This is a genomic window from Flavobacterium anhuiense (genome assembly GCF_050990855.1).
Taxonomy (GTDB): domain Bacteria; phylum Bacteroidota; class Bacteroidia; order Flavobacteriales; family Flavobacteriaceae; genus Flavobacterium; species Flavobacterium anhuiense_C.
On record NZ_CP158861.1, the window covers coordinates 3999292 to 4056962 of the forward strand.

General features: G+C 34.6%; 38 protein-coding genes (1 of these 38 running past the window's edge). 6 read left to right on the forward strand and 32 right to left on the reverse strand.

Annotated features, from left to right (window positions below; genetic code table 11):
- The 3 genes in view from ABTV69_RS17705 to ABTV69_RS17715 are tightly spaced (at most 54 nt apart) and all read right to left on the reverse strand, a layout consistent with a single transcriptional unit that may run on beyond the window.
- On the reverse strand, positions 1-3044 hold the 5' end (the start) of the coding sequence (locus tag ABTV69_RS17705; protein WP_433831113.1) for a DUF7507 domain-containing protein. The gene continues 5617 nt to the left of window position 1, outside the view; only the first 3044 of its 8661 coding nucleotides appear in the window; it begins with the start codon at positions 3042-3044; its stop codon lies beyond the left edge, outside the window.
- A 54-nt stretch (positions 3045-3098) separates the two neighbouring features.
- Positions 3099-5042 (reverse strand): OmpA family protein, encoded by a 1944-nt coding sequence (locus tag ABTV69_RS17710; RefSeq protein WP_433831115.1) that lies wholly within the window; start codon positions 5040-5042, stop codon positions 3099-3101.
- A gap of 11 nt (positions 5043-5053) precedes the next feature.
- Positions 5054-5965 carry a PorP/SprF family type IX secretion system membrane protein gene (locus ABTV69_RS17715; RefSeq protein ID WP_433831117.1) on the reverse strand — a complete coding sequence of 304 codons (912 nt, stop codon included), beginning with the start codon at positions 5963-5965 and terminating at the stop codon, positions 5054-5056.
- Between the two features lie 894 nt (positions 5966-6859).
- On the opposite strand from ABTV69_RS17715, the gene bioB reads away from it, so the two are divergent.
- Positions 6860-7849 (forward strand): biotin synthase BioB, encoded by a 990-nt coding sequence (gene bioB / locus ABTV69_RS17720; protein ID WP_433831119.1) that lies wholly within the window; start codon positions 6860-6862, stop codon positions 7847-7849.
- A 109-nt stretch (positions 7850-7958) separates the two neighbouring features.
- Here the strand turns inward: bioB and ABTV69_RS17725 are convergent, their stop codons facing one another.
- From ABTV69_RS17725 to ABTV69_RS17735, 3 genes are read right to left on the reverse strand one after another with little or no spacing between them, the layout of a single operon-like run.
- A complete protein-coding gene (locus ABTV69_RS17725; protein ID WP_433831121.1) occupies positions 7959-8663 on the reverse strand; it encodes a hypothetical protein in 705 nt (234 codons plus the stop codon).
- 9 nt (positions 8664-8672) lie between these two features.
- The gene (locus tag ABTV69_RS17730) at positions 8673-9377 is read right to left on the reverse strand and encodes a hypothetical protein (RefSeq protein ID WP_433831123.1); all 705 of its coding nucleotides are present in this window, start codon (positions 9375-9377) and stop codon (positions 8673-8675) included.
- Between the two features lie 18 nt (positions 9378-9395).
- Positions 9396-10109 carry a hypothetical protein gene (locus ABTV69_RS17735; RefSeq protein WP_433831125.1) on the reverse strand — a complete coding sequence of 238 codons (714 nt, stop codon included), beginning with the start codon at positions 10107-10109 and terminating at the stop codon, positions 9396-9398.
- 128 nt (positions 10110-10237) lie between these two features.
- On the opposite strand from ABTV69_RS17735, the gene ABTV69_RS17740 reads away from it, so the two are divergent.
- Positions 10238-10744 carry a DNA-deoxyinosine glycosylase gene (locus ABTV69_RS17740; RefSeq protein ID WP_433831127.1) on the forward strand — a complete coding sequence of 169 codons (507 nt, stop codon included), beginning with the start codon at positions 10238-10240 and terminating at the stop codon, positions 10742-10744.
- Here the strand turns inward: ABTV69_RS17740 and ABTV69_RS17745 are convergent, their stop codons facing one another.
- The 16 genes from ABTV69_RS17745 to ABTV69_RS17820 all read right to left on the reverse strand — a co-directional run bounded on the left by ABTV69_RS17745 (position 10745) and on the right by ABTV69_RS17820 (position 33083).
- On the reverse strand, positions 10745-10987 hold the full coding sequence (locus tag ABTV69_RS17745) for a hypothetical protein (RefSeq protein ID WP_433831129.1): 243 nt from the start codon (positions 10985-10987) through the stop codon (positions 10745-10747). It lies immediately after the preceding gene.
- A gap of 545 nt (positions 10988-11532) precedes the next feature.
- Positions 11533-11805: a hypothetical protein gene (locus tag ABTV69_RS17750; RefSeq protein ID WP_433831131.1), complete on the reverse strand. Its 273-nt coding sequence runs from the start codon at positions 11803-11805 to the stop codon at positions 11533-11535.
- Between the two features lie 49 nt (positions 11806-11854).
- The gene (locus ABTV69_RS17755) at positions 11855-12403 is read right to left on the reverse strand and encodes a hypothetical protein (protein ID WP_433831133.1); all 549 of its coding nucleotides are present in this window, start codon (positions 12401-12403) and stop codon (positions 11855-11857) included.
- A gap of 39 nt (positions 12404-12442) precedes the next feature.
- On the reverse strand, positions 12443-12847 hold the full coding sequence (locus ABTV69_RS17760; protein WP_433831135.1) for a hypothetical protein: 405 nt from the start codon (positions 12845-12847) through the stop codon (positions 12443-12445).
- 110 nt (positions 12848-12957) lie between these two features.
- The gene (locus ABTV69_RS17765) at positions 12958-13404 is read right to left on the reverse strand and encodes a hypothetical protein (protein ID WP_433831137.1); all 447 of its coding nucleotides are present in this window, start codon (positions 13402-13404) and stop codon (positions 12958-12960) included.
- 261 nt (positions 13405-13665) lie between these two features.
- A complete protein-coding gene (locus ABTV69_RS17770; protein WP_433831139.1) occupies positions 13666-14268 on the reverse strand; it encodes a hypothetical protein in 603 nt (200 codons plus the stop codon).
- A 263-nt stretch (positions 14269-14531) separates the two neighbouring features.
- On the reverse strand, positions 14532-15035 hold the full coding sequence (locus ABTV69_RS17775) for a hypothetical protein (protein ID WP_433831140.1): 504 nt from the start codon (positions 15033-15035) through the stop codon (positions 14532-14534).
- A gap of 114 nt (positions 15036-15149) precedes the next feature.
- Positions 15150-15872, reverse strand: a complete 723-nt coding sequence (locus ABTV69_RS17780) for a hypothetical protein (protein WP_433831142.1) — start codon at positions 15870-15872, stop codon at positions 15150-15152.
- A gap of 103 nt (positions 15873-15975) precedes the next feature.
- On the reverse strand, positions 15976-16401 hold the full coding sequence (locus tag ABTV69_RS17785; RefSeq protein WP_433831144.1) for a hypothetical protein: 426 nt from the start codon (positions 16399-16401) through the stop codon (positions 15976-15978).
- 160 nt (positions 16402-16561) lie between these two features.
- Positions 16562-17335 carry a hypothetical protein gene (locus ABTV69_RS17790; RefSeq protein ID WP_433831146.1) on the reverse strand — a complete coding sequence of 258 codons (774 nt, stop codon included), beginning with the start codon at positions 17333-17335 and terminating at the stop codon, positions 16562-16564.
- A 1-nt stretch (position 17336) separates the two neighbouring features.
- Positions 17337-18440: an RHS repeat domain-containing protein gene (locus tag ABTV69_RS17795; protein ID WP_433831148.1), complete on the reverse strand. Its 1104-nt coding sequence runs from the start codon at positions 18438-18440 to the stop codon at positions 17337-17339.
- 294 nt (positions 18441-18734) lie between these two features.
- On the reverse strand, positions 18735-19772 hold the full coding sequence (locus ABTV69_RS17800) for a hypothetical protein (protein ID WP_433831150.1): 1038 nt from the start codon (positions 19770-19772) through the stop codon (positions 18735-18737).
- Between the two features lies 1 nt (position 19773).
- Positions 19774-29565, reverse strand: coding sequence for a SpvB/TcaC N-terminal domain-containing protein (locus tag ABTV69_RS17805; RefSeq protein ID WP_433831152.1), 9792 nt, complete (start codon positions 29563-29565; stop codon positions 19774-19776).
- 75 nt (positions 29566-29640) lie between these two features.
- Positions 29641-31608, reverse strand: coding sequence for a T9SS type A sorting domain-containing protein (locus ABTV69_RS17810; RefSeq protein ID WP_433831154.1), 1968 nt, complete (start codon positions 31606-31608; stop codon positions 29641-29643).
- A gap of 30 nt (positions 31609-31638) precedes the next feature.
- The gene (locus tag ABTV69_RS17815; RefSeq protein ID WP_433831156.1) at positions 31639-32370 is read right to left on the reverse strand and encodes an outer membrane beta-barrel protein; all 732 of its coding nucleotides are present in this window, start codon (positions 32368-32370) and stop codon (positions 31639-31641) included.
- A gap of 11 nt (positions 32371-32381) precedes the next feature.
- Complete coding sequence (locus ABTV69_RS17820) at positions 32382-33083, reverse strand: outer membrane beta-barrel protein (protein ID WP_433831158.1); 702 nt, start codon at positions 33081-33083, stop codon at positions 32382-32384.
- 214 nt (positions 33084-33297) lie between these two features.
- On the opposite strand from ABTV69_RS17820, the gene ABTV69_RS17825 reads away from it, so the two are divergent.
- The 3 genes from ABTV69_RS17825 to ABTV69_RS17835 all read left to right on the forward strand — a co-directional run bounded on the left by ABTV69_RS17825 (position 33298) and on the right by ABTV69_RS17835 (position 39480).
- The gene (locus ABTV69_RS17825; protein WP_433831160.1) at positions 33298-33756 is read left to right on the forward strand and encodes an RNA methyltransferase; all 459 of its coding nucleotides are present in this window, start codon (positions 33298-33300) and stop codon (positions 33754-33756) included.
- A gap of 315 nt (positions 33757-34071) precedes the next feature.
- Positions 34072-37464, forward strand: a complete 3393-nt coding sequence (locus ABTV69_RS17830; RefSeq protein ID WP_433831162.1) for a SusC/RagA family TonB-linked outer membrane protein — start codon at positions 34072-34074, stop codon at positions 37462-37464.
- Between the two features lie 12 nt (positions 37465-37476).
- Complete coding sequence (locus ABTV69_RS17835) at positions 37477-39480, forward strand: RagB/SusD family nutrient uptake outer membrane protein (RefSeq protein WP_433831164.1); 2004 nt, start codon at positions 37477-37479, stop codon at positions 39478-39480.
- 140 nt (positions 39481-39620) lie between these two features.
- Here the strand turns inward: ABTV69_RS17835 and ABTV69_RS17840 are convergent, their stop codons facing one another.
- From ABTV69_RS17840 to ABTV69_RS17865, 6 genes are all read right to left on the reverse strand, one after another.
- On the reverse strand, positions 39621-40523 hold the full coding sequence (locus ABTV69_RS17840) for a glycerophosphodiester phosphodiesterase family protein (protein WP_433831166.1): 903 nt from the start codon (positions 40521-40523) through the stop codon (positions 39621-39623).
- Between the two features lie 13 nt (positions 40524-40536).
- Positions 40537-42111 carry a calcineurin-like phosphoesterase C-terminal domain-containing protein gene (locus ABTV69_RS17845; protein WP_433831168.1) on the reverse strand — a complete coding sequence of 525 codons (1575 nt, stop codon included), beginning with the start codon at positions 42109-42111 and terminating at the stop codon, positions 40537-40539.
- 9 nt (positions 42112-42120) lie between these two features.
- The gene (locus ABTV69_RS17850) at positions 42121-43554 is read right to left on the reverse strand and encodes a SusD/RagB family nutrient-binding outer membrane lipoprotein (RefSeq protein ID WP_433831170.1); all 1434 of its coding nucleotides are present in this window, start codon (positions 43552-43554) and stop codon (positions 42121-42123) included.
- Between the two features lie 7 nt (positions 43555-43561).
- Entirely contained in the window at positions 43562-46936 is a 3375-nt protein-coding gene (locus ABTV69_RS17855; protein ID WP_433831172.1) for a SusC/RagA family TonB-linked outer membrane protein, read from the reverse strand.
- Positions 46937-47081: 145 nt separating this feature from the next.
- Complete coding sequence (locus ABTV69_RS17860) at positions 47082-48011, reverse strand: FecR family protein (protein ID WP_433831174.1); 930 nt, start codon at positions 48009-48011, stop codon at positions 47082-47084.
- 90 nt (positions 48012-48101) lie between these two features.
- Positions 48102-48689 (reverse strand): RNA polymerase sigma-70 factor, encoded by a 588-nt coding sequence (locus ABTV69_RS17865; RefSeq protein ID WP_433831176.1) that lies wholly within the window; start codon positions 48687-48689, stop codon positions 48102-48104.
- A 203-nt stretch (positions 48690-48892) separates the two neighbouring features.
- Here ABTV69_RS17865 and ABTV69_RS17870 point away from each other — a divergent pair, with 203 nt between their 5' ends.
- Positions 48893-49840, forward strand: coding sequence for a hypothetical protein (locus ABTV69_RS17870; protein WP_433831178.1), 948 nt, complete (start codon positions 48893-48895; stop codon positions 49838-49840).
- Positions 49841-49850: 10 nt separating this feature from the next.
- Here the strand turns inward: ABTV69_RS17870 and ABTV69_RS17875 are convergent, their stop codons facing one another.
- From ABTV69_RS17875 to ABTV69_RS17890, 4 genes are all read right to left on the reverse strand, one after another.
- The gene (locus ABTV69_RS17875) at positions 49851-50846 is read right to left on the reverse strand and encodes an SDR family NAD(P)-dependent oxidoreductase (protein WP_433831180.1); all 996 of its coding nucleotides are present in this window, start codon (positions 50844-50846) and stop codon (positions 49851-49853) included.
- A gap of 293 nt (positions 50847-51139) precedes the next feature.
- Positions 51140-52195 (reverse strand): proline iminopeptidase-family hydrolase, encoded by a 1056-nt coding sequence (locus ABTV69_RS17880; protein WP_433831182.1) that lies wholly within the window; start codon positions 52193-52195, stop codon positions 51140-51142.
- A gap of 173 nt (positions 52196-52368) precedes the next feature.
- On the reverse strand, positions 52369-54333 hold the full coding sequence (locus ABTV69_RS17885) for a RagB/SusD family nutrient uptake outer membrane protein (RefSeq protein WP_433831184.1): 1965 nt from the start codon (positions 54331-54333) through the stop codon (positions 52369-52371).
- 10 nt (positions 54334-54343) lie between these two features.
- On the reverse strand, positions 54344-57430 hold the full coding sequence (locus ABTV69_RS17890) for a SusC/RagA family TonB-linked outer membrane protein (protein WP_433831186.1): 3087 nt from the start codon (positions 57428-57430) through the stop codon (positions 54344-54346).
- Between the last annotated feature and the right edge of the window lie 241 nt (positions 57431-57671).

A 57671-nucleotide genomic window follows, 5' to 3' on the forward strand; every position in this document is an offset into this window, starting at 1 on the left:
TTAACTAATGGTGACGGACTATATGAAGGCCCAGTACTTAAAATTGTTGTCGAAGTCTGATCCGCATACCATCTAAAAATGGGAGTGGTAACTGTTGAAGAGGATGCTGTTAATAATGCAGCAGATCCTAAACAAATTGTGGCATCAGAAGCATTAATATCAGAAACTACTCCTAAAGTATTAATTGTTACTGTTACAGATTGTCTTCTAGTTGGGTCATTTTCGCAAACTGCATCTCCTTTAACACTAACATAATATGTGGTAGTTGATGCGGGAGATACGCTATACGAAGCACCAGTATTAAGTACTGTTGTAGTAGTTTGATCAGCATACCAAGTAAATATTGGATTGGTTACAGTAACAGAACTTACATTTAATACAGCTGTACCTCCTGGACAAATTTCAGCATTTGCGACAATAATATCTCCCTCGGTTGCAGATGAATTCACATTTACGGTTACTGTTCTCGTAGTCGATGCCGAAGGGCAGCCACTTGTACTGTTTACAGTGTACGTAATAATCGCCGTACCTGTAGAATTACCTGTTATTACACCATTTGCATCTACAGTAGCTATACCACTGTTATCTGAAGTCCAATCTCCTCCTGAATCTCCATCGGTAGTAAATGTTGTTGTTTCTCCAACACAGACATTTTGATTTCCCGATAGAATTCCAGGGTTAGATTCTATAATAGTTACCGCTATTGTTGAAGGAATTACAGGACAGCTTCCTACTTGCGGTATCGTATATCGTATAGTTGTAGTACCACGAGAAATACCTACTACTACACCACTGCTTGCATCGACAGTTGCAATAGCCAGATTATCGCTTGACCATGTTCCTCCTGTCGCACCGTTTGATGTAAATGTAGAATTTCCACTAACACATATACTTTGATTTCCAGACAAAATGCCAGAATCTGTTGCATCTTCAATTGTAATTGTTCTAGTCGATGATACATCCAAACAACCTCCTGAACCAATTGCAGTATACGTTATTGATGCTGTTCCTGGTAATACTCCTGTCACAATTCCGCTGCCATCAACAGTTGCGATTGTTGTATCACTACTTGACCAAGTTCCGCCAGCAGCTCCATCTGTAGTAAAAGCAGTTGTACTTCCTTGGCAAATATTTTGTGTTCCTGACAAGTTTCCTGGAATCGGCGGTGCTGTTATGGTTAAAGTAATCGGTGTTCTAGCACTAGTACATGTTCCATTATTTCCTTGCGCATAATACGTTATAGTTCCCACTGTGCTTAAAACTGGAGATGCCACAACATTTCCGCCTACAGCGGCATCATACCAAACAACAGATTGTCCAGCAGGAACACTTGCCGTCGCAGTTAATGTGTTTGGAAAACAGGCTGCAGTTACTGTTGTAGTATTAACAGGCATACTTGCTGCAGTCAAAGTAATCAAAGCACTATTTGAAGTATTTCCTTGTGCATCTCTTCCTAAATAAGCCATTGGTGTAGGACTTATAACACTAGCAGATACTGGCTCAAAACTAACCTGCCCTGCAGAATTGGCTTTCCAAGTTCCTTCACCAGCAATAGTTATTCCAACAATATCGCCAAAACCATCTATAATAAGATTAGTTCCATTGCCCGGATCTACCAAACCTAATGTTTCTGGAACTATTGTATTTCCTGTTGTATCATTTGCAAGAACGTCAATAAACCCTGAAGAGCTTCCAACATTGAAACAAGCGAAATCTGGTGTTGCTGCCGGAATACCTATTGCATAATCTTCTACCTCACCATTAATAAAAGCACCTCCAAAATCTGAAGTTGTTATTGCTTCTGTTGTGACTCTTACTCTTAGATAAGTTTGTGCGTGTCCTGCCGTATTCGTTAAAGCAACATTATTCCAAGTAAGATTAACACTTCCCGACAAAGTTCCTGCTGGAGTAGTAGCTGTTGCTCCTTCAGAAGCTTCAAAAACACCATTATTATTCCAATCTATCCATGCCACATAATTGGCAGGCAATCCTGTATTGTTGGTGAAATTTGCCGCAACTGTATAGCTGCTTATCGTTTGTCCGTTATTGGTTATTGGCGGAATTACTAAAACTCCATCATCGTCAATCGAAGCATCAGCCAAAACAGAGGGAAGTCCGTCTGGTTCAGAGAAATTGGTTGCTCCTAACAAAAGAGTTCCTACTACACCATGTGAAGGTCCGCCCGAAGCCAATAGTGTTTTGTAACTGTCCGGTGCATCTCCAAAATCAGAGCTAATGGTTATTACTATTGGACTTAATCCTGATGCCTGAACATTTGCCTGACCTGTCACACTCCAAATCCCCATCATTAGAAAAAAATCGGTAACATGAGTTGTAGATGACGGAGGTGTAAATAAAACTTGGTGATTTAAATCATCAGGCGTTCCAGGACCTCCATCTCTAGTTTGTCTTCTAATAGTCATCCCTGTAGGTAAATTTGCTGCTGCCGCTGCTCCTAGAGAATTAGTAATTAAATTTCTCCAACTATGACCTGCTCCTATGGTAATTTGCGAATCTGTAAGTTCTGTAGTAGGTCCATTTATAGCATAAGGCACAAAAGTATTCCCATTATAACCAAAAAAGCCTACCCATTCTGCATTTCCGTTTGGAGTTGCATGAACTCCATCAATATCTAATGCCAGAAAATTGATACTCTCAATAGGTCGGTCAAAATAAATTCTAAATCCAATACTAGATGCACAATTGTTTCCCATTCCATTATCTGCATTTAGCGTATTTGCCATTTGAATTTTTGTAAAATTAGTTGGTGTATGATCTCCAACATAAGCAGGAAGCGTAATTCCTGTAAATAACCCTCCAATATCTGGCCCAGGTGTTCCCGAACCAGAAGCTCCAGTAGTATGTGTTGCTCCCCCTGTAGTAATTAGTTCTGCTTTTACTACCGTACCATCTGGTAATCTTTTACCATTTGGCATAGAACTTAAAATATCAGCAATAGAAAAGCTATAGTTAGTTTGTGCTGACACACTTGTCACCAGCAGCAAAGCAATAAATGCTAAAATGTTTTTTATTTTATTTTTCATATCTATAATATTTAGATGACAGATATATTTCTTCTAGAAATTCTTTCTTAATTATTACAATGCTGTAATAATAAATTCGCTTCGTCTATTGGCCTGATGCTCTTCTTCCGTACACGGAACTCCGTCCGAACATTTGTTTACAAGTTCTGTTTCGCCATATCCTTTACCAGTTAAGCGATTTGGAGCAATTCCGTTCTTAACCAACCATTGAATAGTCGATTTGGCTCGGCGTTCAGATAAAGCTTCGTTGTACTGATGAGAAGCTCTGCTGTCTGTGTGCGAACGAATATCAATTTTCATATTTGGATAATCATTCATAACAGATAATATTTTTTCTAGATCCAATGCCGCTTCTCTTCTGATATTCGATTTATCCAGATCGAAATAAATCATTTTGATACCGAAACATTTTCCCAAATCATCACCCACAGTAACTTTGCAAGTTGATTTATCTAATTGGATAGGAAGAGTTGTTTTTCCGCTATCTGTTCCAATAGTGACATTTACTTCTTTTGTAGTATATTCAGGTTTTTCTGCTCTTACAAAATACATTTTTCCGCATTCTACAGAAAAGCTATATTTTCCAGACGCATCTGAAATTGTAGAATTTTTAGGAGACATATCATTACCAAATAGCGAAACTTTTGTACCTGGTAAAACCGTTCCTGTTTCTGCATCTGTAATAATTCCTTCCAATTCCTGAATGCATTTTAGTCTTTTGGTTTCTAAAAACTTGTAGATATCATCAGAACCTTGCCCACCATCTTTATTAGAAGTAAAAAAACCTCTTCTTGTATCTGGATTAATAATATAGGCAAAATCATCTTTTGGAGAATTGACATCTGCCCCTACATTTTGGATATTGCTTATTTTTCCGTTTCCATCCATACTGGCAACAAAAACATCCAGACCTCCCAAACCGGGATGCCCATCTGAAGCAAAATAAATTTCATTTTCGCTGGTAAGAAATGGATACGTTTCTTTACCCTCTGTATTAATAGTATTTCCTAGATTCTCTGGTGTGCCAAATCCTCCGTTTGAATTTATACTTACTTTATATAAATCAGATTGTCCTAAAGATCCAGGCATATCAGAAGCAAAATACAATGTTTTTTCGTCAGGGCTTAAAGCTGGATGAGCCGTACTGTAATTATCACTATTAAAAGGAAGCTCCGTAATATTCGTCCATTTATTATCTTTCCCTAACTCTGCTTTGTAGAGTTTTATCAGAGTAACTTTATGATCGTCTTTACCTCTTTTCCCATTGATATAATTATTTCGGGTAAAGTAAACAGTCTTTCCATCTGTAGTAAAAACAGGGGACGCTTCATGAAATTTCGTATTAATAGCCGATTTAAATTTATTGACCTTAGCGGTATTTCCTGTTGAAGGATCCAAATCAGCATTATAAATATTTGTAAAATATTCGTCTGTCCATTTGTGCTTACGCTGTACAAAATTTCCTGTATCTCTTGCAGAAGCAAAATAAAGTTTGTTGTTATAAACAAATGAACCATAATCAGAATATTTACTGTTTACGCCTGCATCTTCAATTTTATATCGTCCAGAATTTGCCTTAATCTGATCTATGTAGTCTATATTTTCCTTATAAAGCTTTCCTCTGCTATCATTTTTTGATTTAGCATTAAACTCACCCAGAAATTTATTTGCTTCAGCAATCTCTCCTATTGATTTCAGACATTGTGCGTATCGATAATAATATTCTGGTTCTACGCTCGTGTTCATTGCAAACAGCTCTTTGTACCATTTTGCAGCATTTTCAAATTCTGAATTGAAGTAATATGCATTCCCCAATTTTTTAAACATGTCTTCAGATTTGTAGCCCTTATTCGCAATTTTTTCAAATGTTTTTATGGCATCGATATAAGCATAATTATCATATTTTTTGTCTCCAGAGCTTACCTTTGCCTGCTGTGCTTGCAATTCAAATGAAAAAGAAGCTATAACTGTAAAAAGTAGTAGTATTGATTTTTTCATGATACCTATTTTTAAAAGAAACGAGGAGTTGTGATTCTACTTTTGTTTGAGAAGAATTCGTAGCGCAAGAAAATTTCATGTGAACCTGAATTATAGTTTCTTAATTGGGTCGTTTCATTATCATATCCGTAACCAATATATAATCCGTCGGTAATCTGAAATCCTGCCATTGCGCTTACAGCTGCATCCCATCGATAAGCAAGTCCCAGAGTAAGTTTTTCAAAGAATAAAAAATTGGCAGAAACATCTACCTGAAGCGGCGCTCCTTGAACCATTTTAGTTAAAAGAGCTGGCTTAAATTTTACTTCTTGAGAAAAATCAAAGACATAACCTCCTATTAGATAATAATTGATTTTGTCTTTGTAAATGGCGACATCATTATCATCGTAACGGTTGGTTTGAATAAAATTTGGAACTGAAAATCCGATATAAGCTTTATTAGAATGCCAATAAATTCCCGCTCCAACATTTGGCGAGAAATCATTATCCAAATTTTGAAACTGTGGATCTCCTGCTGTCTCAGGATTTAGTTTGGTAACATCCAAATTAAAAATATCTGCTGTACCTTTTATACCAAAAGAGAGTTTCCAAGTTTCTGAAGTTGGCACCGTATAAGAGAGATCGACAGAAAATTGATTTTCTGTTGTAGGTCCGATTTCATCGTTTACCAAAGAAACACCAAGTCCAATATTACTATTATTTATTGGCGTATTTACTGAAACACTATTGGTTTTTGGCGCACCATCTAACCCAACCCACTGATCGCGATGCAAAGCAAAAATGCTTAAAACACCACGAGACCCAGCATAAGCCGGATTTATGTTTATTGTGTTATACATGTATTGCGTAAACTGCGCATCTTGTTGCGCATAACCACTACAATAACTTAATAGAACTATACAAAGAAGTAGTTTTTTACTCATTTTCTAATTTTTTAAATTTTTAACTTAAAGACATGACAAGTATGTTACAAGAACTTTTTGCTCCTTAACTTTTTCATGAATAATAGAATTTCCAGATTATTAGATACCCTAAAACCTTGCATATTAATCTAAATAACTGTAAATAATAAACTTAAGCGTATAAAAACTGGTAGAGAATTTCAAAGCATATTGCTTTTACTAATAAGGCTGTTAATGGTCTGGCTGATAAAATTCAAAGTCTGAATCGTAGAATACCGCAATGACTAAAAAAACAGATTTAGGAAGGAAAAAACTGTTGTAGTTGATAAAAACTATCACAATTTTGTTTGCTTGATGGGCATAAAATAAAAGTAAACTTAAAAACAGTAACCTCGTTTATTGATCAGATAAAAAAGGCTTTATAATTCTCATACATTTCTTTTAAAATGAGAATTGGTTAATAATCGAACTTTAAAAATATATAATGCTTTTCAAAAAATATGTAGAGTTTAAAATGCTTTTAGAAATTCAACAAAAAAAACTAAATTCTTACATTTAAAAAATAAAATTAAGTATTAAACATCTTACAATTAAACAAAAATAAATACTGATAATCAATAATTTAATATTTTATTGATTTAATAACAATATTTCAATTTTCTTACAAAACTATAAACACTATCCAATTTAGATGTTTCAAATCAGGTATTTTATGTTGCAAATTATAAAATGAAACAATTTTGTACGAAAATTAAAGCCTATTTCTCCCTCTTAACTAAGTTGTTATACATTTTTCTTATAAATGAGTTTTGAGATGATCCCTACCGGACTACTCAAAATATGAAAAGTGGTACATTTTGATGATACAGTAAAACAATACTTTTGATTTAAAATCATAAAAGCATCAAATAAAAAATGAAAACCGAAATACGAAACGACTGGAGCAAAGAAGAAATTCAAGCTATCTATGATAAACCTTTATTAGATTTAGTATATCAGGCGGCAACGATACACCGCAATTGGCATAAACCTTCAGAAATACAAGTTTGTACCTTACTTTCTGTAAAAACGGGTGGTTGTCCCGAAGATTGTTCATATTGCGGACAAGCCGCACGATATCATACCGATATTAAAGTCCAAGCTCTTTTGCCAACAGAAACTGTGCTCAACCATGCAAAAAAAGCAAAAGATGGTGGTTCTTCTCGTTTTTGTATGGCTGCCGCTTGGCGCGAAGTTCGTGACAACAAAGATTTTGACCGTGTTATTGAGATGGTAAAAGGTGTTAACGATCTTGGACTTGAAGTGTGCTGTACATTAGGAATGCTAACCGAAGAGCAAGCTATTCGTCTTCAAGAAGCGGGGTTGCATGCTTATAATCATAATTTGGATACTTCTGAAAGTTATTATGACGAAATCATTAGTACACGCAAATTTGATCAGCGTTTGGATACTATTAATAATGTTAGAAAAGCAGGAATCACCGTTTGTTCTGGCGGAATTATTGGTTTGGGAGAAACTCCTGCCGATCGTGTTTCTATGCTGGCAACTTTGGCTACAATGCCTGTTCATCCAGAATCTGTTCCTGTAAATGCATTGGCTAGAGTAAAAGGAACTCCGCTAGAAAATAATCCAAAAGTGCCTCTTTGGGATATGGTTCGAATGATTGCCACCGCACGCATTATTATGCCTGCAGCTGTTGTTCGCTTAAGTGCCGGACGAATTGAAATGACTGAAGAAGAACAAGCTTGGTGTTTTATGGCAGGAGCCAATTCTATTTTTACAGGAGAACGCGAGACATTATTAGTAACGCCAAATCCTGGATTGTCTGAAGACATGCAAATGTTTCAAAACCTCGGACTAAAACCTTTAGCTAAAGAAAGTAAAAGTGCTTGTTCTGTGGCTTAAAAACAAACTTAATCACCCTTTATAGCCCGAAAACTGCACCATCTCGAAATCATTTCAGGAGCGTGCAGTTTTTATATCAAAAAAACAATCGTTTAATCTGTTATTTTCTTTAAAAATACCTCACAAACTCTTCTCTCTTATCATGAGGGATATCAGAATGAAGCGATTTTAATTCCATAGTATTCCACGATTTCCATTCATCAGCAAGTTCGTTGTTGGTAGATTTATGATGTTCTAGAATTCCTTCAACAAAATAATCTTTCAAAGGCATATCTAGAATTCGTTCTTTTCCATCTTGTGTCAGCACTATTTTATGTTCTAACTTTCCTTTATCATTAATATGAAAAGTAAATAAACCGCTATCCCAAGAACTCAAATATTCTAAATCACCGTCATCATCATATTGTGTAGCGATAAGATTGTTTTCTTTTTCATATTCAAAAATCAAAGACATCATGCGATCATTTGCCCATTGATAGAAGACATCGGCGTAATCAAGTAAGTCTTGCTTTTCTACTGCATTATCCCACCAATAATTGTGTTTATAAGCTCCATCATTATTGATTTCAATTTTTACACGATTAAACTTTTGATCTGATGATTTATACTTTTCAAATTTTCCTGTCATCTTCCTTACCTCATCTCTAATTGCCTTATTGGATTGTTCTGATTCTTTTAATTCACCATCTTTCTCATAATTAACTATAAAACTATAACTCCCTTGCAATGTAAAAATGTAGTCAACAAGTAATTTATCATACTCAAATTCTGTATATTCTCTTCTTACTTGAGAAACTAATTCGTAAATATTCATATCTCTAATTTAAAAGTACCTCACAAACTCGTCTCTCTTATCATGAGGAATATCAGAATGAAATGATTTTAATTCCATAGTATTCCACGATTTCCATTCATCAGCAAGTTCGTTGTTGGTAGATTTATGATGTTCTAGAATTCCTTCAACAAAATAATCTTTCAAAGGCATATCTAGAATTCGTTCTTTTCCATCTTGTGTCAGCACTATTTTATGTTCTAACTTTCCTTTATCATTAATATGAAAAGTAAATAAACCGCTATCCCAAGAACTCAAATATTCTAAATCACCGTCATCATCATATTGTGTAGCGATAAGATTGTTTTCTTTTTCATATTCAAAAATCAAAGACATCATGCGATCATTTGCCCATTGATAGAAGACATCGGCGTAATCTAATAAATTTTTCTTTGCTTTATCATTTTCCCATGTATAGGTGCAAGTGTACAATCCGTTGTTCTGAATTTCAAATAAAGCAACATTAAACTTATCAGATGTCTCCAATTTATCTTTAAAAACTTCATAAATAGATCGTTCAAAAACATACATTTCTCTACCATCTAAAGACGTTTCTTTTTTACCGCCTTCACAAAAATAATAGATTTCTATCTCGTAACTTCCTCCAAGCGTGAAAGTAAATTTTATCTCTAAGGTATCATATGACAATTCATTATAATACTCAAAAAAAGCTTTTACTGCGTGTTGTTCTTTCATTTTTTTGCAACTCTTAGATCAAAAATACCTCACAAACTCATCCCTTTTATCATAAGGAATACTGTAATGAGGTGATTTTAATTCTATAGTATTCCAGGATTTCCACACATCAGCAAGTTGAATTGTAGTTATTGTATGATGTTCCAGAACTCCTTCTATAAAATAATCTCTTAAAGGCATATCTAGAATTCGTTCTTTTCCCTCTTGTGTCAGCATTATTTTATGTTCTAACTTTCCCTTGTCATTAATATGAAAAGTAAATAACCCACTGTCCCAAGAGCTCAAATATTCCAAATCACCGTCATCATCATATTGTGATGGCAGAAGATCGTTTTCTTTTTCATATTCGAAAATCATAGACATCATGCGATCATTTATCCATTGGTAAAAAACATCGGCACCTTTTACTAAATCCTGTTTTTCTTTGTCTTGGTCCCAAAAATGTTTTTGAGAATAAGTTTTATCAGGGTTTATTTCTATAATAAATCGGTTAAATTTTTCTTTTGTGTGAATTGTTTTTTCAAAAAAGTCTGAAACTTTTTCAACTTCATCATCAATAGGTCTTGGACTTATACCCGTTGGAAGTATTTCTCCTGATTCTGACACATACCTGACAAAAAACTTATAACTCCCCCATTGTGTAAATTCATATTCTACTTTCAATTTCAGATATTGATGTTCGTTGTAGTGATGATATAACGCATTTATTAAAGGAAGTAAGTTTTCAGTCATTTCGAAAGATTTAAAATTTATTTAAGGTCTGGTAAAGATATGATTTCAAAAATATTCTATCTGTCATTTTAAATCTTTTATCGGTAAATTTGCAGTAAAGCGTAGCACGATAAAAAATAGTAGCAAAAATGTATAAAAAAGCCCTTCAACCACTAATTGACAGTTCTACTGTTATATTAATTATGGGGACGATGGCTGGCGAACAGTCGATTGCCAAACAAGAATATTACGCTAATAGAGGAAATCTTTTCTGGAAAATATTGTTTTCTATATTTGAAGAAGAATTCAGCTCCTCTTATGAAGACCGAAAAGCGCTTGTAAAAAAATATAACATTGGTCTTTGGAATGTGCTAAAAAGTTGCAAAAGAGAAGGAAGTAGCGATGCTAGTATTACCGAAGAAGTTATAAATGATTTTGAAAGTCTGCACAAACAATATCCGAATATTAAGTACGTATTTTTTGAAAGCAAAGCTGCAGCAAAATATTTCCTGAAACATACCGCTCCGCAAGAAGGAATCACTTATATAACCCTGCCTTCTACTAGCGGATTAAATGCGGGCTTAACGAAAGAAGAAAAAACAGCACAATGGAAAACAGTATCTCAAATAGCACTTTCAAAATGCGCTAAATACTGATTATCTGTTTCTCATGATATAAAACAAGATTTCTTCTTCCAATTCCCTAGACAAGTTTTCGTACTTCATTTTACGTCGGTAATTCTTGTCACTTTTATCCTTGTATAGCTCCGTTTTAGCAGTACTTACACAATAAGCATCACATATAACCTTAAATTTTTGATCCAATATGTACAATTCTTTCATTGAATCAAAGTAAGCTGCAAATTTAACATTATACAATTCATCAGGAATAGCGGCCATAGGTTTAGCTGTATTTAAATTAATACTATAATTTACCTTTAAGATTCATAATACTATCACTTAATTATAAAGCAATGCAGGGTTTTATTTTCTTTTCACTCACCTCCTTATTAAAAGATATGGATAAGAATATTTAAAATTAAAATGAAAATTTCTAATCTTTTGTTTTGAAACTCTAGAAATGGTTTCAGATTATAAACTGAAACCATAAATTGTAAAATGAACCTTGACCCGCTAAAATGAAACAAGAAAAAATAAGGCGTTTTTTATATCAATATGATATTTAAACCTCATCATAATTAATAAAAAGAAAAGAAATCTATTGAAAATAAAAATTTAAATTGTTTTCAAATGCAGAATAATTCCCTATCGCATTAATTTTGACGAAATCACATTGCAAGTACAGATTGCAAATCTGCGTGATTGTTGCGAGATTTTTCTGCGCGATCAGGTTTCTTATTTCCGTCTTTTTCTTTTAAAGACCATTTATTGAAATTATATATAAAAATGCTCCGGCAAGAAACAGTAAACTATACAGTAAAAATCTATAATTCATAAATGTTTTTAAGGTTATAATTATTTAAAAAAGGCAAAACAAATGAATAATAAAGCAACATTAACCCAGCTAAAAGAAGAATAATACCTCCAAAGAATCCTTGCAGAGCATTACTCTGACTTACAGAAGGTCTTCGATACTTGACTTCTTTATACCATTCCCAGAAATACTTGGTAAGAAAACAACCTAATATAACTAGTGCAAATCCAGCAATAGTACCATACATATCGTCAATATCTCTCCAAAACCAAATTTTATCCATATAATTTTATTACTTCCTAAGAGATTAAATCTTTAGCATAAAAATTAATCTATTTTAGAAACTTACAAAAATTAATATTTGATTCCAGCCAAACTTTAAATGTTTTACTCTCAATAAGAAGTTCGTCTCTGTACAATTTAAAATATTCTATAGAAGTTCCGTCCAAATAATCTGCAGTTTTAATCACATCAAGCACAATATTTTTAAACAATATTTCTCCTAAATTATAATCACTCATAAATGTTATTATTCTAGAAATATGAAAAAAACTTATTCTATCGGCAACTTTCAAATATTCATAAAAAGCTAAAACTTGATTGTTAAATTCTATAGACTCAAATTTATCAATATTGCACTCTTCACAATAACTAATCAAAAAGTCTAAATCCGTAAAACAAATAGTTGTATCATATCTTTTAAAATCTTTTAAAGATTCTATAAATAACTTTTCTAATCCAGCTTTACTATTTCTATACAGAATTTCTTTGAATCTAACATTTACTTTTTCAATACACGATTTTCTTAATTCTGAATCTAATATATCGACTTCATTTAGATTTTTAAGGTCAGTTATATAATCACTTGTAAATATTATCATAGTTTTACTGATGATAGTTTTTCTTAAGTTTATTAATCCTTATTGCGGTATTATTTCTTCAATCCAGCTTTCGTTCATATATGCTTTGGTTTCTGAATATTTTTGATCGTCGACACAAACAATTTCAAAATCTTGCTCCCATTTTTCTAAATTATCAACTCTTTGAAAAATATAGAATATGTCATTATTTGAAAATTTTATAAAATAGCTAACTAATTCATCTTCCTTTATAAAATCAATGTAAGTTTCTTCATTTAATCTCTCGTAATTAATCTTTATCCATTCAAAATTTATTTGATTGTCTAATTCTATTTCATCTATATATTTAAATGTTGATGAATCAAATAATAAATAAGTTGTCTGTAATTGAATTAGAATTTTGAGTCCATAATTTGTATTGTTATCGTAATGATAGTAAATACTATCTACAGATTCTTTCTCCATACTACTGTCTTTTATTTCTCAAAGATTATCGTTTAATATTTCATAAATATCTGAAAATGAAATAGAAAAACTAATCATTCACATAACTCATTTATTGGACAGATTTCTTATTACTTCATAATAAAACTATCTGAATACGATATTTCATTTTTATCAAATTCATCATAACCATAAACCACTTTTATTCTAAACTTTCCTTTTTTTCCCTCTTCTTTAATAGATTCATTTTTTCTATTACTGTATTTAGGCGAATCCATTAACTCGGGCTGATTAATTTTAAAGTTTAAATCTAAATTTTTCCCTTTTTCTGAAATTAAAGTAAGTTCTAATGGATTAAAAGGTTTAGAAAAAACATCTTTAGAAAATAATTTCCATGCACCCTTTTTTTCATCATATTTCTCCAATTGGATATTCAAAAATCTACTTATGGTATCGTTATTTTTAATATTCAGAACGATATCGTCACTAACATTATATTGCTCTTTTTGGACTTTTACTTCTAAAAGTTGCGAAAAACCAAAAAAAGGAATTAGAATTACTAAAACTAAAATTTTCATGTTACAAATTTATTGTTATTTACTCTTTATGACCTTTATCTATGGCTTTCCTGTCTTTCTCCAATAGCCTCTCAAGCCATCAGGGGCAATCTTCATCACTTTTTCCCCCTGCTGGTGCGAGCGTCCCGCTCATACACAAACAGAAAATCAGTCCATTTCAATTTCTTAAAACACTTTTAGGGAACTATTCATACTTTTTCTTCAGAAGAAAACAACTTTGCGTTCACGAGCGAGACGCTAGTGGGGCGATAGGGTCATTTATTACTCCCTACCTTCTGTCCAATAAGGAACATCATAGAAAAAGTCATCCAAAGAAGTTTTTCTAGGTTTGTATTTAAATTCGTTTTTAATTTTAGGAATAAGTGACAGTATTTCTTGATATGTCAATTTATTAACATTGATGTTTTTACTTTCCCTATTAATCGCTTCACTTAATAAAATTTTCTTTTTTATATATTCTATCTTAAATACTGATAAACTATCATTACTGAACTTACTAATTGCATATACTGGTAAAAGTTTATTATTAAGAATAAACAAAGTAAAGGGTCGATTCTTTACAGGTTTAAAATCTGGAGAAATTGAGTTTATAGCAAGTTTTAAATTCTCTTTCTTATCGAAAAGTACTCTACTACGAAATCCATTATATAAAACTTTGTAGTTGGAATCGGAAAATACAACTTTACATCTCTTTAACTCATCTATACCAAAATCATCAAAATATTTGTCACATATATAACCATTTTTAACTAATTTATCAATATCTGTAAGGTACTCAATTTTTATTCCTTGATCTTTACATTCAATTTCTTTTTTATTTGTACAAGTAAAAATAAAAAATAGTAACAAACTGTATTTTAACATTTTTCATTTTTTTTAATATACGAAAAATCTTTTTATTTTCTGGTATTCTTCCAAATTTATTAATAGAACCCGTTAGCGCAGATTTGTAATCTGTGCCCGTAAAGACGAGTACACTTAAAAGTTTAGCACTTCAAAATAAATATAGTAGAATATCTAAAATCATTAAAATGCATAATAATTCCTTATCAATTACTATTGACGAAATCACTTTGAGGGCACAGATTACAAATCTGCGCGATCGAACTAATGAATATTTCGAAATATTATTCTTTTTCTAATACTTCCAAATTTTTATCAAGTTCAAAAGTATTTTGAGTTAGCTTAGCAAAAGAACTATTAATTACAAGAGTTTTTTTATTTTTCTTATAAATCGAACCACACGCAAACTCTGAATTTATTTGATAAAAAACATTTCTATTTTTGTCAAATATTATATAAGAATTAAACACATTAAAAATGATTGAATTCTTTTCTTCTTTAAAAAAAAGAATCGGAATTTTTACGTACACGTTTAGATCATTTGAAATGTTAATTGGCACCAGACAAATCTCAGGTTCTACGCTTAAATCTTTATATAACTCAACAACTTTATTTGATTTAAAAACAGTAATATCATCACTGCCAAGAAAAAAATTGCCTCTGTTAGATTTTGATATATTAACTTCCGAAACTTCTCTAAGTGATTGCAGCAAATTATGTAAAGCACTTTGCGAATAAGTAAAACTTGCAATAAATAAGAATAAAAGCGCAATAATGTTCTTTTTCATTATTTGTAGTATTTTCTACGGTAAAAGATTTTTTTTCTTCTTTAAAAAATATTATAAATATAAAGCTATTTCAAGAAAAGGTATTTTAGTTTTCACGAATGAGAAAGATTCCAATTATAAATCTGATACATTTTTATTTATATCCATTAACAAACGATTTCTAAATCGAACATTGAATTCATTACTAGTATTGCTACTATCAAATAATAACATATCGACTCTAGCATATAAATTATCGATATTAATTTCCTCTAACTTGAAGTAAAGCTTATCTGTGGTATTTTCAAAATAATAAAAACTATTAATTTTATAATTGTAAATGCAAAAAGGCCTGTGTCCTAATGGCTCATCCATTAATACTAACGAACCGGTAAATTTAATAGAATAAACTGGATAAAGATTTGTATTGAACATATCTATACTATCAATATCACTATATGGCAAATAAAATTTACAATAATATTTATTCATTCTTTTTTCAATTATTGTACGATTGGAATCATCATAATTTACGCTAATTAAACGATTTGAATTTACATCATAAATATATATTTCACTTTTACTTAAAACTAGGTCATCATTTTTCATATTCAAAATTTGCTTTTTGTCTATCATCAAATAGATACAATATTCTTTCTCTTTTTTAATTGGTATAAAAGCAAAATTTTTATTTCTCTTTTGTATGTTTTTATTTAGTTCAACAGTATATTTATCTTTAGCTTTCATTTCAAGAAATGAACTAAAAGATTGTTTTTCTATTAGTTTATAATTAAACGTTTCTTGCGCATTCAAAATAACACACCAGAAAAAAGCTAGTATCAAAATAATGTTTTTCATGTTGGAGCTTTCAAACTTTTTTCAAGACAAGACAATTATGCGTTCACGAGCGAGACGCTCGCGCTCGCGGGAGACAGCCCCAACTACATATCTTTCTAGTGTATCAGTTTTTTTCATCATAAACTTTTATCTCAAAACTAGTTTCATCAACTTTTGATAATGATACAAATGTTTTAAAATATCTCTTAGTTATGTTGATAACAGAATCTTTCAAAACATTTGTATCGTTATTAATTCCATTGTAATCTAATACTATATAACCTCTTCTTGTTACTAAACTATCTTGATATGAATGTAGATACATCGAATACTCCTTTATATAGTTTTCAGTATTCAAACTTTTACAACTCCCTGCTAATGAAAACTTAAAAATGTATTTTCCATCTTTAAATCTCATTTGATAAATATTACAGTCTTTTGAAAAGTCTCTTTCCGTAAGAGTATAATTTTCAGGTTTTCCTATCTCAATAGGCTTTTTTTTACATGATACTAAAGAAAATAGTATGAAAAAAATTAGTAAATATCTCATAATTATTTTTTTATTTATCATAATCTATATGCTAAAGGATGTATTTTCTATGCTAAAGAATCAAACATTTAATCATAAACTTGTCTTAGCATTATAATACCTAGCTCCATAGTAAGAAACATCACCGAAACATCACCGAAACATTACCCACATTCTTGAATCATTTAATGTTACCATAACTCCAATTACTCAATTTGGAATTAATGTAATAACCTGATGAATTTTCTTCAATTATCACGAAATCTTTCTTTTGCAGTACAAACTTTCTATTAATTAATTTGTATCTAAATAATTTCTTTTGATAATCATAGCCTTGTTTCCAATCTGCAAAATCTAAAAATCCATCATTATCAAAATCGTTAAAGCACTTAAGATCTTCAGAAGCTTGAAAATCTAATGAATAACAAAAAATGTCTTTAAGATCTGAAATATCAAAAAGTAAAATTAAAGTATTTGGAAGTGTCACTGGATTAGATACATCTTGAATGTAAAATGCTATATACTTTTGCTTATTAAAATTAAATTTTATCACATTTACTAGAGATGAGAATATATATGGCATTTTACGATTAAACTTTCTGCCATAATATAAACTATCAATATTAAACTTATGACCTTGTATTTCAATAGCGTCCCTTTTTTTTATTTGAGCATCTGAATTAGCAAAGTTAAGTTTGTAATAAAAAATACTTTCTGCATCATCTAACATTATTTTTTGCTCTGTAATCACTCCATGAGAACTTGAATCTATAACTTTAGAATAAATCTGTTTAGCATTATTCAAATCTATATAATCACATCTTAAACTATCCTTTGCTAATAAGGAATATGAAAACAAAACACTATTTGACTTATCTAATTCTGAACTATTTAAATTTTGCCCAAAATTTAAACTAGAGACAAATAATAAAACCAATAAACTAATTCTTTTCATATTATTCTTTTAATAATTCGTAAAATGTATGATAACGTTGGCCTTTTCCTTTACCAGATGTTTTATTTGTAACGTTTGTTGCATTGTTTAATGTAGGATTTCGTGCTAGAGGTCCATTTGCACCAGGACCTCCAACCCATTGATAAGCACCTCCCGTAGGATCTGTGGTCGTGCCCATGATGCTCCCAATGACAGATTTTATACTGTTTCTCATATCTTCATTACTTGTCAATTGATCTAAATCATTTCGTAAATTCGCAAATGCCTTACTATTAACATTTCCATCAGTGCCATCAAAATACCCCGGATACATATTCTTAATTACTTTTCCAACTTTATGTGTCATTTTTGTTTTAAACATAGCTTCATCACTTTTAAAGGGTTTGTTTGCTGGTCCCCAAACTCCATGTTCTTTTAAATTTTTCATTGTGTGAGCATAATAATCTGTAAAATTGCCGCCACCTTCTCCGTATACCCAGTTCGCTCTATTCAAAAAGTCTGAATGACTTATTTTATATTTTTGAGTCAAATCTGTTGTGGACTTAGAATCTTTAACTGCTGACCAATTTGTTTTCTTATCTTTTGTATTACTATCTATAGTTTTTTGATCTGTTATATATACCTTATTGTCTTTTACTCCATCATTACCTATATGATTACCATTTTCATCATAAAAGTCTCCTGCTAAACGCCCATCTGGATCTACAAATCGTATTGGATTGTTGAAACTAAAAACATACGCTCCATAGGATGGCATTTTCTCCGCTAAAGGATCAACATTCAACCATAAACTCGTCTTAGCATCATAATACCTAGCCCCATAATAAGAAAGATTCGTCTCCCTATCCAACTCCTTACCATTAAATAAATAAGGCGAAGAAAACGAACTCGAATGTTCCTCAAACAAAACCTCCCCAAAAGCAATATACTCCACGTGTTGCGAAATAGAACCGTTTTTGTTGGTAATATACGAAGTACTTCCCAAATGATCAGGGTGGAAATAGAAAATATCATTTTCTGGCATTCCTGTTCCTGTAAAGCCTTCTCCAGATTTTATTGTTTCTGGTTCTACTGGCGGTCCAAATTGTACTGGCGGTCCTGGCACATCTCCAGGCGCATTGAAAATTGGATTTCTTGGCCAACCTGCTGGCGGTTCTTGGTTTTCTTCTACCGGTTTTAGTACTTCACTTGGATAAGTTTAAGTCAATTTTTAGGATTAAATGAAAAATGTGTAAACTTTTCGCAGGACGAGAGATCTCGCAGTGACTGAAATATTAAAACAAAAAAGATGAGTATTAATACTCGTCTTTAAAATTATACACTTATAATATTGCGCTGTTTTAACGTTATAAATTTAAAAATCTATAACTAAGTCTGAAACACTATCAGAGAATACTTTTTATCTAAATGAAATTTTTTGTAATTTTTTCCCTCCAGAAAAAATATACAAAACATCGTCTATCAAGGCACTAGGGTGCAAATAATTCTTTTCTTTAAGTTCTTGGATTTCCCAAGTTGTTCCTTGATCTAAACTGTAAAACAAATCATATTCTGTAAAATTTCCTTTTATATTACCTATAAAGCCACATATTATTTTGTCATTACTCTGTAAGTCTCGAACAATACTATATTCTTCAAACTCTCTTAAAGTTTGAATCTCCTCTGATTTTACATTGTAGCTAATTAAGGTAATTTTTTTATTATCTATCTTGTTGTTTCCTACAATTATAATTTTATCCTCGCTTTGTTTTACAATTTTTTCAGGCTCTATTACTGTCTTTATGTTTTTAGTGTTTTCTTTATCATATTGAAATAAAAAAGATAGTCCATCTTTACTTCTTAAAATCGAAAATAATTTATTATCTAAAAAAAGTACATCATTTCCAACATCAATTGGCATTTTCTCTTTTTTAATTAAATTCTCATCAAATTTTGTAACAGAACTTCCTTTTTCTGTCTGAATATATATATTTGATTTGTCATCATACATTCCTCCAATAACAGGAAATTCTTTTTCAAGTTCAATTTTATCTGTTAAAGTATTAAATTTTAAAACAAAAACCTTTTCATTATAAAAATCATTAGTTCCTATATAAATAGCATTCTGAAATACTAAAACTCTATTAAAAAATTTTCTACTTTCTATAGATGCAATTTCTTTCCAATTTTTTCCGCTATCGCTGGTTTTATAAATACTAGCAATATCATGAGATTTAGGAAAAAAATTAGGGTCGTTTAGTTGTTCTTCCGTTTGTTCTTTAGATTCTGTGACATAATTAAACGAATAACCTTCTTTCGGATTGATAAAGTACATATATTCCGATTTACCTTTCATTCCACCAAAATCAATAATTTCAACATCAATTTTCTTTTTATTAGAATCTTTACATCCTAAAGCTATTAGAATTACTAATATGCATATTAGCTTTTTTTTCATATTAATTAGTCTTTTTTTCATCTGTTCCTGGAATAAGTATTAATAAAGGACTCAAAGCTCTTTTAATTTCGTCTACAGGCACACCTTCTTTTTTTGCTTTATCTTCCATCAAAGTTTGTATCGTATCCATATTATCGTAGGCATCGCCTAAAATACGCAATAAATCTTTGGGTTTTTCTGTTATAAATTTACCCATCATATCTTTTACTTGACGTAATCCATCTGAGCTAGCCAAATCTTTAACATCTGGTGTCAACAATATTTTTGTTAAATCAACAGCTCCTAATGTATATAATGGAACTTTTCCGTTCTCATTCCAATATGCATCAACATGGGAATCAAAAGCGAAAGCCCTAAATTTATCATTATTTAATTCAATAGTATTAGCATCTTTATATTTTTTTGAATCCAATCTATCTTCAATTGCTACTTGTAAGTTTTTGCGAGCTTCCTTTAACCAAATCTTACCTGAATTTGACATTGTCTTACTTGTTTCATTTGTAAAACGATTAATATATTTATGTCCATAACCCATATAATAGTCTGGTACAGGCTTACCAGGGTTTTGTCTCATAAAATCTCTTGCTCTCCAAGCATAATAACCTGTATTACCAAGTAAACTTTTAAAGAAAGGGGTTGGATCCAATCCATCAGAATCAATAAAGACTAAAGGATTATTGAAACATACATTATAAGCCGAATAATTTGGATATTTCTCCATCAAAGGATCGGTGTTCAACCATAAGCTGGTCTTCATATCCAAATACCTAGCCCCATAATAAGAAAGATTAGTCTCCCTATCCAGCTCCTTACCATTAAATAAATAAGGAGAACTAAACGAAGAACTATGCTCCTCAAACAAAACCTCTCCAAATGCAATATACTCCACGTGTTGCGAAATAGAACCGTTTTTGTTGGTAATATACGAAGTACTACCCAAATGATCAGGGTGGAAATAGAAAATATCATTTTCTGGCATTCCTGTTCCTGTAAAGCCTTCTCCAGATTTTACTGTTTCTGGTTCTACTGGCGGTCCAAATTGTACTGGCGGTCCTGGCACATCTCCAGGCGCATTGAAAATTGGATTTCTTGGCCAACCTGCTGGCGGTTCTTGGTTTTCTTCTACCGGTTTTAGTACTTCACTTGGGTACGGGTCGCCTGTAAATTCTGGTGTTGCATAAATTCCCTGCTGTGTCGGCGGTCCTGGAGGCACTCCTAAACTTTTCACATAGGTATCTAATGCTTTTTGCTGTTCTGCTGTAAGCTTGCCGTAATTAACGCCTCCTGCTGTTATTTTTAAAGGCTGTGCAAAAGTTCCGTTACCGAGTTTACTCACTATACGTCCTGCGCCTTCAAAATAATGCTTGGTAAATTTTCCTTTGCTAATTACAAAATAAGGAGAAACATAACCTGTATAATCATCGGTGTGTACAATGGTTGCCGCTGTCTCGCCATTTATAGCAACATTTTGAGAATCTCCTGAACTTTTAATAACGCGTTCTCCTCCTGCATCGTAGGTATATTGGTGAATTCTTCCATTGTCGTTTATTCCCATTAAGCGGTTTTCTTCATCCCAAGTCATTTTTCTGAAGCTTTTCTCTTCGGTATAACTTGTTGGGTTTCCGTTGCCATCGTAACTGTATTGTCTTGGTTCTGCCTTTCCTGCTTCAACAATTTTATTTGGTGCATTAGGGTGCAGCTCGTTGTCGTAATTATAGTCTAAAACATAGCCTTTCTGCTCGTTGTTTACTACATGCACCAATTCCTTTTTGGTAATATTGTGCATTTTATTATAGCTCATGTTCAGCTCGTAATTGGCTTTGGTAAACTCTCCTTGATAAGATGCTTTAGCCGATTTTAAACGGTAGAAATCATCGTATTGGTATTCATGCGAAGAGGTTCCTCCCAGTGTGTTGTTTACAATTGGAGCTGTGTTTTTTATACTTAAAACATTCCCAACCAAATCATAACCGTAAGCATTGTTCATGACTTGTCTGGCACCGCTTTGCACTTGCAGTTGCTGCAATCTTCTCATTACAGGATCGTAGGTATAATTGGTTTCGGTATCATTACCGTATTTTAAATACTTGCGCTGTTCAAATTCGTCATAACTCAATTGTTTAATATAATCGTAGGTATGGCTTTCTTTTTTACCCTGCATGCTCTGCAAGTTTCCTGCGCGGTTATAGGTATATTCTACCACTTCACCATCAGGATAAGTCATTTTTTGAATACGGTTCCAAGTATCGTATTCGTATTGCGAAATATAGGTTTGAATGTCTGTTGGCGTAATGCGAAGCGTTCTAATTTCTTTTTCGACCTCTCCTAATTTTCCATAGAAAAACTCCTGACCGCCGCTGGCATCCTGCACAAACCATAATCTGCCTCGGCGAGAAGCTGTTCCGTCTGCTTTACCATAATTATACTGCACGTTATTCTGCGGGTTTTTAGGATATTTAATACTCTCTAAACGGTTGTAATTGTATACGTATTGTATAGCGCCACCATTAGGAACTGTATTTTTAATATCTTGTGTAATACGCGTGGTCAAATTACCTGCCAAATCGTATTCCATTTTCGTTGTTCCAGCATCTGGATGCGTAAACTCGATACGTCTTCCTAACCAATCGTAACTGCTTTGAGTAATGTGATCCATAGCATCGGTAACTTTGATCATCTCGCCTAATGCATTCGTATCAAATTTTGTTGTCAAATCGTTTTGCATGCTGGCAACATTCTGTCCTGTCGCATCGGTATAAGTTGTATTTGTTTTGTTTAAAGCATCGGTTTGAGTAGTTCTCAAAACTGGCAAACCATCATAATTATCCAAAGCAAAAACAGTAGTATTGCTGCTTCCGTCTGGCAAGGTTACTTTTATCGGACGGTTTACCTCATCATAATCTGTTTTAGTAGGCGTAACCGTAGAAACTGCTGTACTAAAATTATTGTCTAATGTGGTTGTTGTGGTCGGATAATAACTGGTTACGGCTCTACCTAAACCATCATAAATTATTTTTCCAGAAATAATGTGCGCTTCTTGATCGGCACTTCCTGCTTGTGTAAATAAACTCGCTGTTTTCTTTACCTGCAAAGCTCTTCCTAAACCGTCTGTATAAGTATATGTTTCAATGTCTTTATCCAATTCTGGATCGTAATTTCTCGTTTTTGCATACGGCACTTTGGCTTCTGGGAAATACTCATAAGCAATGGTATACGGTTTACCCGAAGCAATTTCGTAAGGTGCACGAATCGTCGCAATACGACCTTTTGCATCCAAAGTGTAATCTGTACTTTGATCGTTACGGTCTGTAGTTTTTATTGGCACACCAAAACGGTAATTGTATTCCATTTTATTTTGGTAGCCAAAAGCATCTTTAATCTCTGTCATGTACTGATGATTCTCGGCATCATATACATATTCTAAGGTCATATGCTGGTCTTTATGATTAGCAGGACCTGTAATTTTCTGCAAGTTTCCGTACGTATCGTAAGCAATATCTGTAACCGCAACTTTATCTGCAGACGCATAATTTCTAATCTGCGTAACCTCAGCAGTTGTGGTATTGATAGTTGTGGCTCTTTTTCGGCGAAGACCATCTGTAGTAAATACTTCCAATTGTTTTGGAATTCCGCCATAATATGGAGTCGTACTTTCGTAATAACTAATTTTTGCGGTTACTTTATCGGCCGCAGAACCGTTTCCTAAATCTTCGTATTGAATAATGTTTCCGTTCGCATCATAGGTATTAAAAGTATTGGTTTCTAGATAATCGCTTCCGCCCTCATATACTTTCTGATTGGCATGAATTAATCCAACAAAAATGCGTTTGGCATCACAAGAAGGCAAGTTCAATTCTGAAACCGGAATACTCGCCTGTGTCGCCACATCGATAAAACTATATTCGTTTTCCGATTCCTGACGCAGTTGCCCGTTTTTGTCTAAAGTATAACTGTGTTTCAATAGATTTTTACGGAAATAATCCTGATTGTAAAACTCCTGAACCGTTGTCATAAAAACAGCATTATCTGCCGCATCAATCTGTTCCTGAATTACTTTTCCGAAACCATAAAATTCTCTTTCACGACGATCTTGATAACCGTCTTCATATCTGAATTTAGCAATCGAATGATCGATACCGTCGCCCGTATGTCCGTCAAAAATATCAACCGATTGTAAAACCCATTTTGCAGAAGGATTTTCGTAGCTTGGTTTTAGCAATTCATAATCTACAGTATAACTATTTCCAGCGCCATTTGTAACGCTTTTCAGTTTATTCGTTCTTTTGATGTTTGATAATTGCGCTGTTAATTGACCGTCGTCTTTAGAAACTACATAATCTAAATTTCCGTCACCATCAATATCCATAAAAGTACCTTCAGAACGGTTGGTACTCCATCCTTTGCTTCCTCCTATAGTTGGTGTAATACGCAATAACCAAATTGTAATATCAATTGAAACATTGGCATTTAGTCCGTAACTGACTCCTTTGTTCTGGTTCATTTCTGGAAATCTCGGATATACTACTGGCGTATCAAACGCGTTTCCTAAGTTTAAAGAAACCAACATTGTTCCACCTTCATATCGAATCTTATCTGCCAATCCGTCGCCATTAATATCCATAAAAGATTCATCACTATCAGACTGCGATCTCGCATAATTGGCTCCTCCTGAAATAGATCCCTGTTTAATGCTGTATCCTAAACCAGCACTCCAATCTGTAGAATTACCTTTGTTTATACTCGCTAAATTCCATTTTTCTGCTGGCAAAAAGCCGTAACCTGTATTTAAAAATACATCTCCAGATTCTGTTATTTTATCTGGCAGTCCATCTCCGTTAATATCACTATGAATCAACACAGAACGGTCTTCTCCTTTACCTTGTGAAGCATTTACAGAAATGCTGTTTCCTCCTTTTTCAGCTTCTTTTGAAGTGGTTTCTTTAGCCGAATCTTTTTTCACGCTTGCTTTCCCTATCGTAACGCTAAAAGAATTGGATGGTGCACCATGACTGTAGCTTCCACCAAAATTAGGTCCTTCAGAGCTTGTTTTAGAATGGCTAAAATTATCTCCAATATTTACGATTTGATCCGAAACTTTTCCAACAGGTGCTGTCAACTGCACATTTCCTCCGCGAATATAATCTGGGAAACGGTCTCCATTAAAATCACTCATGGTCTGGGTCATATACGAATCTCCATCTATAGACTTGCTATATCCCAAATTTGCTGAACCTCCCCCAGAAACACCTGCAGAAATACTTTTACTTTTGCTTTCGCTAATCATATCCAAAGCAGAAGTGCTTCCTCCTTGCAAATTAGGAAGTGAAAAATCAGTATAGTCGGCAATGTCGTCTTCTCCTAATCTCGATGTTCCGATGGTCTGTCCTTTAATGTAAATGCCTTCTTCAAGACCTTCCCATTTGTATTTGGTATAAGATGGATTTAGCGATACAAAATAACTATTCGCAACTTCATATCCTTTTCCGTCATAATTTTCGGGATCCGTATTATTTAAATCGGGTTCAGAATTATACGCCTCTGACTGTTTTAACAATGTTTGATCTATGGTATTGGAAGCCAAATTTCCGTTAATCGCAAATCCGCCCCACTGACGATGGTATAAACCAAAAGTTCTTTCGTCAGCATTAAGAAGGCTATAAATCGAAAAATCATCAGTTGTCGCATTCCAAATAACATCATCTGTCAGATCGGCTACGTCTTTTAAATCGTTAACCTGAACTTGCACATTTAAGGCATTAGCTTTTGGATAATTATTAATAATGGTAGTCGACTGCGCATTAGAAACGGTCATTTCCAATTGAATTGGCATTCCTGCTACCGCATCAGGATACGTTACAGTATTATCAAAAGCATCTATAACCGCGACCATTGTTCCTGCTGTAATTTTGTAACGGTTTCGCGCCAATAGCACATTCTTTTGTTTTGCCGAAATGATAACGTCTCCATTATAATTATTAATATTTCCTGGATATTGAAACGGCGTTGCCAAAATTAAATCTTGTGGCAAAATGCTCAGTTTTACTTTTCCGTTTACTGTTGATGTTACACCTGGAATAGTATAATTCCCTTCTCTTTTATTGTATAAAGTATGTGAAACTTCCATAGCAACTTCTTCTGCAACACTACCCGGATAAGCTGGCACTGTAACGGTTGGAGCAAAAGAAATAGTTTGCCAATTGATGTTGGTTTCGGTTTGAAGTGCCAAACTAATCTGCGTTTCGGCTTCAAATGCAGGAAGGTTTACTGACGCTAAATTAAATGATGCTACTTCATTAGCTAAAAAAGTCTTTTCAAAAACAATTACGGCTGGATTGGTTTGATTTAAATAGGTTTTAGTAATAACCAATTTAATATGATCTGAAGTTACAGGCTTGTTTAAAATTCCTTTTAGCACAACATTTCCAGCAGTAACAATTGTTTTTCCTGCCTGCGAACTGCTGAAAAACTCGGTATTGGCATTGTAAGAAGCCAAAGAATATCCATTGACATCTTTTAAAGTTGAAGGAACTGCAAAATCGCTTTCTGCTAAACTTCCATTCATGCCTCGGTCAAAATGTTTTATTTGCGAATAGGTCACAATAGGATTCCAATTTACGGCATCAAAATTTCCGTCTTTTACCGAACTAACTCTAAAGTATAAGCGCTCTCCTTTTTCTACCGCAATTCCTGTATTTTGTTTGGTTTTTACAGCATAATCTTTTGCACCGATTGCCTCATTCCAAAGCAACTGATTTCCTTTTTGGAAGTATAAACGAACACCGTCTGCTTTATCATTTCCTGCATTATTTACATATTCTGTACGCGCTTTTATACGCTCTGGAGTAGTTTCTTCAATAAGTTGATATTCGTGCGAAACAGATACAATACCTTTTACAGGCGCTTCCCACATACGCACGACATCGTGAAGCGGATTCTGCTTTTCGATTTCTTCGGCAGAAATGGTAGTAAAACCTGGAATCGTAATGTCTCCTCCTCCAAAAACAGGCGAAGGCGTTCCTGTACTGTTATTTTTAAAGGTCGGAATTCCATTTTCCAATCGGTTGTAATACACTTGTCCGTTTCGAACAAAATCTACTAAACCGTCTCCGTTAAAATCCATAAAGTACGCTTTGGTTTTATTGGTCGATCTTTGCTCATCGTAACCAATATTTCCATATTTCAGATTTAAATCGACACCCCAATTGAAAGAAGTCGATTTTGAAAATCCAACGTCGCTAATATTAATTTCTTGCAGTTCGCCAAAACCTAATTGTCCAGAACCTGCTAAATTTTTACGATAATAAACGCCATTTTTGTTTTTGAAAACCTTATCTGGCAATCCGTCACCGTCTAAATCTTCTAGAGATGCAGCGGTATCAGAAGTTCCCCAGCTATTTCCACCGTGACCTCCAACCGTAAATCCTTTTAGACTTCCTGCATTCGATGCCAAACCAATTCCAAGACGATAGCTAACACCATTTGTTGCTCCTTCAGAACTGCTGACCAAAGAGTGTTTTCCTGAAAATAATAGATCACTGAAAGCTGGAATGGAACTGTTTTTCAAATTATCATTTGGCACACTCCAAACCTGCTCTGGCCCAAACGGACTGTACTTTCCTGATGCATCACGAATGTCATCAAAATAGTCTAATTTGTTGGTGTAAAACAGTTTTGACTCCGAATCGTATTCTGAAATTGACTCTAATAAAGTCTTTTTAAAAGCGCCTTGTTTGTACTGCAATTCATAGCTGCGAATCATATCATTTTTGTAACGCACTTCGATTTTACGCAACAATTGATTGTTTAATTGCTTGAATCCTAAACGTGCCGAAACTTGAACGTCTAGACGATTGGCTTCTCCTAAATCGCTATTTTTTACAAAAGTGATGTTGTAATTTCCTTTTTGAGAACCAGAACCTGTGTAATATACTTTTTTAAGATACAATTCTCCGTCACGTTTGTCGTATTCGTATTCTACAGTATTTCCTTTTAAATCGACTTGAAGGCAAAGTACCCATTGACCAATATTTCCGTTTGCATCTTGCAGAATTCCGTTTGTTGAAAGTCCAGATTCATTTCCTCCGTAATAACTCGTAACACCAGTTTTATCTTTTACAACCCAATAATAATTTTTAGGCGACGATCCTTTACGAATAATCTGCTGAAAAGCGCCTTCTCTTCTTGGATAAAATTGTTTGTCTGAAGTTCTGCCAATCCATTCTGCTCGATGCGAATTCGGGATTAAAGCTTCTCCAGCAATACTATAACTTTCTGTTTCGTTTACGGCATCGTATCTTGGCGCTCCCCAACGGGTTTCAATATTGACAGAAGGCGCAGAAAGATCCCAACCTGTTCCTGCCCAACTGTGTCCACCATCACTATCATACTGTAAGGTAAACGATGGCTGCATTCCTCCTCTTCCATTCGGAATGGCAATAGAAAATCCTGTGCTTGCTGTTCCTCTTCCGTTTGCTGAAGGAGGCGCAATAGATTGGATTCCAACTAACGGACTCGCCGCTTTTAAATCTTTTATGCTTGTTGGCGTATAACCTGAAGTTTCTGGCGATTCAGGCATTTTGATAATTCCAGCAATAAAATCGGTAAAATGTGTTGTTTTGGCTTTAATTATACCTTGTTTGATGTCTAAAGAGTCTTTGGAAACTTCCTGCCAGAGACGTTTGTTTTCATCAAAATAGAATACATTAATATCTTTTTCCGTATAACCTTCTGGGATTGCTTTTTTATTGAAAGGCAACGAAAGTGTCACTGCTTTTTCGAAAATGGTTCCGTGAGGCAATAATCGGAATCCTGCGCTTCCATCGGTAACATTGACCATTGCAGCGTTTAAAGGCGCAATATCAATTTTTCTCAATCCGCTTACCGAAACAGTGATGTTCTTTTTTAAAGCTCCTTCTGGGAAAGAAGCGTTAAACTCTTTGTATGCTAATGCATTTGCGGTTTCAAAATGGATGGTTTTTAAAACGCGTTCTTTTGCATTTTCAATAGATCTGTAGCTTTCTGCTTTTAAAAACTGACTTAATTCTATTTTTTCGTTTGAAGTAACGCCGCCTGCTGTTTCTTTAATTACTGAAATTGATTTACCGATATTTTCTGCATCCAGAACCAATTCAAATTCAGGCTGATTAAGATCGATATCAATGCCTGAAATCGTCATTTTTCTAATCTTCGAAGGGAAATTGGTTCCTTTGATGTACAGTTTATTTTCAGCTTTCAGAAGCGTTAGCGCTCCTGTTTCGAATGTCTTTTTATATACAATTCGTACATTTTTAATTTTATACGAATTGGAGATTCCTTCTGGTGCTGTAAATAATAAAACATTATCTCCTGCTCTTAAAGATTTCTCTGACAATAATTCTGACTGTTTTGACCAAGCATTATTTTGTGATACAAACTGTCCTCCAATACTAGGCTGATTGTTTAAACTTCTCGAAATGGAGGCCGCTTGATCGTAGCCATAAAGCTCATATTCCAGATATACATTTTCATCTGCTGTTGGAAGTTCGTCAATTTTCAAATGAAAAACGTTGTCATAAGCATCGTCCGTATCATCAGCGCTCTCAACACCAATTATACCTTCCCTTATATCTGCTGTAAATAATTTGGTTGTTTTACTTTCCGGATCTTCATCAGATAACTGACCAATTTTAGCATCGGCAGTTTCTGTTTCTTCCTTATTTTCATTAAAAAAAGATGGCAATCTGTATTCGCTAAAATTAGCAGCAAATAAAAAAGTACCTATCAAGAACAGTAATAATATCGTTTTATTTTTCATAAAGCACAATAATCGATTTGGGATCGGTTTATAGTTTATTTAAGTATCCGAAAGAAGAAAAACTTCTGCGGTGCATTATTTCACAATAACTTTGAAAGTTTTAGTGCCAAAATCTGATTCTACTTTTACCAGATACATTCCTGAAGCGCCAATAATCTGGTCTTCGTGCAAGTAGGTTTCAACTTGGCTGTATTTCTTTTCTTTTAAAAGTGTCCCTGAAACAGCGTAAATTCCTATTGTGGCGTTGGTCTTTTTAGGAAACTGCATGGCGATGGCAAATCTTCCGTCTACTGTTGGGTTTGGATATAAAATCAAGACGCTTGCATCGGTAATTTCTTTTCCGTCTGTAGTTATGGCAATTTTCTTAGACGTTTTACATTCCTGCGCATTTAGCAATCGAAGCTCATACGTTCCCGCTTGATCGACTAATATCTTCGCATTATCATCAATAAAATTCCCTTCATAAAACCATTGGTATTCATAGTTCCCCACAGGAAGATCTTTACTTGCGTCCAAAAGCAATGCGTTTCCATCAGTAAGCAAATATTCTGATTTCAAATTAGGAAAAGTGCCTTCTTTATCGGCCACAAAAACGGTTTCAGAATATAGATTTCCTTTTCCGTCTTTTACAATATAATCATACGTTCCCGATGCCAGTTTTACTCCAGAATTGCTTTTTGCCGCTTGACTCCATTGCTTTACAACCGTTTCGCTGCCTTCTTTTTTTACGGTAACAGTAAAAGGCGCTTCTCCCCCTTCAATGGTATAATTTAATTCTCCTGAACTTGCTACTCCGCAGACTGCATCAGTAATCCAAACTCTACTGAACATTTGAGGTGCCACTTTCAAAGTAAATTTTGCAGTTCCAGATTTGTGTTTATTCCAGTCAAAATCTTTTAAAGATAATTTCTCTGAACTTGAAGTGCTTCCCAATCGAATGTATTCAGAATCTGCTTCGTCATAAGTTCCTTTTCCAGAATAATCTACCAAAAGCCAGTAATATGTATCTCTTGGCAAAGTTCCTTTTATGAATGCTGGATTGAAATTCCAATCTAAACTTAAATCGGAAGGATTTGCAAAATCCAATTGCCATTCTCTAGAAACACCAATTGGCTCGCCTTGCTCTTGTTTTTTAACTAAAAGATTTTTTCCGTTATCGCTCCAAAAAGCAAAATAATTATTTGGGATTGTATTCGATTTGCTTTTTAGCTCAAAGGACATTAATCCTTCATCGATCATATTATTACTTTTAAGTTGCAATAATCCGCTGGCATCATCGCGCCCAACTGCGGTAATTGATGAAGTATATCCTTTATGTTTCTCTGCATTCCAAATCGTTTCTCCTAAACTGTTGATGTAATTTTTATTGTCAAATTGAGAAAGCGATATTCCGTACTTAATGGCCAAATAACTGGCTGCCTTTTGCGTTTCGATTCCGGATAAAACACGGTTGTAGATTAAGATTTCGCTAATGCTTCCTTTAAATTCCTCTGGCGGTAGTTTTTCATTTTTTGCTTTCTGACCAAAAATCAGCGATGATAGTTTTGCAACGCTATCTGTAACATTCTGCTGAAAAAAATGAATATTCGCTTTATGCGGTTTAATCTTTTCCTGATAGGATTGATACGAATATTTCTTTAAATCGACCAATCGTTTGTTTGTCGCCGCCGAAATTATTTTCTCTGGATCATTTATTGTCCATAAAAACTGTTCTTTCAAACTGTCTTTCACTTTATAAACCATAAATAAGGTTTGGCGTCTTTTGCTTTCTATGCCCAACGGCACAATAAGCGAATCCTGAGTGGTATCAAAAACAATACTTGGATTAAAATTAAAAGCAGCTCCTCCATGCCTTTTAGCCGATACTTTAGCTTCTTTATTATTTATAAGAGTTTCCCAATAATAGTTATCACCGGCATTTCTGGACTTAATCCAAAAATAAGGCTCTAAAACCGCTCCAGGAAGTACTTTCTGCTGAGAAAAAGCATCATCTGCTGTACCTATTAGGCTTGAAATTACCAGTAAAAAAATCCTTTTATTCATAATTAAAACTGCTTTTTATGATAATCGTTTCTAGAAGTTTCCTAAATCGTCAAAATCAAAAGAATAACCAATAATGAGCGAAATGCTATTGATTTTGTTTTTGTTTTCGCTGTAGCGATGTCCATTTTCTTCGGTTCTTAAAGCATCTGTAAGACCTAAAGCATAACGCGCTCCAATAGAAAGCTTATTGCTAAACTCATAACCGGCAGAAAACATTCCGTAGAAATAATTTTTACCTGTTAGCGATTCCTTCAAAACCTTCTGAACATTGGCATCAGGTTCGAAATAAACGCCAGAATCGGCAAATATTTCTTGTGCATTGGACGTGTATTTTATATTATCAGAGGCAATATTAAATCCGACATAAGGTCCAACGCCAAGATAAAATCCTTCGGCAGGATAAAATTTAAATTGAGCGCCAAGATTGATGTAGCTGTAGCCAAAAGTCATTTTATACTTCAGCCCTTTTTCGTCTTCATAATTTAGATCTGTTCCTTGTCCAGAATACGAAACCTCAGTTTGGATCGCCACTTTTGCATAAGGATATTTCCAATTGATAAAAAAACCGCCAGTTCCTCCAAACTTGCCTTCTTCTTTTAAAGTATATCCGTCATAAATACCTTTTGGAACTATCACATCTGGAAGATTAGAAATTTTCGAATAAATACCTCCAGCAAATAAACCGTATGTAATTTCGCGATCGCTTTGTGCAAATAAAGTTTTGGTGCTTACTAAAACTAGAAGCAGAATAATTTTTTTCATTTTTTATTAAATTACCATTGATGAAAACTGTAGCCTAACGAAAAACTAAAGACACTGCTTTTGTTTTGGTTTTCGATAAACTGAAAAGAAGATGCATTGCTTTTAACCATGTCTTTTACGCCCAAGTAATAGCGAAAGTCAAAGTGAATGCTTTTATGAAGTTCATAACCTAATGCAAAACACAACGAAAAATCGTCATCGCCATCTAAGCCGTCAATATAAAACTGTCGGGTTGCCACATCGTACATTCCACCTGCTTCATTAGACGTATAAGTAACGTCATTAGGCGACAAGTTGATTCCGTAAAAAGCGCCTATTCCGAAATTTAATCCTTCGTAAGGATATACTTTATACAAGGCTCCAATTTGTAAAAAAGAGTAATTAAGGCCAAGTTCAAATTCTTTTCCAACAGCATCATGATAGGTGATGGTTTCTCCCATTTGACGGAATAAAATTTCAGGCTGAATAGCAACACGCGTGTCATACAGTTTGCAGTTCATAAAAAAACCGCCTTCTAATCCGAATTTTCCTTTGCTTTCCATTACACTGTTGTCAAAGGTATTGTCTCGCCCTTTGATACTTTCTGGAATATTACTAATTGTGGAGTGAAGAGCTCCAAGTTTTAACCCGTAGGTTATATTACTTTCATGTTGAGCGTAAACTGAAACATTAAAAAAACAACAAAATATTATGAAGTGTAATATTACTTTCATTTAAAAAAATTTTTGCGAATATATGTATTAATTTTAGTTTAATTTTTAAAAACACCGATAAAAAGATTAAAAACACCGATTAAATACACACCCACTCTACTTTAAGTATATTTGCCTATTATATACAGCACTACAGAGGCGATATTAAAAAAAGAGATTTCGTTCCTTGAACAAAAAATTGATATTTGCCGTTACAGTTTGTATTTTTGCCCTTATGAATGACAACTTTATAAATGAATACTTCGGTATAGGAATACAAAATGGTAAAACCCCAGAAAATTTAGGCGTTTTATGGCGATCTGCTCAAAATTTAGGTGCGACTTTTATCTTTACCATTGGCAATCGATACGCCAAACAAGCGTGTGATACTCACGATGCGGTAAAAGCAATTCCTTATTTTCATTATGATACTTTTGAAGCTTTTTTTGAAAATTTACCAAAAGGAGCACGATTAGTTGGTGTTGAATTATCTGATAACGCCACTGATCTTGAAACTTTCGAACATCCGAGACGTTGTGTTTATATATTGGGCGCAGAAGATCATGGCTTATCCAAAAAAGTAATGGAAAAATGCCATCATTTAGTAAAATTCAAGTCAGAAAAAAGTTTGAATGTAGCGGTAGCTGGAACTATTGTAATGTATGATAGAAATTTGCCTAAACCTCGTTCTTAATATTTTAACAACTTTATAATCCAAAATTAAAATGACTTGTTTTTAAGTCATTTTTTTTTTGCGCCATTAAAATAATAAGTCTTCCCTTTTTTACAAGGTATTAAATTGCATTCTTCTTTTTTTAAGAATTTTCTTTTTTAAATCTATTTTTTTTAAAGAAACCCAATAAACAATACTATTGGCACCCTCAAATCGTATTATATTACACCTCACAAGACTCTTAATTAATCATTTTTGCATCCGTTAATCATATTGCAATCAAATAGATATGATTTTCGAAAACTAACTATCAATAACCAAAATTTCAAACCAAAAATGAAAAATCACTTTAGGATTAAAAAGAGTCCTAATGGTGTGTCTCAATTTAATTTGAAAAAGAAAATGATGCTATTTTGCATCTTGTTTTCTTTATTTCAAATTTCTGGATATGCTATTAGTTCTAAGAGTACAACAGTGTCTTCAAATGTACTTCAAACAGAAATTAAAGGACAAGTAAATGATGAAAACGGTATGCCTCTGCCGGGAGTTACTGTACTTGAAAAAGGAAGTAAAAATGCTACTTTAACGGATTTTGACGGAAAATTTGCTTTAAAAGTAGAAAATGCCAATTCGATAGTAGTCCTATCTTTTCTGGGTTATACCACAACCGAAGTTAGCTTAAATGGTAAAACCACAATTACCGTAAAAATGCAAAAAGCAACCACTTCATTAGATGAGGTAGTTGTAGTAGGTTATGGAAAAATGAAGAAAAAAGATCTAACAGGTGCGATTGTTCAAGTTACGCCAGATAGATTGGTAAATCAAAATCCGCAAACGGTTCAGGACATTTTGAGAGGCACTCCTGGAGTACGAGTGGGTTACGATCCTTCTGCAAAAGGAGGCGGCAATATCCAAATTCGCGGACAGACTTCTGTGTATACAGCTAATTCAGATAAAAATGTAAAAACAGGAGGACCTCATAACTCGCCACTTATTATTCTAGACGGAATGCAGTTTTATGGTGAGTTATCAGAAATTAATCCAGACGATATTGCACAACTTGATATTCTAAAAGATGCTTCGGCATCATCTGTATACGGATCAAGAGCTGCCGCAGGGGTTATTCTTATTTCGACCAAAAAAGGTAAAACAGGCAAACCTATGGTAAACTTTACTACCAATACTACTATTAGCAATAAAAGCGCTTATCGCAGTGTGTATTCGCCAGAAGGATATTTAAAATATCGTGAAGATTGGGAAACTGCTCAAACCTACGGTGTAAACACAGCAACTGGACAGTACGAAGCATTTATAGCAGGAACCGTTGCCAATGGCAAACCAGGCTATTTCTCTAACCCGAATGATTTAAGCAAATGGGACATTACTGAAACACAATGGTTAGCGTATCAGCCCGCTACTCAAACCAACGGTAAAAGTTCAAAAGAAGTTTGGGGCGCACGTTTAGGATTGGATTTTGATCCTTCGCTTATGGCTAATTTCTTGGCCGATAAAACACATGATTGGAGTGATAGCTCTTTTAGAACAGGAATTAATCATGACAATAATTTAAGTATTTCTGGCGCAAGTGACAGAGTAAATTACTATATGTCTTTTGGCTATTTAACTTCAGAAGGAGCTATTGTTGGAAATGATTATAAAACAGCCCGTTCTAATATGAAAGTTGACGCTAAAATTACAGATTGGTTAGATCTTAGCGCAAACGTTAATTTTCAGGATCGAACAGATGGAGATGTTACACCTTCTTTGGATACGCGTTCTGGTTCTAATAATATGATGAGAACAAGCCCTTTTGGAACCTTTATCGATGCAAATGGCAATTACGAAAGACAGCCGATGGGAAAAAATGTTTCTGGGCAAAATTATAATTACTATTATGAACGCCAGTTTATTGAGAAAGAAACGGGCTATGTAACCTTAAATTCTATTTTTAATGCGAAGGTGACTTTGCCTTTGGGAATCACTTATTCGTTTAATATTGCTCCTCGTTACCAATTTTTTCACGATCGCTATTTCAGATCAACACAAAATCCAAACTGGCCAGCCGCAACTACTGGAGTAAATAGAAAAAGTTCAACAAGATTTGATTACAACTTGAATAATACCATAACGTGGGATTATACAATTGCTCAAAAACATCACTTTATTGCCACTTTTGTTCAAGAAGCAGAAGAGCGCCGATATTGGTTAGATGAAACAGATGCCTATAATATTCAGCCTTCAGATGCTTTAGGTTTTCATTATGTTAACACAGCAACAATGGCCAATAGTGCTATTCGATCAAACGACACACACGAAACAGCAGATGCTTTAATGGCTAGGCTTTTCTATTCATATGATAATCGTTATATGCTTACGGCGACTATTCGTCGTGATGGATATTCAGCTTTTGGAGCTTCAAACCCTTATGCCGTGTTCCCTTCTTTTGGAGTTGCTTGGAACTTTAAAAATGAAAAATGGTTCAATTGGGAAGCGATGAGCACAGGAAAATTGCGTTTGTCTTGGGGACAAAATGGAAACAGAACACTTGAAGATCCGTACGTTTCTTTGGCAAACCTTGTAAATACGGGTACAATGGGATATTTAGACCCTTCAGGAAAGGCTCTTGAAATTAAATATTTAGCATTAGATCGTATGGCAAATCCCAATTTAGTATGGGAAAAAACGACCTCAAACAATATAGGTCTGGATTTAGGTTTCTTACGTGATCGCATTACTGCCACTTTAGATTTTTACAAGGCATCTACTCGCAACATGATTATGAGTCAATCTTTGCCTGGTTTTACAGGATTTTCATCAATTGCCACTAATCTTGGAGAGGTTCAAAATAAAGGTGTCGAAATGAGCCTTAATACGCTAAACATGAAAAAGCCAAATTTTGAATGGCGCACTACACTAGGAATATCTTACAACGAGAATAAAATTGTGTCTTTGTATGGCAACATGGTAGATATTAAAGATGATAGCGGAAATGTCATCGGACAAAAAGAAGGCGATGATTCTGCAAATGGATGGTTTATCGGCAGGCCAATTACTCAAATTTGGGATTATAAAATAACTGGAATCTGGCAGAAAGACGAATGGAAAGAAGCTCAAAAATACGGACAGCGTCCTGGAGATCCAAAAGTAGCCAATAGCTACACAGCTGATGATGTAGATGCTGTAGATGCAGATGGTAATGCATATAAAAAAGCGGTTTATAATGAAAAAGACAAACAGTTTTTAGGCAATTCCAATTCTCCTGTACAATGGTCACTTCGCAATGATTTTAAAATTTATAAAAATTGGGATTTAGGTATCAGTATGTATTCTAATGTAGGTGGCAAATCGCTTGATTCTAATTATATGAATACATTTAATGATTCGAGTTTGTACAAATTCAACTTCAATCCTTATGTAAATCCGTATTGGACATTGGACAACCCAACAAATAAATGGGCGCGTCTTGATGCTAAAGGACCTGCTGGAACTCCAGTTGCTCCAGGAAGATTATACGATCGCAGCTTTGTACGTTTAGATAATATTTCGTTAGCCTATACTCTTCCTAGAGATCTTTTAGATAAAGTTCATATTAAAAGTATAAAAATCTATGCTTCAGTTCAAAACGTTGCAACATGGGCAGCTTCTAAAGAATGGAAATATTATGGAGATCCAGAAACAGGCGGACTGGCAACACGACAGTTTAATTTAGGTTTTAATTTCCAACTTTAAAATTATTCAACAATGAAAAAATATATTAAAAATAAAATTTCAAGACTAGTGCCTTTCGTAGTATTGGCGATGCTGTCTAGTTCTTGCTCAAAAGATTTTCTTGAGGCAGATCCTCTTTCTTTTTACGAACCAGAAACTACTTTCTCTACAGAAGCGGGTTTGCAGGCAACTTTAGCACTATGCGATAAACAACTCCGTAACAATTACATTCACTTTGGCTATTCTGGAGTTAGCGTTCCTATTGGTACCGAGTATCTTTTCTCAGACATGGCACAATACGGAAAAACAGACACAGGAAGCAACATTGCTGATTATGCCAATACGATAGTGCCTACAGGAGATTTTAGAAGAGATGCTGGTGGTGAAGCGCTTTATCTAGGCTTTATGTGGACAGAAGCGTATACAGGTATTAAAAATGCTAATACGGTATTGACTTATATTCCTAAGGTAACCAGTTTATCTGATGAAGTTAAAAATAAATATATAGGGCAAGCTTATTTTCACCGCGCATATCGTTATCTCAATCTGGTATATCAATTTGGAGACATCCCATTGATTACTAAAATTTTGGAAGTTCCGAAACAGAGTTATTATTCAACTAAAAAGGAAGCCATCATAGAAATGATTACGGCTGATATGGAAAAAGCGGTAGAATGGGTACCAGAACAGGCAAAAATAGGTTATGTAGGTATGATTAGTAAAGGTGCTTGTCGTCAGTTATTAATTAAATGCTATTTGGCATCTGGTAAATTTGCTGAGGCTGAAGCGCAAGCCAATATTTTGATTAATCAATCTGGTTATGCCTTGGTGCAAAATACTTTAGGAATTTTTGATCCAGGTGGAAATCCTACGGCATGGCCTATTACCAGAAATGTAATCTGGGATTTGCACAGACCTGAAAACAAAGTGATTTCTGCCAATACTGAAGCTATTCTGGTAGCACCAAATGGAGGAGCACAATCCTTTTTGAACTTTTCTTCGATGCGAATTTTTGGACCAAACTGGAACGATGCCAATTTAATTACTCCAGATGGTAAAACTGCAGCACCTCGTTTCCCGTTGACCGATAAAACAAATTACAATGCAAAATACGATTACCAAAGAGCTATCGGACGTGGTATTGGCACAATAAGCTGTTCTTACTATTCTCAGCATCCTATGTGGAAAGTAAATGGTATTGAAGATAAAATCGATCTTAGACATAACAGTACTGTGGGCAACTGGGTTAATATGGAAGATCTTAAATATGCACCTGGAGCCGGTGGAAGTGCTACATGGGCAGGCCAAAGCTTTAGAATGAAAGATGCATCGGGTAAATTATTGGCACAAGATTCTATTCGTGATTGGTATGATTTTCCACACTATAAAATCTTTTATCATGATGTTGTCGCCGAGGCCAATCCAGCAGCAAATGATTTTCAGGGCGCTACTGCAGGAGCAACTGCTCATATGTATATCTATCGTTTGGCCGAAACCTATTTATTGCGCGCTGAAGCACGTTTTTATCAAGGAAACGTTTCTGGTGCGGCACAAGATGTAAATGTGGTAAGAGCAAGAGCAAAAGCTTCGCAAATGTACACTACAGTAACTATTGGCGATATTTGCGCAGAAAGAGGAAGAGAACTTTATTTGGAAGAATGGAGAAATGTAGAGTTAAAACGTATTTCGCACTGTTTGGCTTTAAGCGGAAAAGCTGACGAATGGGGAAATACGTACAATAAAGATACTTGGGACAAACAATCAGGAAAAGATGCAACTGGTGGAAGCTACTGGTGGCAGCGCATTGTTCACTATACCTTATACAACAAATATCCAGCTGGTATTTCTCTAAAACCAGGCGTAAAGTTTTATTCTATGGACAAACGAAACAATTATTGGCCAATTCCTTTTAGACTTGCAATAGAACCAAATATCAAAGGTCAGTTAAGTCAGAATTATGGTTATGACGGTTATGACGCTGGCGTAAAAATTTGGGATCAATGGCAAGATGCTGTGGCTGATGAAAGTAAAATCTAATTTTTTGATGTGAAAACATCTATAAGGCAAAAACGAGTTAAAGTATATTTAACTCGTTTTTTTTGCAATCAAGTATGATAAAAAAAATAAGCCCTCAGCAAAACTGAAGGCCTATTAGAAAAAAAACAATTAAACACATTCTATCTTTTATCCAAAACTCTTTCTGGATAATCGGTAATAATTCCGTCAACTTGAAGCTGCATCATATTGCTGATTGCTGCATCATCATTTACAGTCCACGGAATAATTTTCATTTTTAATAGTCGCAAAGAATCCACCGCCGTTTTATTTAACAATTTATAATGCGGACTATAAATTTCTGGTCTAAAATCAAGCAGTGAAAGATTTTTAGCGATCCCTCCTTCTCCAACCAAATAGGCTAATTTTGTTTTAGAATATTTTTTATGCATCACATTTAAAACCGTCGGATCAAAAGACTGAATATTGATCTTCTTTTCTATCCTTTTTTCTGTAATGACTTTCATCACCATTTCAGTAAAGACTTCTGGTTCTGGCTGTCTTTTTCCATAATCTGCTTTTTCAGATTTGATTTCAATATTGTAACGAACAGGTTTCAATTTGTTTTTTGCAATATATTCCTCAATAGTATCAATCACTTCTGACAGCAAAGGCTTGTATGTTTTTTGCTTTTGCTGATTGGGAAAGTTAGCATTGCCTCTTGAACCTCCGTCAAACTTTCTGATGCTGTCGTACGTCATTGCATAAAGATTAAAGCTTTTTTCTTTATCCTTCGCAATTGGATTCCCTGCAAAATCTGACATGTATTGCGAAGACATAAAAGGCTCATGAGAAACAACCACTTTTTGATCTTTAGAAATAACCACATCAAGTTCTAAAACATCTACGCCTTTTTTTACGGCGCTCAGAAAAGCCGGAATCGAATTTTCTGGAAAGTTTCCTCGATCACCGCGATGGCCTTGCACTTCTATTACGCTTTTTGAAGTTGCTGCTTTCTGGCTTCCACAAGAATAAATCGTCAAAACTGCTGCGAAAACACCGATTGTCTTTTTGATTTTTATCATTTTATAAAATCAATTATTTCACTTTATCAATTCTGTAACTCGTATTTGCCGTGTGCGTTTTGCCAAACATATCTGTCGCTTTAATCTCGATTGCATGTTCTCCAATCGCAAGATCAGAAGGAATGTTTCCTCTCCAAACGTGCGTACTTTTTTCAGGATCAGATGAACGCTTTCCTGGCATAAGCACTTCAGACAATTCCCATTCGTAAACCAATTCTACATACGATGGGTCTTGCACTTCAACATATTCCATTTCTTTCCATTCACCTTGATCTACGCGGTAAACAACCTTATCTTTTTTGCTTCCCATAAAGAAATTCGCAAATACTCCAGATTTTGTGCGTTTTGCTTTAGCAACTACTTTTGGAGCAAAAACTTTCATTTGGTAATTCTCTGGTTTTCCTGCCACTTTGTAATCAACTGTATATTTATTTCCGTTAAAATGAATAAAAGCATACCCTTTTGGAGTTCCGTCCCTCATAACAGAAATTGGAATTCCTTTTTCGTCTAATTTTCCAGAATACCAATCTCCAGATGTTGTTCCGATATTATAGTGATGATGAGGTGTTTCCTGCAACCATCCATCTTTCTTTTCGAAAAAATCTTGTCGTTGCAAATGCGTATGTGCTGAAAGTGAAAGTGTGTTTGGGAAATCTTTCAATAATTCGAATAACTTTTGACGATCTTCATCTCTAAAAGAATCATCTTTAGCATCTGGCTCACTGATCGGAATATGGAAAGCCATTACGATTAAATTGTCTTTAGGAACCACTTTCAAATCATTTTCTATAAACTGCATTTGCTCTTCGGTAAAACCGCCCCAATAGCCTTCATGATCTCTTGGGTCCGGATACAAAACATCGTCTAAAACAATGAAATGCACTTTTCCGTAATTGAAAGCATAATTAGCTGGACCGAAATGTGCTTCATACGTTTCATCGGCTAAATGATCTGCTTTAGCATCAAAATTTAAATCGTGATTTCCAAGAAGATTGTACCACGGAATACCAACTTTTTTAACCGCCTGAATATACGGATTGAATAAACTAAGGTCATTTCCAACCAAATCTCCCATACTTAATCCGAACGGAATATTTTTGATTCCTTCGACTTCAGAAATAATTCCTCTGGTAAAAAAATCAACTTCTTCCAGCGTGTATGGCTGCGGATCTCCGAAAACAAGCGCTGTAAAATCGGCAGTTTCTTTTTGAGGAATCAAACCAAAATCTACCGATTCCGGAAGTTTTCCTGTTGGCGCCACTCCTTCAAACTTGCCTTTTGGAGAACCAGCAGGTTTATGATTGTAGAAGAACTGAGGCAGATTGTCTTTATTCACCTGAATTTTATAAGCCGAAGGTTTGATTACCGCTATAATCGCATCGTCTTTTAACGGAAGTTCGTAATTGCCTTTTTTATCCGTCAAAACTACTTCGCGACCATTGGTAACGGCAATATTTGCGATTCCTTTTTCTTTCTTTTCTTTTTTACCGTTTTGATTTAAATCTTCATAAACGATTCCTTTTACAGTTGTCTGCGCTGTCAAAACACCACACAACAGAACTGCACTATATATAAATGTCTTTTTCATTTTCTAAATTTATTTATCCCACCAAACTTTAGTATTGATATTATCACCGCCAACCATTTCAACAGCTTCTAAATAATTTGCATTATTTTTAATTTGCTGATTATCTGGATAAGTGAATCTTGACGGCATCACTCCGTCATTAAGCATTGCCGTTGTTGTTGGCAATACTGGAAGTCCGGTTCTACGATACTCAAACCATTGCTGATAATCTGTAAAATACAAAGCGAAGTATTTTTGCAACATGATTCTTTCTAAAGTTCCGTCGTACTTTGCTTCTGCTTTATCAAAATATGTGGTTGGAGTTGTAGCTTTTAATTGCTCGATTCCGGCTTTAACCCCTTTTTCGTAATGACCTTGTGCATCAGCAATCAAACCTCGCTGTGCCAATTCTGCTTTGATAAATTCAACTTCAGCATAAGTCAGAATAAAAATCTGCATCGGATTTTGAACTTGCGTATTCAAAAGCGTCGAAGCGTTATATTTAAACTGAGAATCTGAACCTGCGTAAGCACTTGTAATTCCTTTAAATCCAATTGGCACATTGGTTACCAAAGCTGTTGCTCCTGTAGCGATTATGGCTCTTCTTGGATCTTCAAGCGTATTTAAATTATCAATAAAGAAAGAAGCCATTTTAATATTCAAATTAAAATCTTGAGGTCTTCCCCACGGAGACATATTTGGAGATACCCCTGTCACTTTCAAAATAGCACTTTCAGCCGTATTGGTAAAAACAGGATAAATTTCTGGATGATCTGCCATATAAGCCAATTTCTCAAAAGCGCCAATTTCTGTTCGGTTTGAAACCCTTAACAGTAATCTCATTTTTAAAGAGTTTGTCAATTTTTTCCACTTCAAAACATTATTCTGAAACAAAATATCTTCCGTATAAATCATCGCTTTACTTGTATCATAAAGCGTATTGGCTCTTTCTAAATCTGCTAAAAGCGTTTCGTAAATAAACTCTTGTTTATCGTATTTTGGATACAGAATTCCGTCCTCTCCGCGAACTGCTTCCGTCATTGGCACTGGTCCAAAAAGATCGGTAAGATTGGCATAAACCAAAGCATTTAGCGTTAGTGCAACCGCTTCGTAATTACCGTCTCCCGCTTTTACGGAAGCCATTCGCATTTCTCTAATATTATTAAGCCATTTGTAATAATTATTCCAAGCCGAATTACCAATATTATTGCTCACATCGTAACGATGCAAACCTCCAGTAATACTAGGAAAAGGAAGTGAAACTTGCATTAGATTGAAAGTAACATCTACACTTTGAGTTGCGTTTTGCGAAGCAATTCCGTAAATAATCGGATTCAATAAGGTACCTGGACTTATTTCTGTTATAAGATTAGGATTTTCGTTAAGTTCTTCAAAACCTGACGAACAAGAAATAGTAATTCCTGTTAGTAATAGGATTATTGCTGTAATTTTTATCTTTTTCATTGTCTTATTATAAAGTCAAACTTAAATTGAAACCATAAGTAGCTGGCGAAGGCATTTGTCCCATTTCTATACCTGGTAAAATGGTATCTCCGTTTAATGCTGCAGTTTCTGGATCGTAAATTGGGAAATCTGAAACGGTTGCTAAATCTCTTCCGAATAAAGAAAATTGAAGCGATTGCAATCCCGTATTTTTCAACCATCTTTTTGGAAGATTGTATTGAAGACTGATTTCACGAAGTTTTCCAAAAGAAGCATCGAAAGAGTTTGACTCGATATTCGCTCTGCGGTAATAACGACCATACCAATCTGCTGTTTTTACTTGTTTAGTGTTTGGAGAATAAGATCCATCTGCATTTTGAACTACCCCCTCACCAATGATAAAGCCAGTTTCTCTTCCCATATTATTTGAGTTTAATTTTCCTTGCTCAGAAAGTTTATGATGCGTTTGCGAATAAATAATTCCACCATACTGACCGTCGATCGTTACATTCATTGTAAAATTTCCAATAGAAAAACTATTTGTTAAACCTGCTTTCCATTTTGGACTTGCATCACCAATGTATTGTATTTCTTCAGGATAAGCCGGAAGACCTGCATTATCGTACACAATCTGTCCGTCAGGAGATCTTACGAAACCAAAACCGTAAATAGCACTTGTAGTTCCGCCTACTTTTGCGATAATAGAAGCTGTTCCTCCCGTGCCAATTATCTGCTGCCCATCAATTCCTTCTGGCAATTCCATTACTTTATTCCAATTGCGTGACCAATTTAGAGTTGAGGTCCATTTAAAGTTTTTCGCTTCAATAATTTTCCCGCCAAGAGTCAATTCAATTCCACGGTTTCTAACTTTTCCTCCGTTTAAAACTGCTCCGCTGTAACCTGTAGAAAAATCCATTGGAATATCAATAATCTGGTTTTTGGTTATACTTTCATATATTGTCGCATCAGCTGTAAGTCTATTTTTAAGCATTCTGATTTCAAAACCTGTCTCAAAACTTGTGGTAATTTCAGGTTTAAAATGATCATTATATAAAACCGTTAAAGTCTGTGCAGAACTTGGAAAAGCGCTTTGTCCGTAATATTTTTGCGTTTTATACGGTTCTGTATCATTTCCTACCTGCGCAAAAGAAAGTCTGTATTTTAAGAAATCAATTGTTTTAGGAAGCGAAAACATTTCAGAAAGTACCGCACTAGTATTAATTGACGGATAAAAGAATGAATTGTTCTCTACCGGAAGCGTACTAGTCCAATCGTTTCTACCTGTCACGTCAACAAAAAGCATATCGCGATACGACATCGACACCAAACCATACAAACTGTTCATTTTTTTATTAGCATCGCCCAAAGTCAAAATTGGCGCGCTTGATCCATTTGAAAGCTTATATACTCCTGGAACAACCAAACCGGTTACCTCTGCTTCAGTTCTTCTGTATTCATAATTCATGGCATTTCCTCCAGCCGAAGCAGTAAGCGAGAATTTTCCAAAGTCTTTTTTATACGTAAGCAAAAAATCTGAATTGATTTCTTGTTTAAAAACATCTTGTCTCTCATAAAAACCTTTCGCATATCTGTTGATGCTGTAGGGTCTTTTTTGCTCTCTGGTCTGGTTATACGTATTCATAGAAGAACGGAGCATCAAATCTAAATTTGGAGACAAAGTAATATTGGCAAAAATATTCCCCACAATCTGATCGCTGTCTAATGTATTCGTAGCTTCATAAGCAATCAAATACGGATTATCAATAAAAGAACTGAAAGGATGCAACTGCTGAATTTGCTCTTTTCCTTTCTCCCAAATCGGACGGTACCAATTTAAATCAATATTGGGTTGTTGGAAAATCATGAAATAGGCAATCGAACCGTTGTTGTAACCTGTAGAAGGAAGATTATCACTGTTTCTGGTATTGTAATTTACAGTTGTTCCCAATTTAATTTTATCAGAAACCTGATAATTAGCATTAACAGCCGCTGTAACACGATCAAAACCTGTATTTGGCATGATCCACTCATTCTTTTGATTTCCTAATGAAAGACGCATCGAACCTTTGCTATCGCCACCTTGAATAGAAATGTTATTGTTTAAAGTCACACCTGTTCTCCAGAAATCTTTACGATTATCTCTATAAGATTGCCATGGAAGTCGCTGTGCAGATTGACCTTCTACAGCAGGATCATATTGGTAAAAATTTTGTCCTGTAAAAGCGGGTCCCCACGCACTACTCGTTCCGCTAGTTGAAGTTCCGTCTGCAGAATTTCCATAAGAATAGTATTGATTACCAGATGCATCTGGAGAATTACCTGTTCCTTGTCCGTAGCTATACTGATAATCTGGCCATCTTTGAATGACATCAAAAGTAGCTCCTGTGTTAAATGAGATTCCTAAACCTTTATTTCTCTTCCCTGATTTTGTAGTAATAATCAAAGCTCCATTTGCTGCACGGCTACCGTAAAGCGCAGTTGCACCTGCACCTTTAAGCACTGTTACGGCATCAATATCATCTAAATTAAGATCCGAAATTCCGTTTCCGTAATCAATCGGAGAATCTTCTCCCATGTAAGCGCTCGTAGAACCAGATGTTGTCATTTCGGCATTTACAGGAACTCCATCAACAACAATAAGCGCATAATTTCCTTTTGGACTTAAAGATCTGTTTCCTCTCAGAACGATCTGTTGCGAATTTAAAGGTCCTGAACCTGTAGAAATTATACTTAACCCTGCAACCTTACCTTTAAGACCAGACGACCAGTTATTAGGTCTGCCTTGTGCTAAATTGTCCGCTTTTATGGTTTGCTGCGAGAATCCTAATTTTTTCTCCTCTCTTTTAATTCCCAACGCTGTTACGACAACTTCGTTCAATTCGCTGGTACTTGGTTTCAATGTTATCGTAATTAAACTAGCACTTGCGTTAACTTCCTGAGAAATATATCCCATATAAGAAACAACTAAAACAGCAGAAGAACTTACAGCAAAGCTGAAATTACCTTCCATATCAGTCATTGTTGAGGTTTTTGTCCCTTTCTCAAGAATTGTAACTCCCGGCATTGGCATACCAGTTTCGTCCAATACTTTTCCGCGCACATTCATCTGTGTTCTAGCATTGTGCGTAACGGTAATTGTATTGTTTAGTTTTCTAAAGGATAATCCTGTTTTTGCTGCGATTTTCGTCAGCACTCCATCCAAGCTTTCTTTATCTGCATAAATCGAAATGCGTTGTGAGGTTCCAGATATTTTTTCATCAAAAACAAAAGTAAAAGTTGTTTTCTGCTCTACCGCCTTAAAAAATTCTGTAATTGTAGCATCTTTCAGATTAAGGCTTATTTGTACGTCTTTCACAGATTGGACTGAAGCAAATCCGTTAAAGGAAAAAATTAATAAAATCATTAAGTAAAGATTTTTCATCTTTATATACTTATTGAAAAAAAATTGTAGTTTCGTGTTCATTACTATTAGGCTATAAATTTTATTTTTAGTCTGTTTTAAAATGCCCGTTTCCGTTGCACCGGAAGCGGGTTTCTTTTTTTATTTTCTAAGGTTTCTTTTTTCTTATAGTGATTTGGTTTTTAGTTGTGTAATTTATTTTTAGCTGTTTCAAATAGGCAATACTTTCTAGAACATTTTCTAGTTTTTCATCTTTAAACTTTCCTGAAATGGTTAGATTATTCAATTCTTGATCTTCAATAAAAATGTCTACGTTGTACCAATTTTCTATTATTTTGACCGTTTCAGAAAGTTTCGTGTTTTTAAGAATAATAGTATTGCTAATCCAAGCAATTTTATCATCACTGTTTTCTGTAGAAATTTGTAAATCAGAATTGTTTATCAAATCGGCTTGCTGATTTTTAATAATCTGCACTTTCTTTCCGGTTGGCGAAGTCACTTCCACTTTTCCTGTAATGACACTCACTTTGGTGTCGTGATGTTTATAAGAATCAATATCGAATGAAGTTCCCAAAACCCTAACTTTCACATCATGAGTTTGTACAACAAAAGGTCGTTTTACATCTCTAAACACTTTAAAATAAGCTTGTCCATCGAGTGCTATATTTCTTGTCGATTCGAATTCTTCTGGATATGTGACGCTACTGTTTGAGTTTAAAACAATGACACTGCCATCTTCTAGGAAAACCTCTTTCTTTTCTCCTTTGGCAGTAACTTGCGTAATTGTAGCAGGTTTAAAAGCAAACTTTGCTGCAGTAAACGCAATTGTAAGTCCAGTAACCAAAACTGCGGCTACCTTTAATGCTTTTTGAATACTATATTTTTTTGGCTTAACGTGTAATTCTGAGAATATCTTATTTAGAATTACCTCACCTTTTTCATCAGATATGTTATTTTCTATATGTGATGTTTGATTTTGCATCTTATCAAAAAATGCTTCAACAGCTATTTTTTCTTCAGGTGTGCAAGTACCTTTTTCGTATTTTTCTGCTAACAGCAAAAAGGTTTCTTTTTTCAAAATAATATGCTTTTATAAACAAGTCACATTTTTTGAATCGAACAAGTAGTCGAAAAAGCAGGCTTAACGTTTTCTTAAAACCAGTATTTTTTAGTTAACATAAAAGAACGCTGCCCAGTAAAAAAGAAGATAATTATAAGACGTAGAACTTAGTCGAAGCTGCTTTAGCGCATTGCTAATATGTTTCTCTACGGTATGAATAGACAGGTTTAATTTTGCCGCGATTTCGGCGTTGGTAAAATGCTCAATTCTACTAAGAAGAAAAACCTCTCTGCATTTTGGAGTTAGTTTATTAATTTGGTCATTTATACTTTTCTCAAAGTCGACATATTCCAGGTCATTCATGGAGAAACTTGGATCTGGAATAGTTTCTAAAACTTCAATATGCTGCTGATCAAATTTTAAATTTCTAATCTGATTTGCAACTTTATACTTTACTGCTCTAAAAAGGTAAGCCTCAAGGTTTAAGATAACAGTATTTGAAGTATTTCTCCACAGACTTATAAAGATTTCCTGCACTATATCTTCGCAAACTGCTTCGTCTTTATATATTTTGAAAGCGTAAGAATAAAGTTTTTTCCAATAGCGGTTAAAAATAATTGAGAACGCAGCGTCATTTCCTTCAAAAATTAATTTTTGAAGTTCATCATCGGGCATTTTCAAAAGATCTCTTTCCATATTTAGATAAAAAGCAAATGAAAAACAACCGAGAAAAAATACCTAAGAAGTTAATTTATCTTTTTGTTAAATTAAATAAAAGCTTTTTAATATTTTTTTGGAACATGGAAACTGTATAACAACACTTTGTAATTGTGTAACTGATAATGTGAGCGTTTTAACAAATTTGAAATGTAAAAATCAACATAACTTTCTCAAACACAATGGCCCGACATTTCAGCGTTTTAATCTTATTATTTTCTTGTGTATGCTTTTCACAGAAATATGATGCAAAAGTCGCATTTGCAATAGAAACTTATGCTTTTATTAAAGGACAGAACGCTGCACTTAAAAAAGTGGCACAACAGTTTCCGCATCTTAAGCCTAAAGTTTCTGAAACCGAGAAAGACCTCAAAATTGTTTTTGGGCGAACTGAAAAAAATCTTAATCAATTTTTAAAAGAAGAACTTAGCCGTCAGCAAATTGATTCGCTACACATACACCTTGATTCTCTTCTGAATCTTCAGCTTGCAAATCCGATTGAAAAAGAACAGTATGCACATGATTTTCTTTTAAAAATAAAAGAAAGATCTAATTATCACAACAATGCAATGCTTCCAAAAGGAATTCTTTCGTTTAAATATCATGATGCGCCCCATCAGGAAATTACTGATGGACATGTCGCTGTTTTTTCTTCGGAAAATCATCCTAAAGCGGATAATATCGCGATAAAAATTCCTGTTCCAAAAAGTTGGCTCGCTCAAGAAGCAGAAATGCCAGAAACCATTCAGCAATTTACGAGCTGTCACGGAAATGGAATTGAAAAAATACTTATTGTGGTCTATGATTTGCCAGAAGAACTGCATGCAATTCAATTAAATGAAAAATCTGTTTCGACTTTTCTATCGCCGCAAACTAAACTTATTCGTACAGAGGCTATGATTATTGATGATACTCCTGGATTAATGATCGAAGTGGAGGAATCCGTAAACTATCAAAACGAAGGTATGAAAGTAAGAATGTTGCAATTTATGTTTCTGGACCAACAGAAATTATATTGTTTGCAAGGTAGTATAGGACCTGCCGATCAAGATGAAGATCTTGGCATTCAGATAAAAAAATATGAACCGCTTTTTCGTCTCGTTGCTTCTAGAACAGAGCTGGAGAATTAGAATATATTTTCTACTTTCTAATGTCTTTTTTTTTCTTATTCTTTTTGTATTCTTTCATTCTTTCATCTGCGCCATCATCTATACCGCGTCCTTCGGGCATGGGTTTGTAGATAGAACCTTGTGTATTTGGTGTTTCTGGCCCTGTTTCAATCATATATTTTTGAACCATATTACCTCCTAAATGTTCAGAAAATCTTGGAAAAACATTTGCACTGAACGATGAAACCTGAGCTTTCCATCCCACGGGCACTATTTTTTTTGGTCTTAGCGATTTTCTTAAAACAGCATTAACAATTTTTTCAGGTTCGTCCATCATCGCCATTTTCGGTTCGACTCCTGTATAATTGGCTGCATGACGCCAAATAGGAGTATCAACTGCCCAGGGCTCGATCGTAACAACCTTAATATCATTGTAGCCATTGAGACGCAGTTCCTGAGAAAGGGCAAGATCTAAACTTCGAATGCCCGATTTAGTTGCAGAATAACCACTCTGATAAGCCAGCGGAATCTCACCCATAACGGATGCTACATTAATAAGTGTACCTTCTTTTTGTATTATAAACTGCTCAATCGCTGTCCTGCTCGAATAGAAAAACCCTTTCAAATTGACATCTATCACACGCATTTGATCCTCAATTGGAACTTCCCAAAACCGACCTACAGCTGTAATTCCAGCCATGTTGATCCATACATCAATTTTAGAATATTCTTTTAAAGCCACTTCTTTCACTCTCTGCAAATCTTCCTGCTTGCTGATATCCATTGTAACCACAACTGCTTTACCGCCGGATTTGCGTATTGTATCGGCGACTTCTTCCAGCAGCTCTGTTCGTCTCGCCGCAAGAATAACATTAGCCTTATATTTTCCGAGCTGTTCGGCAATACCGCGTCCCATACCGCTTGAAGCACCTATTATAACATAGGTTCTAGCAGCAATTTTCTTTTGACCAGCATTTCCCACTTTCCAAGTAGAACAACTTGTTATAAAAATGCAAAATACAAACAAAACAGAAAGTGTTTTTATTATCTTCAAAATAGAATTGATTTTCATAAATATGAGATGTAAAATTTAAAATCGAAGGCTTTTTCATTATGAAAATACGATGTATTTGTTCTTTCTATTTTATAAGATTCAATATTATAATTTGTAAAATTTCAATTCATAAAAAACTATATAACAACGCATTAAAAACACAAAATCTACTTTCATATTTTAATTGCGACAAAAACATTATCATCAAAAATTGACATAAAAAAACCAGAAATAATTTCTGGCTCTGGGCATAGTAAGTCTTTAATTCAAAATGTTTTCTGTTTATTAGCATCTGTATCCTTCAAAAATTGAATCAATCCCTTCATGTAAATATCCTGATCGTCGTACATGCTCATATGACTACCATTAGGGCAATACAGATAAGTGCCATTTTTTACTTGTGATGCAATCCATTTCATGTGTTCTGGATCCATAGTGTCATACTTAGCGCCTATAGACAATGTTGGAACCGTTAGTTTTGGAAGCTCTTTTTTAACATCCCATTTTTCAAGCTTCCCTGATAACCCAAATTCGCTTGGTCCCTGCATGGTAACATATAAAGATTGATTTATTTTGCCAAAGGATCTGTTTACAGGCTCAGGCCATTTATCTGCGTCTAGACGCAATATATGCTTGGTATAAAAGTGAGGCAACAGCAACTGCATATACTCGGGATTTCCAAAATCTTTATTCTTCTCAATTTCTCTAATCCTTGCCAATACTTTTGGTTCCATCTGCTTTGCCAATACTTCGTCAGCATATTTATCGTAATCAATGGCACTCATCATCATATTGGAAATAATAAGCCCTTTCAAATTCTGTTGATATTTAAGAGCATACTGCGCAGCGAGAATTCCGCCCCAGGAATGTCCTAATAAATAGAAATTGCTTTTATCCAGATCAAGAGCTTTGCGCACTTGATCTACTTCTTCAACATAACGGTCTAGATCCCAAAACGCAGGATCATTCGGATTATCTGAGTTCCCAGTACCTAGCTGATCGTAATAAATAAATTCGATACCTTCCTGAGGCAGAAAGCTTTCCATACATTCAAAATATTCATGTGTCGCTCCTGGTCCTCCATTTAATAAAAGCAGTTTTATTTTCGGATTATTTCCAATACGTTTGGTCCAAACCTTAAACTTTCCTTTTGGAGTGTTTATTTCTATGACTTTTATCCCTCCTGTTTTTAGGCCTACAGATGTGTCTTTTAAATAGTCACTAAGCGCTTCTTTTTCTATTTCTGTATTATTTTTATCATTACATGCAGAAAAAAACAGTACACATAAAACAGCCATAAAGATAGTTTTGTAAGCAGTCATAAATCTTTTACTTTAAATTAATATACTTTTTTGCCACTCTAAATGTAGTCAATTTCATGTAACCTTAGTTCTTTTGTTAGATGTTCGAGACAATTCTTAAAAATTAAATAGGAGCAAAAGATAAACTTTTGCTCCTACTCTCCACTAACTTAACTAACCTTATGATAAAATGGCTAATAGCCAGGATTCTGATAAGCTGCCTTTTCTTCTGCCGACATCTGCATCCCATCAAGCTGACTTGTTGGTATTGGTCGAAGATAATTTTCAGGCGAAATTGTTCTTGTAACTACCTTAACACTATGATCTTTCCAATCGTTTGGATTAGTAGCTCCCGCAATTGAAAATGAATTTCCGTATTGTGTCCATTTTTGTGTACGCACTAAATCATACCATCTGTATCCTTCTCCAAAATATTCTCTAGAACGTTCTGCTAGGATATAATCAATATCGATAACCAATGGAGTTGCAGCCGTCATTGCAGCACTATTATCCTGCGTTTTAACTTTATTGCCATTATTATCAAAAGTCCATTTTCCTGCACGAGCACGAATTACATTGATAAGGTCTCTTGCCGTTTTTCCTCCTTGTACACTAGCACCTTTAACAGCAGCTTCTGCAGCTACAAAATACAATTCTGAAAACTTAGCTACCGGAAACGGACGAGTGCTACTTCCGTTAGGAGAGCCTAAACCTGTTCCGTTGTCTGTTCGATAAGGTCCTAATTTCCAGTTTCCTGGGTAACATATTCTAGAAATCACACTTGGCTCAATTACAAAATCTGCTCTTCCTGGTAAAACTCCTGCTCCAATTGAACTATTAAATACTGAGTTCGAATAATCAATTCCAGGAGTGTCATCATTTAAAAAAGTAACTACTGCATCTCCATTTGCAATCGGAAGATAATTTGCATTGTATAACACTGGTGCAGTAATTCCTGCTTTTGCCCAGTTTCCACGATATACCGTGGTAAAGGTACCGTCATATCTCGAATCATTTACTTTGTCTGCAAATGTCTTTTTAAATACATCAATAGGAGGCGCCAACATGGTCCAAGGCCTACCCAAATGCTGTTCTGCTTCACGTTGTACCGAACTTACTGCCGCCCAACTGCTTTTGCTAGACGAACTTCTTACTCCGGTATAATTAAACTGTCCAAACCATCCTGCAAAATAATCGGTACTAAAACCTCCTCCACTGTAACTAAGATCACCACCATTATAAAGCGAACTGGTTTCTGTATGATCCGCATATAATAGCATCTCTTTATTACGGTCATTCTTTCCTACACTTAATTCATAAAAAGAAGAAACTAATCCAAAAGGACCTGGATTATTAATTGCTTCTACTGCCACATCATAAGCTTGCTGGTAATACCAAGCAGCATCATGCCCATCTAAATCTTTACGATCACTTGCTGGGTAAGTCGGAATATTATTTGGGTTTTCAAGCCACCATGCAAATGTCAGATATGCTTTAGCCAAATAAAAACGTGCTGCAGTTTTAGTGAGCCCTCCTGTTACACGTCCAGAAACAGGTAAATCTTCTATAGCCTTTTTTAAATCCGGGAAGATCGCCTTACTGTACACTTCAGGAACTGTATTACGAACAGAAGTTCGTACGGTAGAAGAATTAAATCTCAATTCGCCTGCTCCTAAATCCAACGGTACACCACCAAAAGTCTGAACCAACAAGAAATAATCAAAAGCTCTGAAAAATCTTGCTTCTGCAATTAATGCCGGAGATATGTCTCCAATTTTAGAAGCATTTTCTATTACACCACTTGCTGTATTAATATTTGGAAAAGTAGCCCCCCATACTATACCTGTGTTACTGGTCTGAGCACTAATCACACCAACTCCTGAAAAGTCTAAGTTCTTTACATTCCCATCCGAATTCTGTCCCCAAGTTGACTCATCAGTTGCAATTTGTCCTGTGTTTAAGAAATAACCACTTCCATACATATATCTCAGGTGACCATACATCGATGTTATTCCTCCCATTACACCTTCCTTAGTAGAAAAATAATCTGGGGTAAAAATTGCTCTCGGCTTTTCTTCCAAAATATTATCCGAACATCCTACCAAAAAAATTGAAGCAAATGCCGTTACAATACACTTTTTTACTATACTATGTCTCATTACTGTCTTTTTAAAAAATTATACTAAGTCCCAAAATCAAATTGCGCGACTGAGGCGTATTATATCCCACGGTTAATAAACGGCTTAAGTTTCCTGAATAAGCTACAGCCATATTTGTTCCATCATTTGCATATGAGTTTGTCTCAGGATCCATTCCTGATACTTTATGGTAAGGAGAATATATTACCCATGGATTTTGTATCGTACAGTAAAGTTTTAATTTTTCCATTCCCGCACTCTTGATCCATTGCTTATCCAAACTGTATCCAAGCGTAATTGTTTTTAGCTTAACAAATGAACCATCAAAATAACCTAAAGTAGAACCATATTTTGGGTTGTTGCTTTCTGTTGGACCACCTGGTTTTGGAAATTGCGCATCCGTATTTTCTGGTGTCCAATAATCAACATCAATTTGTCCACGTCTTCCATCATTGATATTTAAGTATCCATTAGAGCCATAAAGTGTACTGTTCAAAATACCTCCGCTTTGAAAAAGACCTACAACACTTAAATCAAAGTTTTTATATGCCACTCTAGTGTTAAAACCTCCTTGTAAATCTGGATCAGCATTTAAAACCTGTCTATCTGCTGCTCCAATCAATCTGGTTGGCGTTCCATCAGCATTGTAATCGCCTGTATAAGCCACTCTTATCATACCCGCTTGACCTGCAGGCCCTTCATATTGTTTTGCCTCAGCATCGGTTTGCCAAAGGCCTATTTTCTTATAATCGTAAATTACATTAAGAGGTTTTCCAACAAACCACCAGTTATTTTGATCTTCAGTCATACCTGAAGCAAGAGATACTAACTTGTTTTTATTGCTGTAGAAGTTAACACCAGCTTCCCAAGTCCATCCATTATAATTATCTAGAAGTACGCCATTCAGACTTAACTCCCAACCTTTATTCTGAGTTGACCCTACATTTCCTACATACGAACTAACACCAGAAGTTACAGGAAGATTAACACTCAACAAAAGATCTTTTGTGTCTGTAGTATAATATTCCGCCGTTCCAGATAATCGGTTATTAAAAAGAGAAAAATCAAGTCCGAAATTTGTCGTAATAGAATACTCCCAACCTAGCTCAGGGTTTGGCAATGTTGATACGTAATAACCTGTTGCATTTGTCGCTCCAAAATTATAAGGTCTTGTACTCAAATTTCCAAGGGTAGCATAAGGTGCCACAGATTGATTTGAAGTTTGCCCGTAACCTCCTCTAAGCTTTAATGCATTTATCCATGTTACATTCTTCATAAAAGATTCCTTATTAATATTCCATCCCACTGAGAATGCTGGATACGTGTGCCATTGATTAGAAGGAGCCAAGCGCGAAGAAGCATCCGAACGTACCGTGGCGCTTATCATGTAGCGATCTGCATATGAATACATTGCACGAGCCATATACGAAATCAAACCACTTTGAGTATACGTCTGATTACCGTTATTTATAGTAATATCATCATTATCTCCTGTTGAAGTCTGACCTAAATTAAAATATTGAAAGCTATCTCCTGCGATATTTCTTCTTGAAATTAAGGAACTATTGTACGTATCCTGTGCTGATGAATACATAGCCAACGCATTTATTTTGTGCTTTTGAGAAAAGGTATGATCATAAGTCAATAACGTTTCTACCGTCCAGCTTGTAGATTGCGAATTACCAATAGAAGCCACATTTGGATTATCCGGATTGGAATTAAAAACCCCAATACCAGTATAGGTGCCAGAATTGCTAGTTCTGTAATTCCCTCCCAAATTCACACGAGCTTTTAACCCGTCGATTGCTGGTATTTTTAATTCACCATAAATAGAATTGTAAGAACCAAAAGCTTTGTTACTATCTGCCCACTTATCACCCAGATTTCTCATGCTTTCTCTTGTGTATACCCAATTTTCGTCTTGCGGCATTTTTACCGTTCTTTTTAACGATCCATCCTCATTATACGGATTAGCAATTGGAGACATACTTAAAACACCGTACATTCCAAGACTTGCACCATCAGTTATACTGTAATTATTATTGGAAGAAAATCCAATCTTAAAAATACCGATTTCCTGATCTAAAGCTGCACGAATCGAATATCTATTATATTCCGATCCCGGAATTACAGCTTCATCTTTATAATAATTCACACCAACATTATAATTTCCATTTTCTGTTCCCCCTGTAACCGCAATATCATGATTCGTTACAATACCCGTTCTATAAAACAGATCTTGCCAATCTGTATTGACATCATCAGCTTCATCAATTCCGTTAACAAGATTTTTTCCTGCTAGCTTACGAAATTCAACATATTTAGGCCCTTCCATCATAGGATATTTTACAGCGGTTTTATATCCAGTATAGGTATTATAAGCGATTGAAGTTCTCTGTCCTTTAGTTCCTCTATTACTTGTAACCAAAATTACCCCGTTTGCACCTCGAGATCCATAAATAGCCGTAGCAGATGCATCTTTTAATATATCAACACTTTTAATATCTTCAGGGCTAATATCTGCTAGAGTTCCAGAAAAAGGAATACCATCAAGCACCACGAGAGGATCATTACTAGCTGTTAATGAACGTGTTCCACGAATACGAATCTGCATAGCCGCACCCGGTTTAGTAGAAGTCTGTGTAATCTGAACACCTGGAAGACGTCCCTGCATTGACTGGGTAATGTTTGCAGAAGGAACCTCTCGTATTTCGCTTCCTTTAATCGAAGCAACAGAACCTGTAACCGCTTCTTTACGTTGCGCTCCATATCCAATCACTACAACTTCTTTCAAATTATTGGAATCTTCCTGTAGCGTTACATTAATTTTTTTCTGTCCATTGACTCCAATTTCACGGCTTGTAAAACCCAAAAAACTAAAAACAAGTACACCATTTGAAGGTACTTCAATAGAATAAGTCCCATCGAAACCAGTGCTAACACCACTTTTGGTTCCTTTTACATTTACGTTAACACCAGGAATTGGCCCCTTATCATCTGAAACTGTTCCCGTGACTGTGGTCTGTGCATTCGAATGAATCGAAAAGACAAACATTAAGATCAAAAAACCAAAGCTATTGAGAAGCTTTGATTGACTTGTAACAAAAAAGTTAGTCATAAAAATTGATTTAAATAATTAAAATATGGTTTATGGTTTAGTTAGCTTGTAGAACTTACTTTCAAAAAACACTAAGTTCTTAGAACAAATATATATCTTTTTTTAAAAAAACAATCGGTTGTGTAATTATTTATTTAATTATTATTCAAAAAATAACGCATAAAAAAACATTAACCATATTTTAAGTTTAAATTATTTGAATATAAATCAATAGACAGCTGCTTAATCTCCTTAAAAAAGA

What these genes read in the sequence shown, in the direction of transcription:
- ABTV69_RS17710 (WP_433831115.1), bottom strand. Translation starts at nt 5,042, where the DNA reads ATGAAAAAATCAATACTACTACTTTTTACAGTTATAGCTTCTTTTTCA.
- ABTV69_RS17715 (WP_433831117.1), bottom strand. Translation starts at nt 5,965, where the DNA reads ATGAGTAAAAAACTACTTCTTTGTATAGTTCTATTAAGTTATTGTAGT.
- bioB (WP_433831119.1), top strand. Translation starts at nt 6,860, where the DNA reads ATGAAAACCGAAATACGAAACGACTGGAGCAAAGAAGAAATTCAAGCT.
- ABTV69_RS17725 (WP_433831121.1), bottom strand. Translation starts at nt 8,663, where the DNA reads ATGAATATTTACGAATTAGTTTCTCAAGTAAGAAGAGAATATACAGAA.
- ABTV69_RS17730 (WP_433831123.1), bottom strand. Translation starts at nt 9,377, where the DNA reads ATGAAAGAACAACACGCAGTAAAAGCTTTTTTTGAGTATTATAATGAA.
- ABTV69_RS17735 (WP_433831125.1), bottom strand. Translation starts at nt 10,109, where the DNA reads ATGACTGAAAACTTACTTCCTTTAATAAATGCGTTATATCATCACTAC.
- ABTV69_RS17740 (WP_433831127.1), top strand. Translation starts at nt 10,238, where the DNA reads ATGTATAAAAAAGCCCTTCAACCACTAATTGACAGTTCTACTGTTATA.
- ABTV69_RS17745 (WP_433831129.1), bottom strand. Translation starts at nt 10,987, where the DNA reads ATGGCCGCTATTCCTGATGAATTGTATAATGTTAAATTTGCAGCTTAC.
- ABTV69_RS17750 (WP_433831131.1), bottom strand. Translation starts at nt 11,805, where the DNA reads ATGGATAAAATTTGGTTTTGGAGAGATATTGACGATATGTATGGTACT.
- ABTV69_RS17755 (WP_433831133.1), bottom strand. Translation starts at nt 12,403, where the DNA reads ATGATAATATTTACAAGTGATTATATAACTGACCTTAAAAATCTAAAT.
- ABTV69_RS17760 (WP_433831135.1), bottom strand. Translation starts at nt 12,847, where the DNA reads ATGGAGAAAGAATCTGTAGATAGTATTTACTATCATTACGATAACAAT.
- ABTV69_RS17765 (WP_433831137.1), bottom strand. Translation starts at nt 13,404, where the DNA reads ATGAAAATTTTAGTTTTAGTAATTCTAATTCCTTTTTTTGGTTTTTCG.
- ABTV69_RS17770 (WP_433831139.1), bottom strand. Translation starts at nt 14,268, where the DNA reads ATGTTAAAATACAGTTTGTTACTATTTTTTATTTTTACTTGTACAAAT.
- ABTV69_RS17775 (WP_433831140.1), bottom strand. Translation starts at nt 15,035, where the DNA reads ATGAAAAAGAACATTATTGCGCTTTTATTCTTATTTATTGCAAGTTTT.
- ABTV69_RS17780 (WP_433831142.1), bottom strand. Translation starts at nt 15,872, where the DNA reads ATGAAAAACATTATTTTGATACTAGCTTTTTTCTGGTGTGTTATTTTG.
- ABTV69_RS17785 (WP_433831144.1), bottom strand. Translation starts at nt 16,401, where the DNA reads ATGAGATATTTACTAATTTTTTTCATACTATTTTCTTTAGTATCATGT.
- ABTV69_RS17790 (WP_433831146.1), bottom strand. Translation starts at nt 17,335, where the DNA reads ATGAAAAGAATTAGTTTATTGGTTTTATTATTTGTCTCTAGTTTAAAT.
- ABTV69_RS17800 (WP_433831150.1), bottom strand. Translation starts at nt 19,772, where the DNA reads ATGAAAAAAAAGCTAATATGCATATTAGTAATTCTAATAGCTTTAGGA.
- ABTV69_RS17805 (WP_433831152.1), bottom strand. Translation starts at nt 29,565, where the DNA reads ATGAAAAATAAAACGATATTATTACTGTTCTTGATAGGTACTTTTTTA.
- ABTV69_RS17810 (WP_433831154.1), bottom strand. Translation starts at nt 31,608, where the DNA reads ATGAATAAAAGGATTTTTTTACTGGTAATTTCAAGCCTAATAGGTACA.
- ABTV69_RS17815 (WP_433831156.1), bottom strand. Translation starts at nt 32,370, where the DNA reads ATGAAAAAAATTATTCTGCTTCTAGTTTTAGTAAGCACCAAAACTTTA.
- ABTV69_RS17820 (WP_433831158.1), bottom strand. Translation starts at nt 33,083, where the DNA reads ATGAAAGTAATATTACACTTCATAATATTTTGTTGTTTTTTTAATGTT.
- ABTV69_RS17825 (WP_433831160.1), top strand. Translation starts at nt 33,298, where the DNA reads ATGAATGACAACTTTATAAATGAATACTTCGGTATAGGAATACAAAAT.
- ABTV69_RS17830 (WP_433831162.1), top strand. Translation starts at nt 34,072, where the DNA reads ATGAAAAATCACTTTAGGATTAAAAAGAGTCCTAATGGTGTGTCTCAA.
- ABTV69_RS17835 (WP_433831164.1), top strand. Translation starts at nt 37,477, where the DNA reads ATGAAAAAATATATTAAAAATAAAATTTCAAGACTAGTGCCTTTCGTA.
- ABTV69_RS17840 (WP_433831166.1), bottom strand. Translation starts at nt 40,523, where the DNA reads ATGATAAAAATCAAAAAGACAATCGGTGTTTTCGCAGCAGTTTTGACG.
- ABTV69_RS17845 (WP_433831168.1), bottom strand. Translation starts at nt 42,111, where the DNA reads ATGAAAAAGACATTTATATATAGTGCAGTTCTGTTGTGTGGTGTTTTG.
- ABTV69_RS17850 (WP_433831170.1), bottom strand. Translation starts at nt 43,554, where the DNA reads ATGAAAAAGATAAAAATTACAGCAATAATCCTATTACTAACAGGAATT.
- ABTV69_RS17855 (WP_433831172.1), bottom strand. Translation starts at nt 46,936, where the DNA reads ATGATTTTATTAATTTTTTCCTTTAACGGATTTGCTTCAGTCCAATCT.
- ABTV69_RS17865 (WP_433831176.1), bottom strand. Translation starts at nt 48,689, where the DNA reads ATGGAAAGAGATCTTTTGAAAATGCCCGATGATGAACTTCAAAAATTA.
- ABTV69_RS17870 (WP_433831178.1), top strand. Translation starts at nt 48,893, where the DNA reads ATGGCCCGACATTTCAGCGTTTTAATCTTATTATTTTCTTGTGTATGC.
- ABTV69_RS17880 (WP_433831182.1), bottom strand. Translation starts at nt 52,195, where the DNA reads ATGACTGCTTACAAAACTATCTTTATGGCTGTTTTATGTGTACTGTTT.
- ABTV69_RS17885 (WP_433831184.1), bottom strand. Translation starts at nt 54,333, where the DNA reads ATGAGACATAGTATAGTAAAAAAGTGTATTGTAACGGCATTTGCTTCA.
- ABTV69_RS17890 (WP_433831186.1), bottom strand. Translation starts at nt 57,430, where the DNA reads ATGACTAACTTTTTTGTTACAAGTCAATCAAAGCTTCTCAATAGCTTT.